The organism is Polyangium jinanense (assembly GCF_028435265.1).
Lineage (GTDB): Bacteria > Myxococcota_A > Polyangia > Polyangiales > Polyangiaceae > Polyangium > Polyangium jinanense.
Genome location: NZ_JAGTJK010000010.1, coordinates 57,672 through 115,342, shown reverse-complemented (window position 1 = coordinate 115,342; position 57,671 = coordinate 57,672). Strand labels below are relative to the sequence as shown.

The 57,671-nt window shown below is 66.4% G+C and carries 52 protein-coding genes and 1 tRNA gene (2 of these 53 cut by a window edge); 23 read left to right on the top strand and 30 right to left on the bottom strand.

The features are described 5' to 3' along the window. A protein-coding gene (locus tag KEG38_RS20855; RefSeq protein WP_272421490.1) for an SIR2 family NAD-dependent protein deacylase crosses the window boundary here: on the top strand, positions 1-576 show its 3' end. Its footprint begins 3,948 nt before the window's first position; only the last 576 of its 4,524 coding nucleotides appear in the window; its start codon lies off the left edge, out of view; its stop codon occupies positions 574-576. Positions 577-657: 81 nt separating this feature from the next. Here the strand turns inward: KEG38_RS20855 and KEG38_RS20850 are convergent, their stop codons facing one another. After that, positions 658-1,584, bottom strand: a complete 927-nt coding sequence (locus KEG38_RS20850) for a hypothetical protein (RefSeq protein ID WP_272421489.1) — start codon at positions 1,582-1,584, stop codon at positions 658-660. Between the two features lie 86 nt (positions 1,585-1,670). Between KEG38_RS20850 and KEG38_RS20845 the strand changes: the two genes are divergently transcribed. From KEG38_RS20845 to KEG38_RS20835, 3 genes are all read left to right on the top strand, one after another. After that, entirely contained in the window at positions 1,671-1,940 is a 270-nt protein-coding gene (locus KEG38_RS20845) for a type II toxin-antitoxin system Phd/YefM family antitoxin (RefSeq protein WP_272421488.1), read from the top strand. Further along, entirely contained in the window at positions 1,867-2,133 is a 267-nt protein-coding gene (locus KEG38_RS20840) for a PIN domain-containing protein (protein WP_276073271.1), read from the top strand. Before KEG38_RS20845 ends, KEG38_RS20840 begins: the two co-directional genes overlap by 74 nt. A gap of 80 nt (positions 2,134-2,213) precedes the next feature. Then, positions 2,214-5,165 (top strand): carboxypeptidase regulatory-like domain-containing protein, encoded by a 2,952-nt coding sequence (locus tag KEG38_RS20835; RefSeq protein ID WP_272421486.1) that lies wholly within the window; start codon positions 2,214-2,216, stop codon positions 5,163-5,165. Here the strand turns inward: KEG38_RS20835 and KEG38_RS20830 are convergent, their stop codons facing one another. Together KEG38_RS20830 and KEG38_RS20825 are read right to left on the bottom strand one after the other, a co-directional pair. Next, positions 5,166-5,558, bottom strand: coding sequence for a hypothetical protein (locus tag KEG38_RS20830; protein ID WP_272421485.1), 393 nt, complete (start codon positions 5,556-5,558; stop codon positions 5,166-5,168). Positions 5,559-5,592: 34 nt separating this feature from the next. Then, positions 5,593-5,988: a hypothetical protein gene (locus KEG38_RS20825; RefSeq protein ID WP_272421484.1), complete on the bottom strand. Its 396-nt coding sequence runs from the start codon at positions 5,986-5,988 to the stop codon at positions 5,593-5,595. Positions 5,989-6,243: 255 nt separating this feature from the next. Here KEG38_RS20825 and KEG38_RS20820 point away from each other — a divergent pair, with 255 nt between their 5' ends. After that, a complete protein-coding gene (locus tag KEG38_RS20820) occupies positions 6,244-6,963 on the top strand; it encodes an HAD family hydrolase (protein ID WP_272421483.1) in 720 nt (239 codons plus the stop codon). Then, on the top strand, positions 6,960-8,288 hold the full coding sequence (locus KEG38_RS20815) for a hypothetical protein (protein ID WP_272421482.1): 1,329 nt from the start codon (positions 6,960-6,962) through the stop codon (positions 8,286-8,288). Before KEG38_RS20820 ends, KEG38_RS20815 begins: the two co-directional genes overlap by 4 nt. Here the strand turns inward: KEG38_RS20815 and KEG38_RS20810 are convergent. The 4 genes from KEG38_RS20810 to KEG38_RS20795 form a co-directional block, all read right to left on the bottom strand. After that, the gene (locus tag KEG38_RS20810; RefSeq protein ID WP_272421481.1) at positions 8,285-8,719 is read right to left on the bottom strand and encodes an acyl-CoA thioesterase; all 435 of its coding nucleotides are present in this window, start codon (positions 8,717-8,719) and stop codon (positions 8,285-8,287) included. The two genes, KEG38_RS20815 and KEG38_RS20810, sit on opposite strands and share 4 nt — an antisense overlap. Beyond that, complete coding sequence (locus tag KEG38_RS20805) at positions 8,719-9,573, bottom strand: hypothetical protein (protein WP_272421480.1); 855 nt, start codon at positions 9,571-9,573, stop codon at positions 8,719-8,721. Before KEG38_RS20805 ends, KEG38_RS20810 begins: the two co-directional genes overlap by 1 nt. Positions 9,574-9,683: 110 nt before the next feature. Then, complete coding sequence (locus KEG38_RS20800) at positions 9,684-12,008, bottom strand: FG-GAP repeat domain-containing protein (protein ID WP_272421479.1); 2,325 nt, start codon at positions 12,006-12,008, stop codon at positions 9,684-9,686. 355 nt (positions 12,009-12,363) lie between these two features. Then, positions 12,364-12,954, bottom strand: coding sequence for a Uma2 family endonuclease (locus KEG38_RS20795; protein ID WP_272421478.1), 591 nt, complete (start codon positions 12,952-12,954; stop codon positions 12,364-12,366). 95 nt (positions 12,955-13,049) lie between these two features. Between KEG38_RS20795 and hpt the strand changes: the two genes are divergently transcribed. Further along, positions 13,050-13,577 (top strand): hypoxanthine phosphoribosyltransferase, encoded by a 528-nt coding sequence (gene hpt / locus KEG38_RS20790; RefSeq protein ID WP_272421477.1) that lies wholly within the window; start codon positions 13,050-13,052, stop codon positions 13,575-13,577. Then, the gene (locus KEG38_RS20785; protein WP_272421476.1) at positions 13,574-13,888 is read left to right on the top strand and encodes a tetratricopeptide repeat protein; all 315 of its coding nucleotides are present in this window, start codon (positions 13,574-13,576) and stop codon (positions 13,886-13,888) included. The genes hpt and KEG38_RS20785 overlap by 4 nt, the downstream gene beginning before the upstream one ends. On the opposite strand, the gene KEG38_RS20780 is transcribed toward KEG38_RS20785, so the two are convergent. From KEG38_RS20780 to KEG38_RS20770, 3 genes are read right to left on the bottom strand one after another with little or no spacing between them, the layout of a single operon-like run. After that, positions 13,858-15,405 (bottom strand): replication-associated recombination protein A, encoded by a 1,548-nt coding sequence (locus KEG38_RS20780; protein ID WP_272421475.1) that lies wholly within the window; start codon positions 15,403-15,405, stop codon positions 13,858-13,860. The genes KEG38_RS20785 and KEG38_RS20780 overlap by 31 nt on opposite strands. 1 nt (position 15,406) lies before the next feature. After that, on the bottom strand, positions 15,407-15,931 hold the full coding sequence (locus tag KEG38_RS20775) for a TlpA family protein disulfide reductase (RefSeq protein WP_272421474.1): 525 nt from the start codon (positions 15,929-15,931) through the stop codon (positions 15,407-15,409). Between the two features lie 38 nt (positions 15,932-15,969). Next, entirely contained in the window at positions 15,970-16,662 is a 693-nt protein-coding gene (locus tag KEG38_RS20770) for a YggS family pyridoxal phosphate-dependent enzyme (protein ID WP_272421473.1), read from the bottom strand. Between the two features lie 173 nt (positions 16,663-16,835). Between KEG38_RS20770 and KEG38_RS20765 the strand changes: the two genes are divergently transcribed. Further along, complete coding sequence (locus tag KEG38_RS20765; protein WP_272421472.1) at positions 16,836-17,273, top strand: hypothetical protein; 438 nt, start codon at positions 16,836-16,838, stop codon at positions 17,271-17,273. Positions 17,274-17,358: 85 nt separating this feature from the next. Here the strand turns inward: KEG38_RS20765 and KEG38_RS20760 are convergent, their stop codons facing one another. From KEG38_RS20760 to KEG38_RS20750, 3 genes are all read right to left on the bottom strand, one after another. Further along, entirely contained in the window at positions 17,359-17,865 is a 507-nt protein-coding gene (locus KEG38_RS20760) for a cyclic nucleotide-binding domain-containing protein (RefSeq protein WP_272421471.1), read from the bottom strand. Further along, a complete protein-coding gene (locus tag KEG38_RS20755; protein WP_272421470.1) occupies positions 17,856-18,758 on the bottom strand; it encodes a hypothetical protein in 903 nt (300 codons plus the stop codon). Before KEG38_RS20755 ends, KEG38_RS20760 begins: the two co-directional genes overlap by 10 nt. 68 nt (positions 18,759-18,826) lie before the next feature. Further along, the gene (locus tag KEG38_RS20750) at positions 18,827-19,276 is read right to left on the bottom strand and encodes a GNAT family N-acetyltransferase (protein ID WP_272421469.1); all 450 of its coding nucleotides are present in this window, start codon (positions 19,274-19,276) and stop codon (positions 18,827-18,829) included. Positions 19,277-19,368: 92 nt separating this feature from the next. Between KEG38_RS20750 and rpe the strand changes: the two genes are divergently transcribed. The 3 genes from rpe to KEG38_RS20735 are packed head-to-tail and all read left to right on the top strand — an operon-like array spanning position 19,369 to position 22,402. Further along, positions 19,369-20,094: a ribulose-phosphate 3-epimerase gene (gene rpe / locus KEG38_RS20745; RefSeq protein WP_272421468.1), complete on the top strand. Its 726-nt coding sequence runs from the start codon at positions 19,369-19,371 to the stop codon at positions 20,092-20,094. Then, positions 20,091-21,464, top strand: a complete 1,374-nt coding sequence (locus KEG38_RS20740; protein WP_272421467.1) for a hypothetical protein — start codon at positions 20,091-20,093, stop codon at positions 21,462-21,464. Before rpe ends, KEG38_RS20740 begins: the two co-directional genes overlap by 4 nt. Further along, positions 21,461-22,402, top strand: coding sequence for a PLP-dependent cysteine synthase family protein (locus tag KEG38_RS20735; RefSeq protein ID WP_272421466.1), 942 nt, complete (start codon positions 21,461-21,463; stop codon positions 22,400-22,402). Before KEG38_RS20740 ends, KEG38_RS20735 begins: the two co-directional genes overlap by 4 nt. Positions 22,403-22,419: 17 nt before the next feature. On the opposite strand, the gene KEG38_RS20730 is transcribed toward KEG38_RS20735, so the two are convergent. Both KEG38_RS20730 and KEG38_RS20725 read right to left on the bottom strand, forming a co-directional pair. Further along, positions 22,420-23,862 (bottom strand): hypothetical protein, encoded by a 1,443-nt coding sequence (locus KEG38_RS20730; protein ID WP_272421465.1) that lies wholly within the window; start codon positions 23,860-23,862, stop codon positions 22,420-22,422. Then, entirely contained in the window at positions 23,859-24,113 is a 255-nt protein-coding gene (locus KEG38_RS20725; RefSeq protein WP_272421464.1) for a pentapeptide repeat-containing protein, read from the bottom strand. Before KEG38_RS20725 ends, KEG38_RS20730 begins: the two co-directional genes overlap by 4 nt. A 629-nt stretch (positions 24,114-24,742) precedes the next feature. On the opposite strand from KEG38_RS20725, the gene KEG38_RS20720 reads away from it, so the two are divergent. Beyond that, positions 24,743-24,829 (top strand) — tRNA-Ser (locus tag KEG38_RS20720). A gap of 82 nt (positions 24,830-24,911) precedes the next feature. Here KEG38_RS20720 and KEG38_RS20715 read toward each other — a convergent pair. The 4 genes from KEG38_RS20715 to KEG38_RS20700 form a co-directional block, all read right to left on the bottom strand. Beyond that, positions 24,912-26,009: a tyrosine-type recombinase/integrase gene (locus KEG38_RS20715; RefSeq protein ID WP_272421463.1), complete on the bottom strand. Its 1,098-nt coding sequence runs from the start codon at positions 26,007-26,009 to the stop codon at positions 24,912-24,914. A 5-nt stretch (positions 26,010-26,014) separates the two neighbouring features. Continuing rightward, positions 26,015-26,329: a hypothetical protein gene (locus KEG38_RS20710; protein WP_272421462.1), complete on the bottom strand. Its 315-nt coding sequence runs from the start codon at positions 26,327-26,329 to the stop codon at positions 26,015-26,017. Further along, the gene (locus KEG38_RS20705) at positions 26,326-26,580 is read right to left on the bottom strand and encodes a hypothetical protein (RefSeq protein ID WP_272421461.1); all 255 of its coding nucleotides are present in this window, start codon (positions 26,578-26,580) and stop codon (positions 26,326-26,328) included. Before KEG38_RS20705 ends, KEG38_RS20710 begins: the two co-directional genes overlap by 4 nt. A gap of 131 nt (positions 26,581-26,711) precedes the next feature. Continuing rightward, on the bottom strand, positions 26,712-27,359 hold the full coding sequence (locus KEG38_RS20700; RefSeq protein ID WP_272421460.1) for a hypothetical protein: 648 nt from the start codon (positions 27,357-27,359) through the stop codon (positions 26,712-26,714). A 246-nt stretch (positions 27,360-27,605) separates the two neighbouring features. Between KEG38_RS20700 and KEG38_RS20695 the strand changes: the two genes are divergently transcribed. The 7 genes from KEG38_RS20695 to KEG38_RS20665 all read left to right on the top strand — a co-directional run bounded on the left by KEG38_RS20695 (position 27,606) and on the right by KEG38_RS20665 (position 37,949). Then, the gene (locus tag KEG38_RS20695; protein ID WP_272421459.1) at positions 27,606-28,082 is read left to right on the top strand and encodes a hypothetical protein; all 477 of its coding nucleotides are present in this window, start codon (positions 27,606-27,608) and stop codon (positions 28,080-28,082) included. Positions 28,083-28,146: 64 nt separating this feature from the next. Beyond that, positions 28,147-33,027, top strand: a complete 4,881-nt coding sequence (locus KEG38_RS20690) for a DNA polymerase (protein ID WP_272421458.1) — start codon at positions 28,147-28,149, stop codon at positions 33,025-33,027. Between the two features lie 1,077 nt (positions 33,028-34,104). Continuing rightward, positions 34,105-34,323: a hypothetical protein gene (locus tag KEG38_RS20685; protein WP_272421457.1), complete on the top strand. Its 219-nt coding sequence runs from the start codon at positions 34,105-34,107 to the stop codon at positions 34,321-34,323. Continuing rightward, on the top strand, positions 34,320-35,489 hold the full coding sequence (locus KEG38_RS20680; protein ID WP_272421456.1) for a BRO-N domain-containing protein: 1,170 nt from the start codon (positions 34,320-34,322) through the stop codon (positions 35,487-35,489). The genes KEG38_RS20685 and KEG38_RS20680 overlap by 4 nt, the downstream gene beginning before the upstream one ends. Positions 35,490-35,518: 29 nt before the next feature. Further along, entirely contained in the window at positions 35,519-35,710 is a 192-nt protein-coding gene (locus KEG38_RS20675; protein WP_272421455.1) for a hypothetical protein, read from the top strand. Positions 35,711-35,980: 270 nt separating this feature from the next. Beyond that, complete coding sequence (locus KEG38_RS20670; protein WP_272421454.1) at positions 35,981-36,508, top strand: hypothetical protein; 528 nt, start codon at positions 35,981-35,983, stop codon at positions 36,506-36,508. Positions 36,509-37,181: 673 nt separating this feature from the next. Next, positions 37,182-37,949 (top strand): hypothetical protein, encoded by a 768-nt coding sequence (locus KEG38_RS20665; RefSeq protein WP_272421453.1) that lies wholly within the window; start codon positions 37,182-37,184, stop codon positions 37,947-37,949. Positions 37,950-38,033: 84 nt separating this feature from the next. On the opposite strand, the gene KEG38_RS20660 is transcribed toward KEG38_RS20665, so the two are convergent. The 10 genes from KEG38_RS20660 to KEG38_RS20615 all read right to left on the bottom strand — a co-directional run bounded on the left by KEG38_RS20660 (position 38,034) and on the right by KEG38_RS20615 (position 46,614). Then, positions 38,034-38,228: a hypothetical protein gene (locus tag KEG38_RS20660; RefSeq protein ID WP_272421452.1), complete on the bottom strand. Its 195-nt coding sequence runs from the start codon at positions 38,226-38,228 to the stop codon at positions 38,034-38,036. An 11-nt stretch (positions 38,229-38,239) separates the two neighbouring features. After that, positions 38,240-39,031: a Qat anti-phage system TatD family nuclease QatD gene (qatD, locus tag KEG38_RS20655; RefSeq protein WP_272421451.1), complete on the bottom strand. Its 792-nt coding sequence runs from the start codon at positions 39,029-39,031 to the stop codon at positions 38,240-38,242. 15 nt (positions 39,032-39,046) lie between these two features. After that, entirely contained in the window at positions 39,047-40,252 is a 1,206-nt protein-coding gene (gene qatC, locus KEG38_RS20650) for a Qat anti-phage system QueC-like protein QatC (protein WP_272421450.1), read from the bottom strand. A 104-nt stretch (positions 40,253-40,356) separates the two neighbouring features. Next, the gene (gene qatB / locus KEG38_RS20645) at positions 40,357-40,977 is read right to left on the bottom strand and encodes a Qat anti-phage system associated protein QatB (protein WP_272421449.1); all 621 of its coding nucleotides are present in this window, start codon (positions 40,975-40,977) and stop codon (positions 40,357-40,359) included. A gap of 290 nt (positions 40,978-41,267) precedes the next feature. Further along, positions 41,268-43,259, bottom strand: a complete 1,992-nt coding sequence (locus tag KEG38_RS20640) for a KAP family P-loop NTPase fold protein (protein WP_272421448.1) — start codon at positions 43,257-43,259, stop codon at positions 41,268-41,270. 22 nt (positions 43,260-43,281) lie between these two features. Next, positions 43,282-43,845, bottom strand: coding sequence for a hypothetical protein (locus KEG38_RS20635; protein ID WP_272421447.1), 564 nt, complete (start codon positions 43,843-43,845; stop codon positions 43,282-43,284). A gap of 94 nt (positions 43,846-43,939) precedes the next feature. After that, positions 43,940-44,062 carry a hypothetical protein gene (locus KEG38_RS20630; RefSeq protein ID WP_272421446.1) on the bottom strand — a complete coding sequence of 41 codons (123 nt, stop codon included), beginning with the start codon at positions 44,060-44,062 and terminating at the stop codon, positions 43,940-43,942. Positions 44,063-44,356: 294 nt separating this feature from the next. Further along, a complete protein-coding gene (locus KEG38_RS20625; RefSeq protein WP_272421445.1) occupies positions 44,357-44,755 on the bottom strand; it encodes a helix-turn-helix transcriptional regulator in 399 nt (132 codons plus the stop codon). Between the two features lie 535 nt (positions 44,756-45,290). After that, the gene (locus KEG38_RS20620; RefSeq protein WP_272421444.1) at positions 45,291-46,040 is read right to left on the bottom strand and encodes an RNA polymerase sigma factor; all 750 of its coding nucleotides are present in this window, start codon (positions 46,038-46,040) and stop codon (positions 45,291-45,293) included. A 247-nt stretch (positions 46,041-46,287) separates the two neighbouring features. Continuing rightward, a complete protein-coding gene (locus KEG38_RS20615) occupies positions 46,288-46,614 on the bottom strand; it encodes a hypothetical protein (RefSeq protein WP_272421443.1) in 327 nt (108 codons plus the stop codon). 543 nt (positions 46,615-47,157) lie between these two features. Between KEG38_RS20615 and KEG38_RS20610 the strand changes: the two genes are divergently transcribed. Further along, positions 47,158-47,901, top strand: a complete 744-nt coding sequence (locus tag KEG38_RS20610) for an SAP domain-containing protein (protein ID WP_272421442.1) — start codon at positions 47,158-47,160, stop codon at positions 47,899-47,901. 266 nt (positions 47,902-48,167) lie between these two features. Here the strand turns inward: KEG38_RS20610 and KEG38_RS20605 are convergent, their stop codons facing one another. Beyond that, complete coding sequence (locus KEG38_RS20605; RefSeq protein WP_272421440.1) at positions 48,168-48,434, bottom strand: hypothetical protein; 267 nt, start codon at positions 48,432-48,434, stop codon at positions 48,168-48,170. Positions 48,435-48,564: 130 nt separating this feature from the next. Here KEG38_RS20605 and KEG38_RS20600 point away from each other — a divergent pair, with 130 nt between their 5' ends. After that, a complete protein-coding gene (locus KEG38_RS20600; protein WP_272421439.1) occupies positions 48,565-55,911 on the top strand; it encodes a Tc toxin subunit A-related protein in 7,347 nt (2,448 codons plus the stop codon). 11 nt (positions 55,912-55,922) lie between these two features. Next, on the top strand, positions 55,923-57,671 hold the 5' end (the start) of the coding sequence (locus tag KEG38_RS20595; protein ID WP_272421437.1) for a SpvB/TcaC N-terminal domain-containing protein. Its footprint extends 5,157 nt past the window's final position; 1,749 of the gene's 6,906 nt are visible here — the first part of the coding sequence; the start codon lies at positions 55,923-55,925; its stop codon lies beyond the right edge, outside the window.

Below are 57,671 nucleotides of genomic sequence, written 5' to 3'. Positions count from 1 at the left end.
AACGCACGTCAATATCAGGCAGCGATGGATGCTGTGTTTCGTCCGCCCGATGCCACTCCCGCGGACGTGCATCGGGCGCTCGTCGAGCTCGGAGTCTGCGTTCTCGCTACCACAAACTACGATTCCTTGGTCGAGCATCTAGAAGGCCCTCCCAGACGAACCGCCTATACGTGGAAGGAGGCAGAGAACGCATACTCGGATATTATTACCGGCCGAAATGTATTGTTCAAAATCCACGGAACGGCCGAGAAGGCGGACACTGTCGTCATGACGCAGGCCGAGTACACGATCGCAGCAGGTGCTCTCTCGTACCAGCGTATAATGAGCTTCCTCCTCCAGGACTACACCTTCCTTCTCGTCGGATACGGCATCAATGATCCGCTGGATCTCGACCTTGTCTTTGAGCTTAACGTCAGATCATTTGGAATTGCAGCGCGAAGGCATTACGCTCTGATCCGAGAACCCGCGAGCGACCGCGACCGCTGGTCACGCGACTTCAACGTGCAAGTCGTGGCGTATCAGGACCACGATGACCTGCCCGCCATCCTACGTTCGCTCCAGGCGGCGAAGCCTTGACGTGTTGCCCCAACAGGGACATCGCCTTCATGCTCGAGGACATAGTAGGGCGGCCGGACGTGTGGAAAGGCAGGCGACCGCTCACTTGGGATCCGGGATGTCCTCAGCCGCGAGGCGGAAAATCAAGTACGCGCGGAACGTGTTCGATCCCGTCGATTGAAAGGGATTCGCGATGCCGCCGGGCTGATACCACATCCAGTGCGCCTCCGGGTCGATGCTCGCCGCCTCGGGGGGCGCGGAGCCCGTGGGGCAGGTGGGAGGAAAGGAGCCGCCCGCCGCCGGATCGTTGGCTTCCCCCACCGCGAGTGAACCGATCGCGCCGGCCGTCACGGCCCCCGCGAGGTTCACCCAGCCCGCGCTCGTGGTGGTCTCGTCCCCATTGCCGCTGTTGCAAAGGGCGATTTGCTCGTTGATCTCGGGCTGCGTGGGGCCGGTTTGGCTCGCCTGCATGTTGACGCCGGTCGCGCATACCTCGAACTTTGCATCCCCGGTATACAAGGGCGCGCCGTCGCCGCGGCGGAACTGCCCGAGTACGCCTTGCGTCACCGAGAGGTCGTCCCAGGTCACGATGTACAGGTATGCAGACGGTGGCGCGTCGGCCGCGGGCACGACGTAGGCTTCCGGTCCTTCGCCGCAATTGAAGATCTGGCCGGACGTCTGCGCGCGCGTGCCCTGGGTGAAATGCGTGATCCCGTCGACGTCGCCGTATCCGAAGCTGTAGGCATTGTCGGCCGTGATGACCACGTCGACGTCGACCAAGGGGGCACCGCCGCCGCTCCCGGTCGTGAAATCGATGCCGCCTTGTCCCCCCGCGCCGCCTTGATTCTGGCCGCCGACGCCGCCCATTCCACCCATGCCGCCGGCCGAGCTGCCCCCGGTCGCGCTGCTCGAGCTGCTCGTCGATCCGCCCTGAGCGCCCTCGGCGCCGCAAGCGAGCGCGGTGAGGCCAAGCGCGGCTTGGAGGATCAAGAGTCGAACCAAGGTCTCCGGGTTGGGTAAGGTGCTCATCGGGGCGATTCTACCCCTTCATGTTCGAGGACATGGAGGGAAGTAGGGCGTGCGGAGAAGCAGCCATCAGGGAGAATGAGGTCATCATGAAGGGCACGGCCAAGCGGACGGGGAAGGTGTGGCGGCTCGAGGAAGCGAAGAGCCGGCTTGGCGAGGTCGTCGACGAGGCCAAGAAGCATGGGCCGCAGGTCATCCGGAGGCGCGGGGTCGAGGCCGCGGTCGTCTTGTCGTTCGATGATTACGTGAAGCTCGTGAAGCCCAAGGAGAGCCTGGTCGAGTTCCTTGCGAGCTCGCCGCTCGTCGGCTCGGAGATCGAGGTCGAGCGATCGGGAGCGGTTCGCCGGTCGTCTGCTTGATGTGACCGAGGACATCGCGCTCGCGTGGGGCAGGCTTCAGGGCGAGGCGGAGCGTCGTGGACAGATGCTCCCTGCCATCGACGCGCTTCTCGGGGCGACCGCGCTCGCGCATGGGCTCGTGGTCGTCACCCGGAACGAGACCGACATCGGGCGCACGGGAGTGCGCATCATCGATCCCTGGGCAGAGGACTGACCACGGGCGCACGGATCAGCCTCTGAAGGCCGGCTCTTGCCGCTGGTCCGTTCACACCATGCGCGCTAGCAACAGAGGACGTGAGCGCCCGCCTCCCGCACCCCTCCTGGCCCTCACGCCTCGTCGCGCTCCTCGCCGCCCTCGTGTGCTTCGTCTACACGGCGGGGCTCTTCGATACGCGCCTCTCCGCGCTCGACCTCGTGATGCAGGCGCCCGCGCTGCCGGCGATGCTCTCCACGCGCGACGCCGACGTGCGCGTGGCCATCGTCGACGAGCACGACAGGCCGCTGCCCGGCGCGTTCGTGCGGCTGTTCTCGATCCAGGGCGGGACCACGTACTTCGCAGGCGAGGCGCGGGCAGGGGACGATGGCGTCGCTTCGCTCGAGAGCATGCCGCGCGGGGAAGCGTGGTTTCTCGCGTATGCGGAGGGGCGCGCGCGAGGGTCGGTGCGGGTCGTGCTCGGGCCCGGAGAGCGCGTCGTGAGGCTCGTGCTCCAGCCGGCCGCGGCGATCGATGTCGTCGTCGTCGACGAGGCGGAGAAGCCGTTCCCCAGCGCGAAGATCACCGTCACGGGCGGAGATCCGCTGCCGTTCGTGGCCATGACCGGCGCGGAGGGTCGCGCGCGGATCGATCGGCTCGGGCAGGGTCCGTTTTCCGTGCGCGTGACGGCGCGCGGGTACGACGACGTCGTGCGGACGGGCGTGCTCCCGGGACCGGTTCCCGTGCGGATCAAGCTCGAACGGCTCGGCGCGATCGAGGTGTCGGTCGTGGAGTCCGACGGCAAACCCGCGCCGTATGCGCGTGTGCTTTGCGCGGGCGCGGGGCTCTGGCCGGCGCGCAGCACGATCGCGGATGCGAACGGCGTCGCGCGGATCGTCGGCCTTCGGCGCGGCGGGTACGATCTCAAGGCCGAGCTCGGCGAACGCGTGAGCGCGACGGAGCTCGGGGTCGATCTCGAACGCGCCGTGACGAAACCCGTGAAGCTCGTGCTCGGCGCGGGCCGACGCATCACGGTGAAGGTGACCGACGGCGAATCCGAGGACGCGCCGCCCGTGAAGGAAGCGAGCGTCGTGCTCGCCGAGGAAGGCCTGAGCCCCTTCCCGATCCACGGTCGTACGGATGCGAAAGGTGTGGTCGTGCTCGGCCCGATCGCGCTCGGCTACGCGACCGTCAGCGCGCGCGCCCCGGGCTTCGTGCCGCGCAGCGCCGTGCCCGTCGAGGACGACGCCACCGAGGTGCGCGTCTCGCTCCTGCGCGGCGGCGCGCTCGTCGGCGAGGTCGTCGACGATCGAGGTTTTCCCGTCGGCGGCGCGACGATCGAGGTCGTCGGCGTGGACATCGAGGGCATGCCGATCGACGAGACGAGCGCGATGGCCGAGTTCCGCGACGATCACTTCGATCTCGCGTTGCCCGGCCCGCTGCCGCTCCTGCCCATCGGCGAGCTTGGCGTGATGCCCGGCCCGATCCCCGACTTGCCGCGCGCGGGCTCCTTCGCCGCGACCTCGCTCGGCGGCGGCGGCGATCCGTGGGTCACGCGCGCCGACGGCGAGTTCCGCGCCGAACCGATCCCGCCCGGCCGCGTGCACGCGATCGTCCGGCATCCCGACTACGTCGAAGCCGAGAGCGAGACCGTCACGATCACCTCGGGCGGCGAGGCGCGCGTAAAAGTTGTGTTGCGCCAAGGTGGCTCGCTCGAAGGCCGCGTCGTTGATGCCGATCACCGACCCGTGGGCGGCGCGCGTGTCGAGATTGCCGCGGCCGTCGGCACGTTCGAGCGCGTCACCTACACCGACGACAGTGGCAGCTTTGCGTTTGCCGCCGTCCCGGACGAGGTCTTGATCAGCGTCGCGCGCCCCGAGACGCCGAGCGACGTCGCGGCGCGGCTCATCGTCGAGATCCCCGATCGCGAGCGCAAGGAGGTCGAGATCGTCCTGCCGCGCCAGCGCGACGCCGTCGTCGTGCACGTGACCGACGATCGCGGCTATGCGCTCGATCGTGTCGAGGTGCGCGCCGTCTCGCTCGACCCCGCGGTCCCGCTGCGACGCACGTTCTTCACGGACGACGATGGCGACGTGGAGATCCCCGACGCCGCGGGTTTGCCTTTGCGCTTCGTGCTCATGCGTCCGAGCAAGGCGCCGATCGTCGAGGAGGTGGAGATCGCGCCGTCGAAGCTCACGTACGAGCTCGCCGAGGGCATCACGGCGCGCGGCGAGGTCACGGGTCGTGATGGACGCGAGCGCATCGAAGGCGCCGAGGTCGTGGTCTACACGGACGCGGGCGTGCGTCGCGCGCGCAGCGATGCCGAGGGCGCGTTCGAGGTGAAGGACCTCGCGCCGGGCCGCGTGCGGATCGTCGCGTCGCATCCGGACTGGGCGCAGAACGAGAAGATCGCCACCGTCGCCGCCGCGCCGAGCCGCGAGGTGGAGGTCGGCGCGGTGGATCTCGCCGAGGCCGGCGAGGTCGAGGGCACGGTGGTCGATCCGAACGACGAACCCGTCGCGGGCGCGCGCGTGGCGGCGGGGATGGTGCCCACGTACTTGCCGCTCGGGCCGCTGCCGCGTGGTGTTGCCACGACGGATCGCGAGGGGCACTTCAAGCTTGTCGGCGTGCCCGAGGGAGATGCGACGATCGAGGCGTATTCGTCGGACCTCGGGCGTGCGTCGACGACGGTGAAGGTGCGCGCGGGAAGGAGCACGTCACGCGTGGACATCACGCTGCCGGGCGAGGGGAGCGCGAAGGGCGAGGCGAAGGGCGCCGGCAGCATCGCGCTCACGCTCGGCGAGCGGACGGAGCGCGGGTCGAAGGTGATCGTGGTCGTGATGGTGCCGCCGAACGGCGAGGCCGAGGTCGCGGGCGTGGAGCCGGGGGACCGGCTGCTCAAGGTGAACGATCACGAGGTGCGGACGATCGAGGATGCGCGGCGGCGCATTTCGGGGCCGCTCGCGGAGGATGTGGTGCTGACGCTGGCGCCGGATGGGGCAGGGGAGAAGCCGCGGAGGCTTCGGGTGCGGCGGGAGCGGGTGCGGCGGTAGCTACGCGTAAAACGCGAGGAACGCCGTCTGGCAGGCGGAGATGGTCCAGGCCGCGAAGAAGAGCCCTCGCGTCACGTTTACGTGTGCCGGCACGTGGAGCGGATGTGCATGCCGCAGGCCTTCCACGAAGCCGAGGGGACCCAGGAGAACGCCGAGCAGCGCGGCCATGCCGATGAAGATGTCGTAGTCCGCCGAGAGCTTGTGCCTCGCGGGGTCACCAACGATCGACAGGACCAGGTACTTGCCCATGAGCCCGGCCCCGAGGACCGGACCCACGGCCGTGATCCACAACGCTCCGGCGGTATCGCGGATCGAGCGACGCTCGAGCGTCGTGTAAGCGCTTCCAGCGAGCGCAGTCCCGAGCGTCAATGCCCACACGACGAGGATCACCATTGCACTGGGATCCCGAACGGCCGAGAGGCCCGCCTCAGTTCTGCACGGACTTCACGAGCACGATCTCCCGACCGTCCCCGATCTTCCACCGGAGCTGCCCTTCGCCGACGAACTGCACCTCCGCCTCGTCGCGGCCGCCCTCGTCGCGCAGGAAGCTCAGGAGCACGCGGTCGCCGCTCGCCTCCGTCACCCGGAACGAGCCGGTGCGCGGCGATTCGGCCGGGATCGTGACTGTCACCTTGCTCCCGGTGAACTCGAACGCCGTGCCTTTCACCCAGCCCATGGCCTTGGCGAGGTGCGGCTCCGGCACGTTTTCGATCGATTCTCCGAGCCATCGCCCCTGGAGCCGGTCCTTCGGCGTCTTGCCGCAACCCGACGCGAACAGGGCGACGGCCGTCAGCGCGAGGGCCGTCTTCTTGGAAAAACGCATGGGCCTCCAACCGACGAACCGAGGCCGCGATCTCCACTCGCGTGCCACGTCCGCCGGCTGGGCAGAACGTTAAGGGAGCCTGGATCCTGGGGCCAACAAATGTAGGAGATCAGGCGACAATGTGCCGACGTGAAGGTGTGCCCCCTACGTACCCGTTCGTCAGGGGCCGCCACCTTCGGCTGGACAAGGGGCCTCGACCTGGGCCAAGGCTACCGTCCGGTGGGAGCACATTTCACGCATCGAAGGCTCGGCGAGGTGGAACGTAAGCGGCTTCTCCGCGAGGTCCTGGAGCGGTCGCGCGATCGCTCCCGCGGGGCGGGCGTCGTCGTCTTCGACCTCGATGGCACGATCATGGACAACCGGCCGCGGGTCGTCGCGATCCTGCACGAGCTCGCCGAGCTCTGGCGGACGCGGCATCCGACCGAGGCCGCCGCCCTCGCCGCCGCCGGCATCAACGACGTGGTCTACGGCCTCGTCGATACGCTGCGACGCATCGGCGTGAGCGAGCCGACGCTCCACGAAGAAGGCTTCCGCTTCTGGCGCGAGCGCTTCTTCTACGACCCGCACATCCGCCACGACATCGAGATGCCCGGCGCCCGGGACTTCGTGCGCGCTTGTTACGACGGCGGCGCGACCATCGTGTACCTGACGGGCCGCGATCTGCCGAACATGGCGCTCGGATCCTTCGCGAGCCTCCGTGATCTCGGCTTTCCGATCGGCGTCGTTGGCACCGAGCTCGTCACGAAGCCCGCCTTCGAGACGCCCGACAGCGTCTTCAAACGCGAGGTCGCGCCGGCGCTTTTGCGGCTCGGCGAGGTCGTCGCCGTCTTCGACAACGAGCCGGCGAACTGTAACCTGTTCCTCGACGTTCACCCCGCGTGCACGACGGTCTTCGTGGACACCCAGTACGCCCCCGATCCGCCGCCGCTCGATCCACGCGCCCACGTGATCCACTCCTTCGAGCTCGAACCATGAAATCCGCTGTCGCGCTCGCCCTGCTCCTCCCGGCCCTCGCCGCGTGCGAGGCGCCGCCCGGCACGTCCTCTTCCTCGACGTCGACGACCGACGCCGCAAGCCCCAACGCGAGCATCCTGCCCGCGCCCCTCGCCACCGAGGCGGAAGAGGCGCCGCACGACGCCGGCGTTCCCGATGGCGGGCCCATCGGCCTCATGGCCGACCCCTCGGGCCGCCTGATCATCCCGGACGCGGGCACGCCGCCGCCGGGGGTTCTTCGCGGCGACGAGGCGATCCCCGCGGAGGCGCCGGCCATGAAGGACCTCGCGGGCGCCACGCTCGAAGCCATCTTCCGCCCGCGCAACGTCCCGCCCCCGCCCCGCGGCCCCGAAATCTCGCAGGACGGCATCAAGGCCGCCTTGGCGCTCACCGCGCCGAAGTGGAAGATCGACCTCACCGACACGGGCCGCATGCGCATCGAGTTCGCCTCGCGCGCGATGCCGCTGCCGCAGCGCTCGGAGATCCGCGCGCGCACCGATCGCTACGGCCACATTGCCCTCTGGCCCGACGCGACCGACTACCGCGTCGTCCCGCCCGGCGCGCTGCGCACCGTGCTCGGCGAGCGGCGCGTCGACGTCACGCCCCTCTCGCCCGGCGTCGTGCGTTCGGTCGGCGAGGGCAAACGGCTGCAGCTCCCGACGCGCAAGGTGGAGATCACGTCGAGCCTCGGCTCGGTGCGGCTCGAGCTCGGCAAGTCCGCGGAGATCGGCGAGGGCGGAGCGCTGCTCTGCCGCGCGCTCGTGGAGATCGTCGGCGTCGATCCGCGCACGTCGGTTTGTCAGGGCGGCGAGGTCCCGCTCGCGGCTGCGTACACGTGGCAGGACGGCGGCGGCATCGACTTCGAGATCACCACGATCACGCGCCGCACCGACATCCCGACGAACGACACGCTCGTGCCTCCGCCCGGCTCGACGTACCAGCCGAGCGGCCTTCCGGCTTCGCCTGGCGGCGTCTTCCTCACGCGCGAAGAAGTCACGGCGTTCCGTTCGTCGGCGCTCCAGCTCCCGCCGCCCACGGATCCGCTCGCGCCGGGCGAAGGGTTCGTCGCGGTGAACGCGTCCGACATGCTCGCGTACGTGCTCGTCGACGGCGTGCCCGTCGTCGCGGTCCCGCCGAACGACCAGCGCTACGTGATCGGCACGTTGCGCGGCCGCTACGTGATCCAGTGGCGCACGTTCCTCGGCGACCGCATCGGCCCGGCGAGCACGCTCGACATCCCGGCGCGTTTCACGTTCGGCGAGGTCCCCGATGCGGGAGCGCCGGATGCGGGTGGAACCTCGAACTAAAGCGTCTCGGGGCTCCGAAACACTGCAGCGATCTCCACCGGCAAACGCTTCGGCGTGAGCTCGTTGCCCACGCACGCGAGCAGCGTCTCGCCTTCGCAGAGCACGTCCGCGCCGCGCAGGATGCGATAGCTGAAGCGCACGGTCACACGCGTCACTTCGGCGCACGTGGTCTCCACGACGAGCGTCTCGTCGAAGCGCGCGGCTTTCCGGTAGCGGAGCTTTGCCTCGACGACGGGGAGGTGGATGCCCATCTCGACCCACTTTTCGTAGGAGACCCCGCGCCGGTGGAGCCAGTCGACGCGGCCGGCCTCGAAGTAGGTCAGGTAGTTCGCGTGATGCACGATGCCCATGAGGTCCGTCTCGCAAAAGCGGACGGTCAGGGTCATGCGGCTCGTCAGGTGCTCGGGGAGCGGCTCTTTTCCGGTGACCATCACGAAATTGCGCCCGCCGAGCCCTCGTCGGAGCTCTTCTTTTTCACCTTCCGCTCGAACATCCGGCGGGTCGAGATCGGCACGAGGCGTGGAATGGTCGGGTCCTGCTCGTGGGCATTCTCGAAGGCGCTGATGATGTGCGTGAGCAGCATCAGATTCACGCCATCGGCGCGATCGAGCGACCCTTGCGTCACCTTCTCTCCCGCGGGCCGCGCCGAGGCGGCCCGGGCCGTGGTCGCGAGTGTGTCGGCGGCGGCCTCGATCTTCGCGATGTAATCGTGATCCAATCGCAGGATCTCCGCGCGGATCTTCACGGGCCCGGCCGGCTCGTCGACATACTTCTTCGCGAGGGCGATGAGGGCGCCGAGCCCCCGCGCGAGGGCCGCCGGATCCTCCGCCGTCCCCACGGCCTGATTCACCTCTTCCTCGGCGGCCGCGGCATTGCCTGCGACCTTGAGCAGGATGGAATGCGCCTGATCCCGCAGCGTCAGCGCCTTCTCGAAGGCCTCCCGGAGCGCCGCGTCGCGCGTCGCGCGAGAAGCCCCCCGCGAATCTCCCCGCTCCTCGTGCTCGATGAGCATGGCATCGAGCGCGATCGCCTGATGCACGGCGACCGAGAGCAATTCCGCCGAAAAACCCCGGAGCGTCTCTTTCTGCGCGACCGTGGCCGATTCCCAGAACGAATACGCGAGCGCATAAAGCCGCCGCACGTCGGTGAGGACGCGCGATGAGGCGATGTGTTTCCCCTTGGCGACGAGCTGCGCCTCGGTGGTGCCGTCGAGCAATGCATCGAGGAGCGCGGGATCGGGCGCCCCGAGCGCGCTGGCCAGGCTGGCGAGGGTGTGTTCGGACATCGGCGGTTCTCCAGGGTACGAGGGAGGGGGTGGGGTGTAAAGAGTGCGTCAGGGCGGCGGGCGGGTTCGGGGGGCGGCGCCTTCGAGCGCCGCCGCCCCGGCCCGTGGGATCAGAGCATTACGGAGCGCGCCGTGGCGAGCGTCGGGAGTCCGGGGATCCACGTCGTGAACCCGGTGTTCGAGTCGAGGACCCGGATCACGTTCCCGCCGTCGTCCGGCTCCAGCACCATCAGGTCCGGCTTGCCATCCGGCGGCGACGACATGTCTGCCACGGGGACCGTGTGCACGCGCGATCGCTCGGGTGTCGAGTACCCCCACCAGTCGTCGGCGCCGCACCCGCTCGTCCTCCAATGGAGCTCCCCGTCATTGCCAATCGTTCGCCAGATCAGCAAGTCGGACTCGCCGTCGTCGCTCATGTCGATGCCAGGCACCGGGAGGTCCGTCACCTGCATTCCGAACTGGCACGTGTTGGGCGTGAACGAGGTCACCGCGCCGTTCGTCGCGGGGGTATCGGGCGTGAGCAGCGTCCAGCGACCTTCTCCCGGCAGAAAGAAGGCGAGCCGGTCCTGCCCGGACGCGAGCTTCATCCCGACGAGCGGCACCACCGCGGCCCGCTGCGTGGGTGTCCCCGTGGCCGCGGGGATGAAGTCGGAGGACAGCGTCTGCTGGCGCTTCACCGGAGTCGTATCGTGAGCGTCGAACCACGTCAGCACCGCCGATTCCATGTCGTACACGGCCAGATCCGGCGTGGACGCGTTGCTCAGCTTGGCCACGATCGGCACGAGCCGGACCCCGAGCCCCATCTCCTGTTCGTCCGGCGGCGTCGTGCCCGCGAGCGACCGCCAGTGGAACTTTCGGCCGTTGCGGTCCCAGACGAGCAGATCCGCGCCGGCATTGTCGACCAGGTTGTGGCCCGGCATCGGGATGTCCGAGCGCGACCCGAACTGGACGCTCCTCACAAAGCCGGTGCCGCAATTCGTCCCGGTGCAGATGTGCCATTCCGCCAGGTTGTTAGACCAGCTCACCCCGGGGCGGAACATGGCGAGGTCGGTGATTCCATCGTTGTCGTAGTCCGCAGGAACGGGGATATCACCGTGGAGCCCGAACGGGACGGTCTGGACGACGGTCGGGGTGTTCGAGAGCCAGATCTTGAACGTGCCGTTGCCGGTGGAGCCCGCCGCCGGCGGGTCCCACACGGCGAGGTCGCGGCGCCCGTCGTTGTCGAAGTCCAGGCGGTAGGTCGTATCCCGCGGCTGGGCCAGGCCGAGGTACGGCCGGTTTCCGCGGAGCGCCGGTGGCGTCCCGGTCATGCCGGCGGTGAGGTTCGTCCAGTAGTCCGGCGAGACCGGGATGTCGAAGCGCAGGTACTCCCGCACGAGCTCGACCTGCGAATCGCTCGGCACCTTGTACAATGCGCCGGTTGGTGTCGGCCCGTTCATGATGTTGTAGCCCAGGGTGGACGAATCGCCTTGGAAGTAGAACCCCGGCGGGTTCATCACCGTGTCGTCGCCATCCGCATCGCCGAGGTCGCAGCCCACGTTGCCCGACGAGTCCCAGTCGCAGTTCGTAAGTTTGTAGATGGGCTGCAAGGTCGCGAACGCTGCGTGGTTCTGGGCGTCCGCACGGCTGTGGAACAACGTATGCGGAGTGGAAAAAAACGTGCTGCCCGGCAGGTACGTGAGATCCCAGTACTTCCATCGGGGGACGTCCTGGGAGGGGTTCTCCGGATCGGTCGCCCCCGAGGCCCCGACTTCGTCTGAATGCAGGAGGCCGAGGGTATGGCCGATCTCGTGGGGGAAGGCGACCACCTCTCCGCTGCTTGTGGTTTTCTGCTGGAAGTGCACGGCAGGGCCCGCCCACGGAAAGGTCCCCGAACTGCTACTGTCGGTCGTGATGAACACGACATAGTTCGTGGGATCCCCTACGAGCGCCGCGGCTGCCGTGAGCCAGGATCTCGCGTTCTTCAGTGTGCTGTCGCTGAACGTCGTCGAGCTCAGGTTGGGGTAGATCTGCTGGAGCTCATCACGAACCTCGGCCCATGTGTATTCGACCCACTCGGGCGGGTTGTCGTTCGGGCCACTCCCCGGGGCGTAGTCGGTCGCCGGTTTGAGCAGCTTCGTGACCGTGAACGACGAGCTGGACCGGATCGTGAACTGGACGCCCGCCGGCCGCCACGTGCGGTTCGCCCGCTCCACCATGTTGAGAATTTCGTCGTAGGTCAGGTTCTCCGTCGAGCCGGAGGGCACGAGCTGCACGAACCGGAGCGGGATGATCCGCTCGACGCCGACGAACGAAAAAGCCTGTTGCGCTTCCGCGACAGCGTCGTCGGTCGGGGCGGCGCCCTCGGATTCGGGTGCTGGGGCGCATGCAACGCCCATGAGCATGCTCGCCAGGAGCAGAGGTGCGCTCCAGCGAGCGCGGGCAGGTCGGGCCATCGTGAAGCCAGTCCACATAGAGAAGTTCCTTACGGTCATGGACATGGCGAACTACACGACCCGGACGGAACGAGCAAGACAAGTGTACGTCGGATTCGTGTTGCGAGACGCAGGCTTGCCCAACGAGGCAACTCGACCCCGCGCCGCCGTTACGCACATTTGCGTTGACAGCCGAGCCCATGCGTGTCGGCCGCGCGAGGACCCACCGTCACCCGGCCGAGAGCCGTGGTCACCTCGCCAGGACGCATGGTCACCCGGCCGGGACGCATGGTCACCCGGCCGGGACCCATGGTCACCTCGCCAGGACGCATGGTCACCCGGCCGGGACCTGTGGTCACCCGGCCGGGACCCGTGGTCACCCGCCCGTCGACCCTCGCAGCGCTTCCCGGAACGCCCGCACGGCTTGGCTCTGGTTCGGCGATTCAACGAAGCTCTGGAGCAGTGCCAGGTCGAGCTCCGGCAGGAGAGCACTCCTCGTCGCCTTCTCGTACCGACCGTCCCTGAGGACGTGAACCGAGAAGCCCGCACCTCGCTCCCAGATCCACACCTCGCCCACGCCGAGGCTCCGGTAAATGTCGAGCTTGTTCAGGCCTCCGCTCGTCCACACGACCTCGATGGCCAGTTGTGGGAGGTCGCCACCCGGCACGCCGAGCGCGTAACACGCGTCCGGCTCCAGCCCTCGCCCGACGAGCGCGTTCTTCAGCGTCCAGGAGCCGTATCCGTTGAGATCGAGCCCTCGTTCATCCGCGTAGGCCTCAACGAGCCGGCAGAGCGTCTTCTTGACCCCTTCATGGTGGAAGGACGAACGCATCAGCTCGATCGTCCCGTCGAGAAACGCCATGCGCGCGCCAGCTTGATCCCCACGGTCGGCGAGCAGCCTCTCGTAGTCCTGCCACGTCATCCCGTTCAGGATCACCCGCTCATCCTCGGTCGGCTGAGGCGCCATGCAGGCAGCATAACGCGCCGTCGGATCCACCGGGAGCGCGCTCGCTTCACGTCCACCTAGGCGCCCCGCGCCGCCGGTGCTAGCTCGCGCTCCTGATGGCCACCAACGTCTCCACGATGATCGACGCCGACAGCATCGCGCAGCGTGTGCGCGAGCTCGGCGCCGAGATCACGCGCGACTACGCGGGGCGCAACCTCGTCCTCGTCTGCGTCCTCAAGGGCAGCTTCGTCTTCACCTCCGACCTCGCGCGCCACATCGATCTGCCGATGCGCGTCGAGTTCCTCGGCGTGCGCAGCTACGGCGAGGGCACCAAGTCCTCGGGCGTCGTGCAAATCACCCACGACCTCACCAAGCCCGTCGAGGGCGACGACGTCCTCATCGTCGAGGACATCGTCGACACGGGCCTGACGATCGCGCACCTGCTCGACCTGCTCCGCACGCGCAAGCCCGCGAGCGTGAAGGTCTGCGCGCTCCTGCACAAGCCCGCGCGCACGCGCATCCAGGTGCCGATCGACTACCTGGGCTTCACGATCGAAGACAAGTTCGTCGTGGGCTACGGGCTCGACTGGGCCGAGCGTTACCGCAACTTGCCGTTCATCGGTCTCGTGGAGTCGGGGTCATGAGCAAGCGCCTCGCGGTCCTGGAGAGCATGATCCAGAAGGGATCGAAGGATCCCTTCGCGTGGTACGCGCTCGCGATGGAGTACGCGGGAGCGGATCGGATCGACGACGCGCTTCGCACCTACACACAGCTCCGCGACATGGATCCGAACTACGTGCCGCAGTACCTCATGTGCGGGCAGATGCTCGTGAAGGCAGGGCGCGTGGATGCGGGGCGCGAGTGGCTCGAAGAGGGCGTCACGCGGGCGCGCGGGAAGGGCGATTCACACGCGCTTTCGGAGCTTCAGTCGGCTTTGTCGGCGCTCGACGACTGAGCCTTCGGATCGGACGACTCCCTCACCCCCGACCCCTCATTCGACGCTTGGGGGCTCCGCTCGGACGAGCCGAGCTGCGCCCCCAAACCCCCCTCTCGGGAGAGGGGAGGGGAGGCCTCGCCCTCGGGGGTGTTTTCTTCTTCGTCGTGACGAGATTGCTGCGCGCGTATCCATCGCACGCGCTCGGCGATCACCTTCTCGTAGCCGCGCTCCGTCGGCTCGTAGAAGTGCGTCCCTGCGATCTCGTCCGGCAGGTACGTCTCGCCCCACGCGACGCCGCCCTTCTCGTCGTGCGCGTAGCGATATCCCGTCCCGTATCCCTCGCGCTTCATGAGGCCTGTCACCGCGTTGCGTAGCTTCATCGGCACGGGCAGGCTGCCTCTCTCGCGCACGACCTCCTGCGCCGCCTTCCACGCCATGTTGCACGCGTTCGATTTGGGCGCGCACGCGAGGTAGAGCGCCGCCTGCGAGAGGAAGTAGATCCCCTCGGGCATCCCCACCCGCTGGAACGCCGCGTCCGCCGCGACGGCCACGTCGAGCGCGCGAGGGTCCGCGTTGCCCACGTCCTCGCTCGCGAAGATCATCATGCGCCGCAAGAGAAACAGCGGATCGTCGCCCGCCTCGAGCATGCGCATCAGCCAGTAGATCGCCGCGTCCGGATCCGATCCGCGCATCGATTTGATGAACGCGCTGATGACGTTGTAGTGCTCTTCCCCCGCCTTGTCGTAGAGCAGCGTCTTCTGCCCGCTCGTCTGCACGACGTCCTCGCGCGTGACGCGCGCGCGGCCCTCGCGCTTCGCCTCGTCGGACGCGATCTCCAGCGTCGTCAGCGCTCTGCGCGCATCGCCGCTCGCGAGCTTCGCGATCGCCTCGATCGCCTCCTCGTCCGCGCCCACCGACCCCGCGAGCCCCTCCTGCGATGCGAGCGCGCGTCGGAGAAGCTCCGTGATCCCCTTCTCGTCGAGCAGGTTCAAACGGAACACGCGACACCGCGACAAGAGCGGCGCGTTCACCGCGAACGAAGGGTTTTCCGTGGTCGCGCCGATCAGCGTGATCGTCCCGTCCTCCACGTGCGGCAAGAACGCGTCCTGCTGCGCGCGGTTGAACCGGTGGATTTCGTCGACGAACAGGATGGTCCGCTTCCCCTCGTACGCGCGTGCCTCTTTCGCCGCGGCCATCACTTGCCTGAGCTCCGGCACACCGCCGAGCACCGCGTTGAACGGGACAAACCGCGCCCGCGTCGACTCCGCCACGATCCGCGCGAGCGTCGTCTTGCCCGATCCAGGCGGCCCCCACAGGATCATCGACGGCACCCGATCCGCCGCGATCGCATGCGCGAGCAGCTTGCCCTCGCCGACGAGATGCTCTTGCCCGACGAGGTCCGAGAGCGCGCGTGGTCGCATCCGCTCGGCGAGCGGCACGAGCTCCGCGAGTTTCGGGTCACGCTTCAGCGCGGCCTCGAACAGCGTCGGGCCCGCGTCCTTGTCGCCGCCGCGAGGACTTCGCCGGGCCGTCATGTCACCGGTCCAGGAGCGCGACCACCGCGCGCTGAATGCTCGACGGATCACGCCCCACGAAGCGCACCGTCCCCGACCGATCGACCACGAACGTCGTCGGCACCTCCGACACGCCGAACGCGTCCTGAAGCCCGTGTCCGGTATCGTGCACGATCGGGAACGACACGCCGAACGCCTCGGCCCCGCGCGCGGCTTCGTCCGCGCTGTCGTCCACGCTCACGCCCACGACCACGAGCCCCTCGGCGCGTCGATCCTGATAGAGCCGTTCGAGCGCGGGCATCGTCTGCTGACACGAGCCGCACCACGACGCCCAGAAGTCGATCACGGTCACGTGCGTGCGGAGCGTGCCCGGCACATCGACCGAGCGGTCGTCGATCGCGGTCTCGTGAAACGGCGGCGACGTCGAGCCGAGCAGCGGATGGCCCATCGACGCGGGCATGGCCGGCGCGCAACCGAAGAGGCCGATCGCCCCGGCGCAAGCGAGCACGCTCGGCGTGGGAGCGATGGAACGGAGAGGACCACGCATGGGGATAATCGAACTCTAGGCCGGCTCGTCTGCGAAGGCTATCGGGCGCCGAAGATGGCCGAACCGACGCGGACGATCGTCGCGCCCTCCTCGATCGCCACGTGGAAATCGTGGGACATGCCCATCGAGAGCTCGGGCAAGAGCGCGGGCGCTTCGAGCGTGTCGCGCAGCGCGCGCAGGCGCGCGAAGTACGGGCGGACGGCCTCGGGATCGTCGAGGTAGGGCGGGATCGCCATGAGCCCGACGACGCGCAGATGCTCGGCACGCCGCGCCGCTTCGAGGAGCAGAGGAACAGCCTCGGGCGCGCATCCGGCCTTCGACGCCTCGCCGCCGACGTTCACCTCGAGCAGCACGTCGAGCTTGCGCCCGAGCGCGCCGGCGCGCTTGTCGAGCTCTGTCGCGAGCTCTTCACGGTCCACCGTGTGGATGACGGCGGCCACGCTCGCGGCTTGTTTCGCCTTGTTGCGCTGGAGCGCGCCGATGAAGTGCAGCCTGAGCTCCGGCAGGTCCGCGAGCGCTGCGGCTTTCTGGGCCAGCTCTTGCACGTAGTTCTCGCCGAAGTCGCGTTGACCTGCGTCGTACGCGGCGCGGATCGCCTCGACCGGCTTGGTCTTCGACACCGCGACGAGCCGCACCGAGCCCGGGCTCCGCCCGGCTCGGATCGCAGCTTCGTCGATGCGCGCGCGCACAGCGGCCAGGCGCGCGGGGATCGTGCACTCTTGCTCGTTCACGGGCCTCACGATACCGCGCCGCGCGCCCCTCGCGAGCGCTGCACCTGTGCCAACGGTGAGCGCGATCCGGGCGTCCGGAGACGTGCCAAGCTGTGCCGCACATGCGCCCGTTTCCTCAGTGGAAACGACGTTGGACGTCATGGCATGATGGTTGCGGCACAGCGTCCTCAGCCATGCGAAAGCTCTTCGTCCTCTTCGTCGTCACGAACCTCGCCGTCGCGGCGTGTTCCTTCAACCCGCAACCCGATCCGCCTGGAGCCACCGAGACAGGCAGCGCGGGCGCGGGCGCGTCCGACGGGGCGGGCAACGGTGGGGGCGGCGGCGCATCCGGGTCCGCGGGCGGCGTGGGTGGCTCGGGCGGCGGTTACGAGGGGGACGGCGGTCCCACCGGGTCGGGTGGCGAAGGCGGCTCCGGTGGAGCGGGCGGCGCGAATAGCTCCAGCTCCAGCGGCAGTGGCGGCGCAGGCGGCGCAGGCGGCGCAGGCGGAGAGGGCGGCGCCGGTGGTGCCGGTGGCGCAGGCGGCGAAGGTGGTGCTGGCGGCGAAGGTGGTGCCGGCGGCGGTGGCGGCGCAGGCGGCGCAGGCGGCGCAGGCGGCGCGCGCGGCAAGTAGACGAGGCGGATAGACGCCCTCACCCCCGTCCCCTCTCCGTTGCAAGAGAGGGAGACGTGCGGGGGTGAGGTGCGTCGAGGCGTGGCTAGCCGTTCCGGTTTGGCCGGGTGTACTCGTCGATCACGTTGGCGACGAGCTCGGCGAGCAGGTTGTCGCAGACGCGCAGGCGTCTGGACATCTCGCGCGCGATGTTCAGCACGAGCAGCGAGTAGGCGCGCAGGTCGCGCCGGTAGAGCGAGTCGAGGTCGTGCGCGGTGATCCGCAAGAGCCTCGAGGGCGCCACGGCGCGCACCGTCGCCGAGCGCGGCAGCACGTCGAGGATCGACATCTCGCCGAACCAATCGCCCGGGCCGAGCACGGCCACGCGCGTCTCGTGCTTGCGCTTCGACTGCTTCAAGACCTCCATCTCGCCGTCCAGCAAGACGAACATCTCGCGACCGCTGTCGCCCTCGCGGAACACCACCGAGCCGGGCGGGAGCTCGATCAGATCGAGCGAGCCCGACAGGTCTTGCAAGACCTCGTCGCCGAGCCCGCCGAACAGGCCGATCTCCCGCAGCCGCTCGCTACCCTGGAAGCCGAGTTTTACAGACATGCGCCGTACGTCACGTTGCCGATGATCACTTCTACCTGGTCGTTGCCGATCGTGATCGGCGTACAGGTCGCGCCCGAGGGACAGCTCGCTGCGTTCACGTTGCAGTACTTCAAGCACTCGCTCACGCTGCCCGTGTTGAAGCACCCGTACGTCGCCGCGCAATCGGTGTCGTCCGTGCACGCGGAGTTCTGCGTGCCGCTGCCCGCCTCGCGGCACGTCGTGTAGAGCCGCATCTGCCCCGCCGCCTCGCGTCCGAACGTGCAGCCCGTGCCCGCCGCGCAGCCGACGTTCGTCGTGGCGTTGCAGTTCTCCGAGCAGAGCGTGACGCCCGCGACCTGGCCGCCGCTGCCGTTGTTGAGCTTCACCACGCAGAGGCCGCCCGGCGCCGTGCACTGCGCGTCGGTCGAGCAGAACTCGCCGCACGTGCTGATCGTCGGCGTCGTCGCGAGGCAGATGCCGCCGGCCGCGCAGTCGTTGTCGATGTCGCAGAGCCCGCCGATCGGCACGCTGCCCGCGGGCACACACGCACGCACGTCCGTGCCGTCGATCGTGCACATCTCGCCGGCTGCACACCCGCACTGCGGCGACACGAGCTTGCAGGGCGTCTCGCCACACGCGCCGCCGCCGCCGGATCCGCTCGCGGACGACGACGACGACGAGGACGAACCCGCGCCGCTCCCCGACGAGCTCACCGCGCCGCCGCCCATGCCGCCCATGCCGCCCATGCCGCTCGCGGACGACGAGCTGTTCGACGCGGGCCCCGGCCCGCTCCACTCGCCGCCCTCGCCGCCCTCGCCGCCGCTGCCCGTACCCGAGCTGCCTTTCGCGCAGGCGCCGATCACTGATCCCACGAGCGAAACGAGCCCTATCGCCACGACCAAGCTTGTTCTCATCGTCACCTCGCGCGAACGGGAGCAGGAGGAAGATGCGAGAGAAACCTTACGCCCAAGGGGCGAAAGCATCAACGAGCGGCGAGCTCCTTCGTGAACACGATCCGTTGACGTCCCGGGCCCGCGTAGTCCTCGACCTCGGCCCTCGACCAGCCGAGGGCGTCGTGGAAGCGCACCGAGCCCTCGTTGCCGAGCGTGGTGATCGCCTTCATCAGGCGACAACCGGCCGCGTCGCAGTCGGCTTCGAACGCGGTGTAGAGCAGACGCGCGACGCCGCGGCGGCGGTAGTCGGGATGGATGCCGACGATGTGCACGTAACCGACCGGCCCTTCGGGCGCGATGAACCCGAACAGGAAGCCCACGAGCTGCTCGTCGTGCTCCACGACCCGCGCGAGCTTTCCGAGCTCGTAGAAGAAGATCGGGTGCGCGAGCGCGCTCGTGGGGCCGCCCCACCAGCGGTCGATCACGCGTACGATCTCGTCGTAGTCGGACTTCTTGAGAGGTCTCGTCGTCAGCTCCACGGCGCCTCCTGCGTGAGCCCGGCTCGGGCTGCCCCAGGGTAGCCGCTCTTGGGCTAGGGACCCCACTGCAAAAACATGCTAGCCGTAGCCCCGTGAGTCGCGACGCAATCCGCATCGCCCCCTCGATACTTTCCGCAGATTTCGGTCGCCTCGCCGAGGAGGTCCGCGCCGTCGAGGCCGCGGGCGCCGACTGGATCCACGTCGATGTCATGGACGGGCGCTTCGTGCCGAACATCACGATCGGCCCGCTCGTCGTGCAAGCGGTCCGCGCCGCGACGAAGTTGCCGATCGACGTGCACCTCATGATCGTCGAGCCCGAGCGCTACGTCGCGGATTTCGCGAAGGCCGGCGCCGACCTCATCAGCGTGCACGTGGAAGCATCGCCCCACCTGCACCGCACCCTCCAGCAAATCCGCGCCCTCGGGAAGAGGGCCGGCATCGTCTTGAACCCGCACACGTCGGAGGAGTCGATCCGCTACGTGCTCGCCGACTGCGACTTCGTGCTCGTGATGAGCGTGAACCCGGGCTTCGGCGGCCAGCGCTTCATCCCGAGCGCCTTGCCCAAGCTCGACGCGCTCCGGCGCACGATCGACGCGCAGGGCCTCGCCGTCGACCTCGAGATCGACGGCGGCGTCGCGGTCGGCACCGCGCGCGAGGTCGTCCGCGCCGGCGCGCGTGTGCTCGTGGCAGGCTCGGCCGTGTTCAACGCGGCGTCGGGCGCGGGGGACCTCTCCTTCGACGAGCGCGTCGCTCGTTACGCCAAGGCCATCCGCGCGTTGCGCGAGGACGCGGCTGCGGGCGTGGGGGCTGTGCCGTGAAGCGAGCCTGGCTCGGGGCCGTCGCCCTCGCGCTCGTCTCCGGCTGTGGCCCCTCCTCGCCGCCCTCGCGCGCTCCCGCGCCGGAACGATCCAGCCATCCGGCCCCTGCCCAGCCCAGGGAGATCAACCTGGACGACGAGTCCCCGCCCGACGCCGAGAGCACGGCGGCGGTGCAGAGGATGCTCCAGCGCGTCGCGCGTGCGCGCGGCCTACCGATCAAGCGGACCGTGCCGGGCAAGGTCCTCGATCGCGACACGATGCTCCGCCGCATCCGCGAGACGGTCGAAGAGGACACGCCGAAGGACGCGCTCGTCGCGCAGGGCGAGTTTCTCGCCGCGCTCGACGTGGTCCCTGCGGAGTACGACTTCGTCGCCGGCGCCTTGGCTCTGCTCGGCGGGCGCATCGCGGGTTTTTACGATCCGGAAGACGGCGCGATGTACCTCGCCGACGACCTCGGCGAAGCGGAGGCCGAGGAGACGCTCGCGCACGAGCTCGCCCACGCCCTCGCCGATCAGACGTTCCCGCTCGCGCCGATGGTCGAATACGCGCCGGGCGCGAGCGATCGCCTCTCGGCCGTGCATTCGGTCATCGAGGGCGACGCCACGAGCGCGATGCTCGACGTCACGCTCGGCTCGGCCTTCCAGATGACCGAAGAGCAGGTGCGATTCGCATTCGTCGCGTCGACCGCGATGTCCGACATCGGCCAGAAGACCCCGCGCGCCATCACCTCCTCGCTGATCTCGCCCTACACCGACGGCTTCGCATTCATCCAGGCATTGCGCCGCCGCGGCGATTGGCCCGCGGTCGACGAGGCCTGGCGAGCGATGCCCGAGACGACGGAGCAATTGCTACACGTCGACAAATTCCTCGCGCGCGAGCCGGCCGAGGTCGTCGCGCCGCCGGTGCTCGGCGCGCTCGCGCGGCAAGGGTATCGGGTGCTCATCGACGACGTGGTGGGCGAGCAGGGGCTCCGGATTCTGCTGGAGGACGTCGGGAGCCGCGCGCAGGCGCGGGATGGCGCGGCGGGGTGGGGCGGGGATCGATTCATGGTGGCGGCGCGCGAGGAGGGCGCAAAGCGGCTCTTCGTCGTGGCGTTCCGGCTCCGCATGGATACGGCGGCGGACGTGGCCGAGGTCGCGGAGCTTTTCGCGCGCAAGTATGGGAAAGGTTGCCGGGAGCGGGATACGCTCGGCCCTGTCGTCTGGGAGGCGCGGGGTCGGGATATCGCGTTCGTCGCGGGACCTTACGAGAGGGATGGGGGACGACCGCGGACGCGGGGGCAATGCGCCGATGCGGTCACTTGGCTGGGGGAGGTTTGGCAGGCCGCACCACCGAATGGCGAGGCGGGCAGGGCCCGCGCGGGACGATGACGACGAAGACGCGGACGATCCTCGACGAGATTGGCCATACCCCCATCGTGCCGCTCAAGCGTATCGGCAAGGGCCTTCCCGTGCCGGTGTACGTCAAATGCGAGCACCTGAATCCCGGCGGCAGCATCAAGGACCGCATCGCGCGGGCCATCGTGGAGGACGCCGAAAAGCGCGGCCAGCTCAAGCCCGGCGCGACCCTCGTCGAGGCCACGGCCGGCAATACGGGCATGGGCCTCGCGCTCATGGCGGCGGTCCGCGGCTACGAGCTCGTCTGCGTGATGCCCGAGAAAATGAGCGTCGACAAACGCGCCGCGCTCTCCTCGCTCGGGGCGCGCCTCCACATCACACCGAACGATCCCCCGGATAGCCCCGACAATTTCCGCAACGTGGCCGAGCGCCTCGCGAAGACGGAGGGCTGGTTCTTGACCGACCAGTTCCGGAACCCGGCGAACATCCGGGCGCACGAGGAGACCACGGGCCCCGAGATCCTGGTTTCGATGGGCCGCAAGATCGGCGCATTCGTGGCCGGCGCGGGCACGGGTGGCACGATCACGGGCGTCGGCCGGTATTTGAAGCGCCTCGCCCCGGGTGTACGAATCGTCCTCGCCGACCCGCGCGGCTCGGTGTTGGCGCATTGGGTGGAGACCGGCGAAATCGGCCCCGACGGGCCCTACCGCATGGAGGGCATCGGCGCGAGCCGGCCGCCGGAATTGCTCGACCGCACGGTCGTCGACGAGGCGATCACCGTCAGCGACGAGGACGCATTTCTCATGACGCGTCGATTGATCCGCGAGGAAGGTCTCTTCGTGGGCGGCTCCTCGGGCGCCGCCGTGGTCGCGGCGCTCCGCGTGGCGGCGAGCGGCGACCTCCAGGGCCCGGTGGTCGCGATCCTGGCCGATAGCTGGGATCGTTATTTCACCCGCGAATGGCTCCGCTAGCCTAGCGAGCGCGGCGGCTACGGACAGACGCCTGGCGCGCCGGGCAGGATGCGGATGTCGTCGATGTTCCAGCTCGAGCACGTCAGCGCGCCCTGCGACATCACCTGATACCCCCAGCGGACGCGGAACTGACCATTGCCGGCGGCCTGTGCAGAGATGTCGTACTGGAATCTCGTCCACACCGCGTCCCTTGCCTTGGGTTCCGCCCCGTTCGCGGGTACGCCGTAGATCTGGACCCACGTGCTGCCGTTGAAGACCTCGATCGTCGAATTCATGTACGGCGGAGAATCGCTGTTGAGGTAGCGCCAGAATTCGAGGGTCACGGCGCCGGAGGCCCCGCTCATGTCGATGGCGGGGCTCGTCATGACATACGGACCCTGGACGACGCCGGCGAGGTTCCCACCGATGAGCACGCCTGCCAACCCGTTGTCCGCGGTGGGGGTATGATCGGTCGTCGGATCCGGGTTCACGATTGGCGGCGGTGGAATCGTCGGATTCGAGATCGCCGGCCCGATCTGCCAGTTGGGTCCGAGTACCCAGCCCTTGCTGTTGTCGGTAAACACCTCGCGGAAGTACACGACGGGGGTGAACACGCAGCCCGTGGCAGGGTTACATGTGTCACTCGTGCAGGCATTGCCGTCGTTGCAGGGGATCTGCGTGTGCATGACGCCAGTCATCGGATCACACGCGTCGTTCGTGCACGCATTCCCGTCCTCGACGTTCACCGGGACGTGAAGGACACCGGTCGCCGGATTGCAGGAATCGGTCGTGCAAGCATTGCCATCATCGATCTCGACCGCCGCGTGGCTGACCCCGGAGGCCGGATTGCAGGAATCGGTCGTGCAGGCATTGCCGTCATCGATGTCGATCGGCGTGTGTTCGACGCCGGAGGCCGGATCGCAGAAATCCACGGTGCACACATTGTCGTCGTCGACGTCCACCTCCATGTGCATGACGCCGGAAGCCGGATCGCAGGCGTCGATCGTGCAGGCGTCGCCATCGTTGATGTCGACCGGCGTGTGACTGATACCGGTCAATGGATGGCAGGCGTCGATCGTGCAGGCGTCGCCGTCGTCCGTGCCAATCGGAACGTGGTTCGGGCCGATCGTCGGCTCGCAGGAGTCCGCGGTGCAAGCGTCGTCATCGTCGATGTTCACCGGTTCGCGCGTGCAGGTGCCGCCGTCGCATTCGTCCACCGTGCACGCATTGCTGTCGTCGCAGTCGAGATTCGCCATGCATTCGGGGGCGCCGCCGGTCCCGCCGGTCCCGCCCGAGGCCGCAGTGCCGCCGTTGCCATTTCCTTCGGCGCCGCCGTTGCCGCCCGCGTGTGTCGGGTTGCCCGGATCATCTCGAACGGTGGGCTCCTCGTCGCCATTGCAGCTCGCCACGAGCGCTACGGAAACAAGCCCCGGTAGCAGGAATCGCCAGCGGGTGCGCGTGTGCAGGGGATCGGTGCTCATCTTGCCTCGTTTCGCAGCGGTAGTCGTTCCGCGTCCGCAAACACGGCCTCGATGCAATGGGCCCGGCGGACGTCGGCGTCCGGGAGACGCACGCCGTCGAATCGGGCCCGGTCGAGCGTGGTTTTCACGAAGACCGCGCGCGGGCCTGACGCGCTCCGGAGCTCCGCCTCTTCCATTTTGACCCGGGTGAAATTACTTTGCACGAGCTGCGCGGTGAGCTCCGGCGGTGCCCTTGTGAATGGTTCGCTCATGGCGTGGCCCTCCCGTGGGGCCGATTCATGGGTAGAAAATGATCTTGGCGTCAAGCCCCTTCGCCGACGAACTTCGCGAGCAAATCGCAGAGGCCATAAAGGTGCGCGCACCGGCGACCATTCCGGATGGCCCCCGGTGCCGTTGAAAAATCTGCGCAGCGTTTTTCACGAATTGCGGCCCGGAGGCGCCGGAGGACAGAGCGGGCTGTCCACGCGCCTCCACCGCCGAGCCGGATGCGCCTGGGCCTTCGCTGGTGCAAGCGCGATGGGCTCGTGGTAGTTCTGCCTCACCGAGGTGCGCAGCCAGGTCGGGGAGGACCTCGACCTGACCGATCCGGAGAGGGAGACTCCGGTGGGATCCTTGAAATCTCGTCCCGTGAAGAAAGGATCGGCGAGCGCCCGCTTCCGGACGACATGGAGGTGCAGGCGTACCAGGCCGGCCGTTCCAGGCAGCAGGAAGGGCCCGTCGAGCCCGTCGAGCCCGTCGCGCCACCCCCTGGCGAGCCCGCAGAGCTAGACGTTCCGCATGCCAAGAAGCGTCGCCGGCATGCCCGCGGGAGGTCGACCTCGGCAGCGACGTTGACAAACGCCGAGGGAGGTGGCAGAAAACGCAGTCGATATACGTATTTGGAGGAGTGGCCGAGTGGTCGAAGGCAGCGGTTTTGAAAACCGCCGTACCCGGAAGGGTACCAGGGGTTCGAATCCCTTCTCCTCCGCTGAAATCCCTGAGGATTTCGATCCAGGGCCCGGGGAGCCCTCGAGCAGCCACCGAGCCCCATTCACACACCATTCACACGGCTAGGTTCGCCGCCGGGTGAAGACCTTCACCGCCTCCTTTTTCAGGTTCTCGTTGGTGTGTGCGTAGCGCTGGGTCACCGAGAGGTGCAGGTGGCCGGCGAGCTGCTGCACCGTCGGCGCCGAGGCGCCGCCCTTGAAGCACTCCGTGATGAAGAAGTGCCGCAGGCCGTGCAGCCGGGTGGCCGGCACCTGCGCCCTGTCGAGAGCGCGTCTGAAGGCCCCGCGCAGACCGCTTTCCGTCCAGGGTGTTCCCTTGCGGGAAGGGGCCACCGGATCGGTCGGCTTGTGCGGCTTTTTGCTCGCCTCGACGAGCAGCTCCTTCAGCACGGGCGCGATCGGGATGCCCCTCTCGTGCCCGGACTTCGGCGCCACTACCTGGCCATGGGTAATGGTTTGTCGGATCATGAGCATATCCGAGTCGAGGTTCACATCCAGCCATCGGAGGCCGCGTACCTCACCGGCCCGGAGGCCAGCATAGGCGGCAAGCCCGATAGCGACACGGACGTGGGGGTCGGCCGCAGCAACCACAGCGTCGATCAGCTCGGGCGACGGCGGTTCGTACACCTTTGACTTCACCCGATTCAGCTTCGGGAAGTCCGGCTTCTTGTCGTGGTGACCGAGCTCGACCGCATTGCCGATGATCGTGCGCAGCGGAATGACGATATTGTTTCTCGTCGAGGCCGAGAGCTCCTCTCGCGCGAGCTCGAGGTCGAACGCCGTCACCGCCGCCCGGTCGATCTTGCTGAGCGGCCACGAACCGAAGCGAGGCAGGAGGTACGCGTCGACGTTCTTCATGTACCCGATGTGCGTCGACGGCTTGAGCTTCTGCGCGAGCGTGGTCTTGTAGAGCTCGACGGCCTCGCAGAAGGTCATCTCCGGCTTCGGCGGCGTGTGCTCTCCCTCCGGCGCCTGGTCGGGGAGGTACCCCTTCTCCGCGATGGTGGCGAGCAGCCGCCGCTCTTCCTTTCGCGCGCCGTCGGCGGTCTGCAGGAGGGCGTTCCTGAAGTACCGCTTCTTCTCGCCGGTGCGCGTGTCCTTGTACGTGAAGTCAATGATCCAGGGGCGCCCAGGGCGCCGCGGGTCTCGTCGCACGGTCATGCCGGTCAACTCCTCTCCGGCCTGACCGCGTGCTTGGGACGTGCTGAAGAAGTAGCACAACTGTAGCCGCTCTTCTTATCCCCGTTCTCGATGTCCGCGTGCCACGCGGCGCTGAACTGCACGCGCCAGAGGCGACCGAACTTGCGGGCACGGACGCCGTCGATGTTCGACTCAATCCCGCCGTCAGGCGCGCGAACGGCATGGCGCTCGATGCTCCGGCGAAGCGCGTCAGCGGACATGCCGAGGAACTCGGCTGCGGTTCTGATCGAGACCCAGCCGCGCGGGCTCTGGGGCTCTGGCGTAGGCGACGTCTTGCTCACGTCGACCTCCGAGAGGACCCCGCGTCCTCTGTGCCCTTGAGCTTCTCCCGGATGTTCGGGGAGGCGACGCCGGCGCGCACGAGCGCGATGGTCCCGCGCCGAACCCCGAGGCCCGCGAGCGCCCGGCCCAGCGCCTGTCGCGAGACGTTGAGCTCGGCCACGAGGGCACGCTCCCCGAACTTCTCGATGAACGCGTGCAGCGCACGCCGTTCCTCCGCCGACAGGGCGAGGTCCCTTGCTGCATCATTCATGGGCCAAGGCGTAAGCCCCGACCGCAGATCGCTCCACGGCACGGTGTCCCGGAGGGCATCGTGTCGAATTCCGAGACGCTCGCGTCCTCGATGACGCAGCCGCGTGCCTCAGGGCCGCGCGGCCCCGTCGTTCAGTCCTCGGGAACCTCTCGCATCCACCTCTTCGTCGGCTTGGACGCGCGCTTGTTCGCAAGGCCCATCCGGCGCCGCTCTCGATCAATCGCGTCGCCGATCGTCATGCCCTGGTTGAACGAGAAGTCTTCTCCCTTGTGCATCAGCAGGCTGATGATGGCGAGCTCTCGATCGTTGAGCTTCCGGCCGTAGGGAAGCCCCGCGAAGACGTTCGGCCCGCGGACGTTCACGCTCTTGACGAGGGCCTGCCGCTTGTCGATGGGGCGCGGGTACTCGCCCACCTTCTCCTTGAGCCCTTCGAGGAGCCGACGGTGCCGCTTCAGCAGCTTGTGCAGCTCGTGCGCGTAGTAGATGCCGTGGTCGCGGCGGCCCGCGTCGAGGCCGTGGCTGTCGAAGAAATCGAAGGCCGCTGACGCCGCCTTGCCGAGCGCGTTCATCACGCGCCAGGCGTCGGTCTCGATCTGCGAGCGCGCGAGTTCCGGCTCGTGCCAGCGGAGCGGATGCTGGCTCCAGGGATGGCCGAACAGCTTCTCGTACTCCTCGGCGCACGCCGGGATGAGCTTCTCGAGGAGAGCCGCCTTCGTGGAGAAGGTCTCCGTCCTGCGCTTCGTCGTGATGCGTTTCGTCGTGCCGCGCTTCGGCTTCATCGTCGTCAGGCCCGAAGTGTACTTGATGCGCCCTCGCCGAGGATCTGCGACGTGAGTCCCCGGCGCACCGGCTGGCTGCGAGTCGGGGAAGAAGAACAACAATAAGAACAGCGGCACATGTACAAGAACGTGTCCCGTGAGTACTTCTCTCGCCCTACGAAATGAGGCGTTTCAGAACAACACGAGCATGTCGTTGATATTTTTGATGCAGTGCTTCCGGGGGCTCGCTTCCCATATCGCGGATCCTTGTGGCTCAATTACGCCACGATGTTCCACGCAGGTAAAACAACGAAGATCACCGGGCTGTCGTACCGACAGCTCGACAACGCCGTCCGAAACCGTCGCCTCCGGCCGAGCGCTGGAGCGGCGCGTGGCCGCGGCACGGTCCGAAGCTTCAGCCAGCGGGATCTGGTCGCCCTCAGGCTGACGCAGCAGATCCTCGCGGCCGGTCACCGACTCGGCCCGTTCTTGCACATCATCAAGTACGTGCAGCATGGCAAGCGGCTGCCCGCCCTCGAGAAGCTCAAGGGCACGGTGCTCATCAGCAACGGAGCGAAGGTCCAGTTGCTCGACGGCACGAAGGTGAATCTCTCGGCGACGCTCGGCGCGCGGGGGGTGATCTACGCCGTCGACCTCGGAGCCGCTGCGGAGCATGTGTGCCGCGGGATCGAACGGCTCGCCACTACATCCAGGCAGCACCCGCGCCGGGGGAACAAGAGCTGAAAAAGAGAACGGCTCCATCCGCCAGGTCTGCCCAGGCCGCGGATGGAGCCGTCCAGGAGATGTCATGACTCTAGCATGCGCTTCCACGGAATCCAATGCCGGGGACGAACGGGTGCTGCCCTTCGAGCCCCATCACATCAAGTACCTTGAGGACCGCGCCATCGTTCCAGATTGGGCCGCCGAGGCCGGTCTATGGTCGGTCTCCGCAGAGGAGGGGGCGAGGCAGCTCGGTCGGGATCAGCCTCTTCCCTGCGGCGGGATCGCGATCCCGTACCACAACGCGCCGGGATATGTACGAATCAGGCTCGACGAGGGCAAACCTCGCTACCTCGCCCCCGCCGGGCGGGAGGTCCCTATCTACATCCCGCCGGGGTGCGAGTTTGAGGGCTCCGCGCTGCTCTACGTTGTCGAGTCGCCGGGCAAGGCGCTGGTCCTCCAGGACAACTTCTTCAATGCTATCGGGCTCGGCGGGATCTACTCGACGCTCACGAAGGACCACAAGCTCAATGACTCGTGGAACGTGGTGGGCCTCGTCCGGCGCGAGGTCTTCATTGTGTTCGATGCCGGCCGGGCGGTGAACCCAGATGTAGCGCAGGCAGAGGCTCGGCTGGTCATGGCGCTCGAGCTGCGCGGCGCCAAGGTGAAGGCGGCGGCGCTCCCGCTGCGCGATGACGGCGAAGATCAAGGGCCGGACGACTTCCGCGCCGCGAACGGGTATACGGCGCTCTGCGATGTGCTCGCCGCGGCCATGCCAGCGAACCCCATCGACCGCGTCGCCATTCTTGCCACTCTGCCCACGCACGAGGCGCGTACGAAGGCGGCGATGGCGCTGCTCGCGGACATGCCGTTCTTGGCGGCGGTCCAAGCGCGCGGGGTCGTCGCCGAGTCGGCGGTGGCCGAGGAGCTCAGCAAGTACAAGGTGAAGCCGGCCGCATTGAAGCGCGCCCTGAAGGAGTTCGAGGGCAAGCTCAAGGCGAGGAGGAAGCGCGACGCCGAGGTGGCGCCGCCCATGTCGAAGTACGTCGTCCAGGAAGGTAAGTTCTGCATTCTGTCCGGGATCGGCGACACGACGCGCGTCGAGCCGCTCTGTAACTTCACGGCGCACATCGAGCGGGAAGAAGTTGTCGACGACGGTGCCGAGCAGAAGCGACACCTCGTCGTGTCCGGGAAGCTGGCAACTGGTGAGCCCCTGCCTGCGAGGCGGGTCGAGGCCAAGGATCTCGATCACGAGTTGTGGCCGATCGAGCAATGGGGCCCCGACGCGATCATGTATCCCGTTCAGCGGGCGCCTCTTCATCTGCTCGCTGCCATCCAGGAGTCGTCGAGGTGGACGAGGGGTTACTCGTTCACACACAGCGGCTGGCGCGAGCACAACGGCGAGATGATGTTTCTGCACGCCAACGGCGGAGTGGGGGCCGCGGATGTATCGGTTCGCCTCGAAGGGGAGCTCGCGCGCTACAAGCTCCCGGCCGTGGCAGAGGACATCCCGGAGGCTATGAAGCTCGCGCTCTCGTTCCTCGAGCTGGCCGACCCGCGGATCACCGTGCCGCTCTTCTCTTCTGCGTTTCGAGCCCCCTTGCAGCACGCGTTGTACTGCGACTCGACCGTCTCGCTCTGCGGGCCCACGGGTTCCATGAAGACCACGCTCGTGGCCCTGCTCATGGCGTTTTACGGGAGCTTCGACGCAGAGCACCTGCCCGCGAGCTGGTCGTGGACGGTGAACCGCCTCGAGCAGACGATCTTTACCGCGAAGGACATGCTCGTCGCCATCGATGACTTCGCTCCGACAAAGGCAGAAGCCGGTGATGATCTGCATCGCAAGGCGGCGCAGCTCCTGCGTGCTATCGGTAACGCCAACAGCCGCGGCCGTCTCCGCGCCGATCTTACCGCGCGTCCCGACCGCCCCCCACGCGCTCTCGTGCTGAGCACGGGCGAGGACGCCCCGAGCGGGGAATCGATCCAGGCACGTCTCATTACGATCCGCATGAAGCCGGGCGATGTCGATCGCGTGAGGCTCACCGACTTGCAGCAGAACCGTGACCGGCTGCCGCACGCGATGCTCGGTTACATCTTGTGGTTGAAGTCGCAGATGAACGGCCTCCGCTCTTTGATGGAGAAGCGCTTCATCGAGCTGCGCGCCGAGCTGCACCAGGAAGGCCAGCACCTCCGCGCTCCGGCGGCGATGGCTCACCTGCTGCTGGGCATGGAGTACTTCTGCCTGTTCGCGAAGGACATCGGCGTCCTCGATGAGAAGGGGTCCAGTGCGCTCTTGCAGAAGGCCCGCACCGCGCTGCGTGCCAACGCAGCCGAGCAGAGCCGCGCGGCCGTCGACGTGAACCCCGTCCACCGCTTCATCAACGTGCTCCGCACGCTCCTCGTGCAGGGCAAGGTCAAGACGGTCGACGTGACGTTTGCGCTCGACACGGCCGAGGGGAAAGGCATCGGCTGGGAGGACAAGGACCACTATTACCTGGTCCCCGATGCCGTCTACACGGCTGTGGTCGAGGCCATGCGTGCGGCAGGGCAGTCGATGCCCCTCGCGCAGCGCATGCTCTGGTCACGGCTCGTGGACGACGGGTTCGTTCTTCCGGGCGATGAGGAAGGCCGGTCGACTCGCAAGAAGCTCGTGGGTGGTCCGAATGGCCAGCGCGAGCGCGTGTTGTGGTTCGTTCGGGAGAAGCTCGAGCTGCGTGACGAGATCTCCGAGCGAATCGACGAGTGCGCCGAGGAGAAGAACGACGAAGGAGATGACGACCCCGACGATGGCCCCGGCGGCGGAGGGGCAGGCGGCGGCAGCGGCAGCAATCAGGGCGGGGGTAACTCCGGCCCGCAGTTCGGTCTGCCCTTCCCGGTCATCCGCTCGCCCGAGCCGGTGGGGGTGGTCTCGTCCCGCCCCGAGGCCGCGCCCCGAGGCCCCGTTCCCCAGAACGGAACGGGGCGCGGAACGGGGCCCAGCTCGGGCTCCGGCGAGACGCACGAAACGCGGCAGATCCCGATGGTCACGGGGACAGATGGTGAGCGGGACATGGTTGATATTCCATCCGGCCCCGAAGCCCCGTTCGCTCAGGGGGAGAGGCTCTACTCCTACGTGCCGCAGAACGACGTGGGGGCTGGTCGCGCGGATGCAGAGTCTGCCTATGGGCCCTCTCTCTTCCCCCGGGCTTGCGGGGCTTCGGGGCCCGACCAGCTCAACATCGCACGATCGCTACGGTTTTCGCGTCCCGAAGCGCGCCCCGGAGCACACGCGCACCGGGGCGCGGCACCATACGATGCGGGGCCGGGTGATCGGGACCACTTCGCGGGCGCGATTCTCCGTGCTGGCCGCGTGGGCCTGGTCGTCCACTCGACGGGTCCCGATATCACCGAGGGCCCTGTCATCGTCGCCGTCGCTCTGCCCGATGGCCAGGCGCGGGTGTTCCACACGTTCGGTGGCGAGGAGCTCGGCCCTGTCGCCGATGCCCTCTGTCAGGTGACGGTCGTCGGCCATGACCTCAAGGGCGCGCTCGCGCAGTTTCAGTACCACCTCGGCTTCATGCCGGGCATGGTGGTGGACACAGCCATCGCGTGGCGGCTGCTCGACGGCGGCAGGCACCTCAAGAACGACATGTACTTCTCCTTCGAGCGCGCGTGTGAGCACGCGTTCGACAAGAAGATTGTCCAGACGAACATCAATTGGTGGATGACGCCCAGCCGCGAGCTACGTGATGAGCTCGCGCAGGAGGCGCGGGATGTCTTGCGTCTCGCGGACATCTTCCAGAAGGAGCTCCAAGAAGCGCGCCTCGAAGAAGTAGCCGCGCTCGAGTTCAAGCTCCTCCCCATTGTCGCCCAGATGGAGGTGAGCGGCGTGCCGATCAATCGAGACCAGTGGAATCGGCTTGTCGACATGTGGGCGAACGAGGCCTCGGAGCTGAAGAAGAACCTCGTTGCCATGCTTGGCGTGAAGGATCTCGATGACAACGATGAGATCCTCGCGGCTCTTCATCGACTCGGTCTTCAGGTCGAGGGCACAAGCGGTGAGGCCCTCGCGACGTACATGCACCTGCCCGTGTCCCAGCAGCTCGTCCTGTACCGGCGCAAGAACGGCTTTGTCACGGGTGCCGGGGACGGCGTGCTGCGGGCCTTCAGCCGTTCCGAGGACGGGCGCGTGCACGCGACGTTGAACCAGATCAGCGCCGTGACTGGCAGGCTCAGCGCGCGAGAGCCGAACCTGCTCGGCCTGCCGCGCGACAAGCAGGTGCGCTCGTGCATCCAGGCTCCCCCGGGCAAGAAGCTAGTCGTCGGGGATTACAACGCGATCGAGCTACGCGTGCTCGCAGACCAGACGGGGGACGAGAAGCTCAAGGAGGTGTTCGGGAAGAGCGACGGGGACCCGCACCGACACACGGCGTCGCTGTTGATGAACGTGCTCGAGAACCAGGTCACCGACGAGCAGCGCAACCGGGCAAAGCCCGTGAACTTCGGGGGCTCGTTCGGGATGGGCGTGAACAAGCTCATCGCCTACGCGAGGAAGCACTACAAGGTGGACCTCACGCCAGAACAGGCGGCGCAGTTCAAACAGACGTTCTTGCAGAACCACGCCGGGATCGCCGCGTGGCAGAAGAAGATGGCCGAGGAGATGCCGGGCGAGCTACGCACGAAGAGCGGCCGGGTCTCGTACTACTTCGACCCCGACGAGGACTACAACGCGCGCCTGGCCTTCCCCATTCAGGGCACTGCGGCCGACGGCATGAAGCAGGCGATGGTCTTCCTCGCCCCGCACCTCAAGCGGATCGGAGCGCAGATGATCCTCGCGGTGCATGACGAGCTGCTTGTTGAAGCCCCCGAAGAACACGCCGAGGAGGTCAAGGTGCTCATGCGCGACTGCATGATCGCCGGGATGAAGAAGTACGTGCCCTCGGTGCCGATTGTGGTCGAGCCCAAGGTGATGTCGCGCTGGGAGAAGTAGATGGGCCACGGGCGGTGGGCACACGAGCTCCCCCGCCCATCGGCTCACGCCCGCCGTGTTCACGATCCTGGGCGCGCCGGTCAACCCCCACGCCTTCCACCAACCCGGCGTCAAGCACAGCAAAAGCACGAGAATAGGCGCCTTTTTGCCAACAGGGACGACTCGGCAAGTCCCTTGTGATTCTACAGAGCGCTATGACTCCCTCGGGACCAGGCACCTGGATGTTCCGTTCGGGCCCAAAGCACAGGGCCCATCCGGATCGCGAAGTGGCTTGGAAACCGGGTTTTCGCTCTCCAGAAGGCTGGGATCGACGCGGGCCGCGTATGGAGATGGTTCCTCGGAGAGGTTGACTCTGCCAGTGCCTGCCGTCGTCCTCCTGGCACTCGAGGTGGTGGGGTGCAGGCTGGACCGGGGCCGAGGGCCTTGTGGTGCGACGGGCGAAAGGCCCGTCTCTGAGCCAGCGACAGATCTGCGAAGGTCTCGGGCAGGTCCACCGCCCAGAAAGTCGCGACGTCGCGACTTTGTCGCCGAGAGGCCGAGCTACGGCCGGGCCTCGCTGGCGAGCTTGAGAACGGGGTTGCAGGGGGTCTGCGGCCATCGCAGACGGGCCCTTCTTCGGCAGAACAATCGACATCCCAATACGAAGCGCTGCCGCCAACTACCTCGACCGACGCATCCCGGTCAGGTCATCCAGGTGAGCGGTTGAGCTGCCTCAGCGCCTGATTCCTGATCTTGCTCGAGGGCTTGCAAGCGATGCGGTCGAGGAGGTGGGGCTGGTTCTTGTCGTTGATGGTCCCCAAACGTCCCGTCGTCGTCCGCAGCCTGTATATGCGTCCGCCCTGCGTGCCGATCCCGCGCGTCCGGCGAGCGCGCCGGTCAACCGCGCCGTAGTTCCTCGAATGGTCGGTGTCGACGTCCGCATTCAGCTCCTGCGCACGCGGCGACCGTCAAGCACGGCAGGGCATGGCGGGATCGCACAGGATCGCACATGGACCTATATAAATCTGTATAATGACAGATGCTATCTTGCGGGAAAACAATGATATCGTTAATATACGTTGAAAAGGAGGGTTGCGGATGTCCAGCAGTAGAAAACGCACTGGCCGGCGGCCGGGGCGACCGAGGGTCATTGGAGGACCCGTCATTCAGCCCAAGATCACGCCAGAGGACGACAAGAAGCTCGGAGAGCTCGCCGTGCTCGGCGAGTTCGAGGGCAATCGTGCACACGTGATGCGGGTCGCGCTCAGGGAACTCTACGAGCGCAGAATCGGAAGTAGGAAGGAGAAGGCCACATGAATAGCGATAAGCTCATGAAGTACGATGCGATGTTCGAGGGAAAGTCCCTCACGTTCCACGTGTTCCGCGACAAGATCTGTGTCATCGCGGCCGAGCTCGGGGCGGCGCTGGGATACGCCGATGGAGGCAAGGGGCTCCCGAAGACAATCGTCGACGACTGGGGTGATGAGTTCATCAAAGGGCGCGACTACGATGTGCTCGAACGGCAGGATCTAAAGGAATTCAAGGGGCTCGTGAAGGATACTCGGGGAACCCGAGTATCCTTTGCCGCCCGCCTCATGGTCCTCTACGAGAGCGGCGTGGACCTGGTCGCCCTGAAGACCGAGAAGGAGCTCGGCAAGAAACTCCGGCGCCTCCTAGCCGATGAAGTTCTGCCGAAGCTGCGGCGTGGAGAGAGCATCCCGGGCACTTCGTCTCCTGCAGCTTCCTACCGTCCGCAGCTCCTCGATCCGAAGGTGGCGGATCTCCTGCTGGCCGACACCCCCTCGGGACGCGCGTGGTTGCTTCTCCAGCTCGCTCAGGTGGCGCAGCAGGTCGGGATGTCTTCCAGTCGCATCGAGGGCTACCTGGAAGCGGCTGGAGCGCTCCTGATGGAGCCGAAGAAGCCAGCTCTGCCCTCCGCGAGGGCGGTGCCTGTCGCTGTGCTACCCGAGCCGGCGGAGGCACCTCCCAAGCCCGTGCAGGAGGTGATCGAGTCTATGGCTCCCAAAGTGCCCGAGCCAGCCCCGCCTTCACCTCCGGCGCCAGCCCCGCGGCCTCTGGGTCGGCTCTCTGGTCGCCTATCTCCCGGGGGGCTTCCGGGCATTGTCCGCGCTCCTCAGCACCAGCCGCAGCCGGCGGGCTTCTATCCGCCCCAAGATCTTGATGGCGACGGTCAGATCTCGATCTCTTCGCTGGCCCGCTACTATGGTGTCAGCCGTCAGCGAATCGGCCGCGTGGTGACCTGGAGCCTCGAGAAACACGGGGTTAATCTGCGGCACGATGCTCGCTATGCGGTGCGTGAAGTGATTCCGGGAGAGCACGTAGATGCTGACGTCTACCGACTGACCGAGGAGGGCGCCGCGGTGTTCAACAAGCACTTCTTCGAGTACGTGCAGCAGCATCCGAAGGTCATCAGTGAGCTCGATGAACGGCATAGGAGGGGGCTGTTCCGCGCCGTCGCATAGATGCGGTACAATCGACGCGGAGATTAACCGTGAGCAATGACAAGACCCTGACCTGGGCAGAGGCTGCAGAGGAGTGGCGCGCAGCCACTGCCGAAGTATCAACTGCTGCTGCGGATCTGGGGGCATCGCTGTCCTATTACTGGAAGCTGGTGGTCGGGCTGCTGATCGCGATGAAGGGCCTGCGCCTGGGGCTCGACCTGGCCGTGCTGCTTTCCCGGTGACCTCTCCAGGTTGCATCCGGCACGGCGTCAAGGAGCGGCTGGATAGAGGGCACGTCACGGTCGACGACTGCGCCCCCCACGGGGGCGCGGTCCGCGGATCACGAACCTGCCCCGTGGCGTGTAACTCGACGCGCCACGCCCCGGTACCCACACGCCCGAGAAGATCGGCATCAGCCGATCGGCCATCCAGCGCTTGCGCCAAATCGACCGTCTACCCTCTGAGGTGCGGCAGGTGCTGACGACACGAGAACGCTGACCGCCAGGATCTCCGTGGAGCTCTCCATCAAGATCGAGGGCAAGCCGATCGCGGAGGAGCCCGCGCCGGAGCTAGGCTTCACGGGCTTCGAGGGCATGCCCATCGCGATGGCCTTTCCTGACAGCGAGCCCCGGAGCCTGGACCTGGAACTCGGGCGCCGGCTCGGCTATGGGCGCCCGCGCGAGATCCGTGCGCTGATCAAGAACCTCTCAGATGGAGGCTTCCTCGTGGTCGACGATCAGCGCGGCGCTGCGCCGCGCAGTCCACGGACCGCGGAGTACTGGCTGACCGAGGAACAAGCCCTCTTCGTCACGACCCAGTCTGGAACCACACGCGCTAGGGCGATCACCCTCCAGCTCGTGCGTGCCTTCATCGCTGCTCGTCACGCGCTGAACAAGCCGATCCTGGACAAGGACCTCGTGAGCCCACTCGAAGCCACCCTGCGTCGCTGTACGGCAAGTACGAGCAGATCGAGAAGCGCCTCGATCGCATCGGGAACAACAGCGGCTTCGGCGTCCGCCCGATGCCGCTCGTGCCCCTAGGTCGATCCCGAGGATGCCGGCGACTCACCCGGACGCCCCCGATCCTGATCTCGGCGGTCAACCCCTTGAGCTCTTCTCGTGCGTCGGCACGATCCTCGTAACTTATTGAGATGGCGTCGCTTTGGGCTGATCGGACTCCCCTGTTCTGACCGGCCGTGAAGTAGCTCTTCTGTTCGCCGGCCCTAGGGTGCCCCCGGGAATCGGCAGTTGGTTTTGCCGTTCGACCAGCGTCGATTTGGGGGTGAGGCCGAATCTCGGACCGAGGCCGAGTTGCGTACCTGCATGAGATCAAAGGAGAAGCTTCTCCGTCGGGGTCGATTTGGACCCCATCCCGGGTGAGGGCCGCTCGGGCACTGCGACCCCGAGCCATCGAGCGCGAACCCTCGTACCGGCGATCCTGATCCGTACTTCTTCAACTGGTCGGGCGACGTCATCGGGGCGCGAACGCTGGCCCTCGGACTCGCCCCGCCAGCCCGTGCAGCACGGTTGCCGAACGGCAGCGCCTGGAGTAGCCTTGCGCTCGCGTTGACCCGACGCGTCACCTCCTCGGACCTGCCGCCTCCAGGTCCCTCGCGGAGGCAAAGGTGAGCACCATCTCATCCGGGTCAGATGCGAACTCCAGCGCATCGACGCGGTGAGGCGGCCGTCATCGGTGTGTACGTGGAGTTCGAGCATGACCACCAAGAGGGACCTCAAGTCGCGCATTCGTGATCGCATGGCGAAGACAGGCGAGGCGTACGCCGCAGCACGCCGCAACGTCTTGGCTGGCGCTGCCGCACCGTCGACGCTCGTGGCGCCCGCCTCGAGCGCCCCGGATATTGCCCCGAGGCCGTGGCACCGGCTCATCGAAACGTCCGCTGACGAGGCTCGGGCACTCCTGAGCGAAGCCCTGCGCCGCGAGCCGCAGCTCACGCACTTCGGGATCGGTGTTTATGAGGAGACCCGGAAGCGCAGCGACGCGGTGAGGTCCGGCGGCATGAACCCCGGCGACTTCATGCGCATCTCCGCCGAGATGGCCGAAGGGAAGACGCCACTCGACGAGGTGCTCGCGCGGTACGGGATCACCAAGCCCACGTGGGAGGCGGCGCAGGCCGCGATCGACGCTATCGAGCACGAGTTCCAGTCTGGGCGAGCCGCCCTCGCCGAGCATCTCGAGGAGCTCGCTGCCTGTGCGGACTGGATCAAGCGACAACGGCCGATTGCGTCCTACAACGTGCGGCACACGTCGTACGGCTACAAGCACTCCGTCGAGCGGTGGTTCGACGAGCGAGGCGGCCCGCATCTCTACGTCGCCAACGGCAGCTTCATCGCCGCAGCCCTCGGCCTGGGGTTCGAGGCGAAGCTCAACAACGCCGGCCCGCCGAACGTGCACTTTAAGTTCTCGGAGCGCACCGTGAAGGCACCGCTGCCGACGCCCCACGTGCACGAGCGCACTGCCTGACATCGTCTGACCGAGCAGGGCCGATCCAGTACGCCGCGGGAGTGCTCGACAATGTCTCAGCGCGGCACGTCGTAAAACGCCGTCTCACCCGCCCGCGCGCCGCGGCCCGAGCGCGTCGACCTTGGCCACAAACTCGACAACGGTGAACCAGTTCGGGTTGCCCATGGCCTTCGAGCGGCACTCGTAGTGCTGCGTGCGCCAGGTGCCCGTCGCAAGGTCCTTCGCCAGCTCGGGCCCCGGCTTGCTTTGAACCTCCAGCAGGGCACAAGCCTTCCCCACCCCGAGCCACGCTACACGGTGTGGTCACCGCTAACATCGAGCGGCGGCTTCGACCGCATTCCAGTTACCTCACCGAACGTCTTGCGGATCAGCCCGGCGGCGGTCTCCGGTGAAACCCGCCACTGTCGTGCCAAGGCGTCAACAACAGTCAGAATACTGAGTGGAGACGCCTGCGTGCCGCCAGTCTTCACGAAGGGTCCGTCAGACTCGGTCAGCACGCGGTCACGAGGCATCGCCGCCACGAGCGCGCTACCGCTCTTCGACCCAACCATCGCCGCATTCACAGAAAAATAAAGACCAACACCGATCGCACGCTCTAACTCGCGCATAGTGCCGGTAAACCAGTGCAAAATAATCTTGCAGGGAAACTTCGGCCCGATAGCCGCAATAACATCGCTGGCAGCCCGGCGCGAATGCACGGTCAGCACCTTGTTGCCTGACTCCGCACAGCTCTCGAGAACGTGGCCGAAGATCCGCCTCTGTGCGGCCCGCAGCGTGGCATCAGTCGTCGTATAATCGAGCCCGACTTCTCCGACGAATTGCACGTCCGCGAGCAGGGCGGGGATTTTCGAGACTTCATGACCATGGGTCCCAACGAGCTCGGGATGGAGGCCGAGCGCTGCGTGCACATAAGCCTTCCCACGCGCGAGGCCAGCCGTATGGGCATATACGAATGGCGCGTTGGTGACGGCGATGGTATGAACGCGGGCTGCCTCAGCCTGGGCAACCAGGCGATCCGGATTCGGGAAGAGGTCGATATGGCAGTGCGCGTCGACAAGCTCAATCTGGGCTGCGTTCCTCATTGGGTGTCCATATCCCTACTGACGCGCTGAAAGAAAGCGCGCGATCTCGGCCATGCCTCTCATGTACACCGAGGCGTAGTCTCCTACCTCTCCGGGCGGCAGCGGGCCCGTACTCAAAACATCGAACACAGCGTCTGAAAGCGATGCTCTCCGCGAGCGCTGCACAGCGATCTCGAATGCGCGCAGATCCTTCCTTCTGTCGACAGAGAGCTTTACGTCAGGACGAAGCACGTCGTTGTCGTACGCTGCATCCGAGAGCGACGCTGCCGTCATCGAGGCCCTGCGAACAATGCATGGCACGCAGTAACCACAATGATTCCCCGGCTTGATCTTTCGCCAGCGTCCTTGCTCGGGATGAGAACACGACATCGAAAGTGGAGCGACAGCCCTGAGCAATTCCTGGTTTCGTGCCCCACGCAGCATCTCCCCCTTCGTCAGGAAGCGCGCGGGAAGTTCGATACTTACGCCGAGCGAGAGCGCCTGAAGCACCTCACGAAACAGCGCCATGAAGTACGGGTGAGTCGTCCGTGTGCTGCAACTCCCAAGCCGCGGACCCGTGAGCGGGACGTTCAGTGAAATGAACCCATTTTCCGAAACGATCAGTCGCCGTACAGGCTCGAACGACGTCGCCACCATTGTACCGAGCGACAAAAACAGCATCGACCTCGAACGCATGGACTGTTCGCCCTCGGACTGCTTCACCTTTCGCGGCTGAACATGAAACATGAATGGGACCACACGGCTACCATAACGCGCCTGGAGCGCCGAGAGAACGGCTTGCTGAACGGAGTTCGTGACGCCTGCCCCATAGTGCCCGGTGAGGGCAACAGAGCGTCCTGCTTCAAGGAGGTCGATCGCTCCCACCAGCGAATCGAGTCCGCCCGAGAACAGCGCGACGTCCTGCACTGCCAGCGGCTCTGCCGGAGCTCGGATAGCGGCAGTCTCCACAAGCGGACGCTCACGGAACTCGATGTTCCAAGAGTCCCCCGTCAGAAAATTCAACATCTGGATGAGAAGCTGCGTCAGGTCATCCCAGACGGAGCGTTCGACCACCGGGACATACAGCGTGATGTCCCTGGTCCACCGATCATCCGCCATTCGGCGCGGGATCTGTGTGTCCGCAGCGAACACCACGGTGGCTAGCGTCAGGAGATCCTGTGCCCGGAGGGGCGGCACGCGACCAGTAAGATCCATGATGCGCTTCAGCACGAGCTGATGCACGAGGAAGGGATCTCCAGGGCGATCGAGTGAGACGAAGACTCTCGGAGACGCATGCGCCTTCGTGAACATGTCGGTAGACCCGACGCGCGAGATGACATGCCACATCATACGGAGCCTCCGAGCACCTGATACGCTTCAGCGTACAGTTTTTCGATTACCTTCCCCCCGGCATCGCCCGCCCAATCGAGAGTGAGGACGTCGACGTCTTTCAGGTCGAGGTGCACGACGTCACGGACGTACACCTTCATGTCCCGTTCGAGACGCTCTGCCTCAGCGCCGCTCATAGACTTGTCTTCGATTCTTGATCCGAGTTCCTCCAGCCAGCAGTAGTATATGTACGTCGAAATCGATGCCTCGACCGCCTTTCTGATGTCGTCTGCGGGCATCGCTTCGAGCCTGGCAAGGCCTTCGCTTGCGATGGCGTACTTGTCGTACAACTCTTTGAGGACATCGTTCGTCGCGCGGCGCGCAACCGCCTCCTCGCGCGATGCGCCAGTGGGGGCGATGGCGTTCGAGATCGCTGCCAGGACCTGCTGGGCATCGTTACCCACCGTGGCGACAAGGCCAAAGCGCTCCAGCGTCGGCTTGATGCCGTCCGCAGCAACGCCCGCCAGAAAGCCCCCGAGCCGTGCCGTGGCTGCACGTCCGGCACGCGAGGTTTTCGCCGCTCCCGAGGAGCCTCCGCGTGCACGCACGTATGCGCGCGCCGCCGACCTGAACGACATTGGCGTGCCCCCCGAGGCAACGACCTTGCCGAGCTGCGCCTTGGCCGACGCCCAGGACCGTGCCGTGCTCGGCGCGGCTGCCATGGGGGGTGCGGGCTGTCCGTTCCTACCAGGGTCATCGACACCAGCTCCGTTCTCCTGTTCTTGGCCGTCCGATCCATTGCCGGGCTGCACGACCCCGCCGCCGCTGGCCGGTGGCGAGGCAGGATCCGGAGGCAGAGCCCAAGAGGGCAGGAGCTGTCTTGCGGCATCCGTGGGGCCGCCGTACGACTTGGAAGTACCCATATAGGTTACGACAGTTTCTTGAGACGCGCGGACGCGGCGTTCTTGAGGATGATGTTGCCACCGTGAGACCACTGCGAAAGCAGTTGCTTCGCCTGGTTTCTTCGCTCCTGGTTGTCCCCTGCTAGCGACTCCACTGCCGTGACAGCAGAGACGGGTACACCGGTATCAGGAACGCTCGACAGAAACGTGATGAACTGACCAAACAGCTCGGCGCGCGTGGCCACCCAGTCACACATGCGCGAGAACGCGGAAGCGGCATGCCCCAGGTCTTCTTCTTGGCGAACACGCTCGGCCAGAGCCTCGAGCACCGCCGCGGCGTCCGCGTCGCTCAGGTCTTTGGCCTTGTTCAGCGTATTCCTCCGGGCTGCTTCGCTCTTCTCGAAAAGTCCCAGGATCGCTTCCTGGGCCCTGGGGCTCAAGCGCTGGACGCTGCCACCGAGAGATCCGAGGATGTCTCTCGAAAAGAAGAAATACGGCCGCAGATCTTCTTGCGCGAGCTTCGGTTCGAGACGGAGCCACACGGTCGTGATCCAAGAGTCAGAGAGCCAGATCGGTGCGGGGCTCGCCTGTCCCGCGTCGTCTTCATCCGTGCTCTTGCGTGCGGGCGCCGGCCGCGGCGGCGCCCGTTTCACGTCGCCCTCTGAAGAAGACGGTTGCACGGAGCTGGGCTTCGGCTTCTCGGGAGATCTCGATTTCTCCTCAGCAGCGAGTTCGGTGGGCTTCCCACCTTGCTCTGCCTGTGCTTCCGCGAGCTTCTTGAACGATTCGGGCTTCAAGTACTCAAGAAGCATGAGCTTCGCGAGAACCCTCTTCTGGAGTTGAACATTTCGCGCTCGCGCCATCTCGAGACGCATGACGAGCGTGTTGAGGAACCTCTTGCATTGGCGCGGGTTCCCGTTCAACCCTGCTGCAAGGACCGGCGCGATCTGTTCGGCGAGCGCGAGATTCTCTGCCAGCTTGTCCGGAACCTTCCCAAGGACTTTTTGTGCGATGCCGTGGTTGAAGCGAACCTCCAGGAGCGTATGAGCTCCGTTCTCCACGACCGCAGCTTTCCGAATGGCAGTGAACTGACCCTCTTCCAGGTCGCCATTTCTCGCAAACAGAAGGTTGATGTAGGTCTCCATCTCAGGACGCCCGAGTTGCGGGACACGGATGGGGAACTGGATTAGCTTCTCCAGGTAGTCGCGGCCGACTTCCGCCCGCTCGCCCGGCAACTCCGGAAACCTGCGGCGAACCGCGTACTTCACCAAGCGCTCGTCCGCCCCGATAATGAACGCGGTCTGGGGAACGAACAAGAACAACTTGATCGCCTCAAGCGTCTCGACGATGGTCTCGGGCATGCATCGATCGAGATCATCGATCATCACGACCAACGTCTCCACTTTGGCCTCTGCGAGGAGCTTTCCGAAGTCAGCGCGGAACTCGCGAATGCCTCGTCGTGCGTCCTGCGAGGACTCGTCGTTGAGCAGCTTTCCGGCAGCTTCGAAATCGAGGCCCTTCGGTGCCATTGCCGGTGTTGCTCCGGCACCGCCCGTCGACTCCGCTGCCGTCCCTGCGGCGTGGGTAGCAGCGGCCGCGCCCCCCGCGAGACCGAGCCCGGCGAGACCTCCAGAGGCGTATGCGAACAGGCCCTTTGCCGCCAGCCCGAGTACGCGCATCCAATTGATCCGCTTGTACAGCCTCCCGAGGATCGTCTTCGCCTTGTCGGTCAGATCCTGTCTGGCAGCGAGTTCGTCGAGGATCGTCCCCATGAGCGCGGTTTTGGCATCTTCGTACCCCTCGAAGAGCCATCCGTTGAACGTGAGGACCAACACGTTCTTGTTGTTGCAGAGATCGAGCTCAACCATCTTCAGGAGGCTCGACTTACCGCTTCCCCAGTCACCGAATACTCCGATCGTAGCGGGGAGGAGTTTCTCGTCGTAGATGATGGACGTGACCGCACCGACGAGGTGAGAGTAGCCCAGCAAGTCGATGTCGGATTCGTTATCGGACCACATGGGAAGAGCCTCGGCGCATGTGTTAAGGGGCGATCGGTATCTTCGAAGAGTATGCGCTGGCCACTCGTTCAGCATCAAGAGCGTGACGGCGCCTCGTCGGCGTGGGAAGGCGCCTCGAAGTCGGTCGGGCGGCAGCGGGAGGGTGTCTCACGGGAAGCATTCTCTTGATGTGAGCCACGTGTTTCTCGATGTTCTCCCCAAGCAGATCGTCGAGCGGTGCTCCAGGCACTGTCGGATGTTTCTCCCAGACGAGTGCGTCGCCTCGAGGTACACGCTTATGACGGCTCATCGTTTTGAGAAATGGTGTCGAATCGACGAGTGTGAACCTATCAGGAAAGGCGTTGTGCAACTGTCGAACGAAGGGGGAGATCATATCCCCGTGGCGGACGCTGTAGCCGACCACGCCTGGAGCCACGCCAGATCCTGCCGCGCTGTGCTGCACGACGTTGTCGACCATCTCCTGGAACGCAGGCGTGACGCCGTAGGCGAAGGTCTTCTCGACGCCACCGTTCGCGATGAGGAAACGCGTGAGGCGGCACGTGGAGCAGGCGGCGCACAGCACAACGCGCTTCGGGGAGTTGGCCATCGATCGGATCGTCTAGGGCGTCCAAGCAGACTGTGCAACTTTGCGCCCACGGAGCGCCAACCCGCCCCCTCCTCACCAGGTCTGGCGGCGACGTCTACGCGCGTCCCTCGCCGCGGCCGCTCACCTCCATTGTGCTCACGATCCCTCCGTTGAACGACTCCAGCTGCTCGGCCGGGATCCAGTTCTCCGCGTGGATGGGCGAGCCAACGATGTGCACGTCTTACCTCGCGAGGAAGTCTGAACGCACGGCGCACGCGTAACCTGGCCTACCTCGCCCCTCGGTGGTGTTCCACCGGCTCGCGATCTGCACCGCGTACCTCTCGTTGCAGACCGGGTAGACGATGGCCCGCTTGGGCAGGCACGGCGGGAAGCGCCGGTCGGTAGCCGGTCGCCACGATGAGGTCGAGCTCGGCCTGGCCGATTCGGCCGGTGGAGCGTTGTCATGGGGATGGCGGGCGCCATGGTCGGCATCGTACAGCTTCCTCGACCACGCGACCGGGCGGTTCACCGCCTACATGCGCAGCGTCAGGTTGAACGCACCGTCCGGCCCGCCCTCGAAGAGCGGTTGCCCCCGGAGGTAGCCGTCCTTGTAGAGGTGGATCGCGGCCTCGTGCGGATCGATGTCGGCGGCATCGGGCCCGAGCCACTCGCGCAGCTCGGCCCACGTCGACGTCACCTCCCGGTTGGCGTCGGCGTGCTCGACCAACGCCAGCCACACCCGCCCCTCCGGCGAATTCAACGGGAGGTCGATCTCGAACGCTTCTGCGATCGAACGCAGGGTCTCCGGGGAGGCAGCCTTTGGGTCCCCCGCCTCCATCCTCTGGATGGTGCGCTCTGACACCTCCGCGCGCTTCGCTAGATGGCCTTGAGTCCACGAGCGCTCCTCCCTCATGCGTGCGATCCACTTCATCTCGCTGCACCTCCTCGCGTCACTTCTGGTGCGTGGGCCGGCGTGGCGCCAGCGACAAGTACACGACAAGAGCACGCCATGATGGCCGCCTGGACCATGCCCAGACCGTTCTCCCCGATGGCGCTCGACGAGCGGGCGCCCCGCACCGGGGCGCGGTCTGCGGATCACGAACCCGTAGGCCCACGCTCGTCCTGCCTCACCGATCCGCGCCGGTACCGGGCGCGCCGGGCAACCTTTTCCCCCGCTTCGGGGAAAACTCCCTCGCCTTCGTCGTGTTCGACGACCAGCGCTTCGCAGCGAAGCGCAGTCCACGGACCGCGGAGTACTGGCTCACCGAGGAGCAGACCCTCTTCGTCACGACCCAGGCTGGGACTCCGAGCACCCCCACGGGCTTCGGCACCTCTCCCGAGGCGCGCCTTGCATCGGTCACCCGGCCCCGCGCCCGGCTGACGTGCGCAGAACAATCTCCCTTCCGGGCCGACGCGGTCACGGAACCCGGAGCTATGAGAACGGGACAGGCCCGTTCCCCGCGGCATCACGCCGCGCGCCGCACCCGCCGGGACGGCTTGTGCCACGCCGGGGAGGCCACCGACTTCTTGGGCCTGCCCCTCGTCACCTTCTCCCGGATGCCGCTCTCCGGCGCCGGCTCCTCGCTCGCCTTTGCGTGCTTGAGCTGCCTGCGATGGACAGCGTCCGGCATGCCGGCGTGCTGGGCCAGGAGCTCGCCCAGCTCCTTCACCCTCCGGCAGACGGCGAACCTGGTCAGGCCGAGCTTCTCCGCGCTCTCGTCGAGGTCGTACCCGGCGGCGCGCAGCTCGATGAGCTCGCGGTCCCGCGGGGTGAGTGTCTCGAGCCACTCGTTCAAGCTGATGGCGGAGATGATCCTGCGCGTGGGGTTCGTGCTGTCCAGCTCCGCGAAGCCGAGGCTGAACGACGTGTCCTCCATGTCGTCGGCAACGTCGTCGAGGTGCAGGACCTCGAGATTGCCCTGCATGTAGTTGCGCGGGTCGAGCACATCGCGCTTGCGCTGGTAGCCCTCGCACGGGACGTAGTGCCGGCCCGGGTCGGTCGCGCGGAGCCGGCACGCGTGCACGAGGATCGCGTCGTCGAGCAGCTCGCCGCGCTCGGCGTAACGCTCGTACATCTCCCAGACCTGCGCGATGGCGTCCTGCAGGCGGTCTTCACGGATGTCCTCGGGCAGGTGCCTGGCGATCGGCTGGAAGATGCCGCGCCGGATCTTCTTCTCGAACTCCTGGCGAATGTTCTTCGGAATCGTGGTCGTCACTAGGTCCTCCATGGAGCGCGCACACGGAGGCCCTTGCCCCGTGACGCGCAGAACGCGCGCCACGCAGGCGCGGAGACGTTTCAACGATGATGAGGAGTTCTCCTCATTGTTCTTATCCCGCGGCGTGACGAATGTTTGCGGAGGACGAACTTATCGGCGTGGCGTCATTACGTTGTCGTGAAACCCGCTCAGAAAAGAACGGTCCGCTGAGCTAAAGAACGGGCAAGTAGCCCGTCCCCGCGTGGGCTCACGCGGCGTGCCGGAACGCGTCGAGGGAGACGCGGTCGCACCACGAGCAGTACTCCGCGTACCAGACCTTCCACTCCTGCACGAACTCGATGAACGCGAGCTCGCCCCGCACGAACCGGGAGCAGAGCATGTGCTGCTCGAGGATGCCCTCGTCCATGATGGAGAGCATCTGCGCTTCAATCTCCGCAGCGATCTTCGGCTCGGTGCCGGTCGATTCGAGGATGCGTCTGTAGAGGCCAATCTTGCGAAAGACGTTCACCGTCTTCTGGCAGCGCATCTTCTCCATATCGAGAACGGCATGGGCAACACGACGAAGGATATTCATGAGGATTCCCTCCATCATTCTTATCCCGAAACTGTCGCTATTTGTCCGAATGGGAACGATTACTCGCGTATCCTTCGTGGTATAGCTTGGAAGTAGAAGACCCTCCTCTGGAGGGATAACGAACAAGGCGCGCGCCCCGGCGTTCGGCGTTCGTGGGACCTCCGCCTCCGTCATGGAGACGCAGGCAGGCGGCGAGGGCCGGTGTGGCGTGGTCCTTCCACGCATCTCGCTGGGCAACCACGCGCATGGGGCACGCGGTTACCGCAACATCCGGCGCGCGCTAGGCGACGGCGCACGAAGCTCGGGCTCACTTGGCGCAGTTCGGACGATGCCCCTTGATGAACAACGGAGCGAGGAAGTAGCCTCGGGATGATGCCCACGAACGATAGGCGCCGAGCTGAAGAGCGGAGAAGTACCCTTAGGCGCGGGAGGACCACTACGCCGACATCCCCCACCGCCGAAAAGCTATTTCTGCTGAATACTTTGCCGAGAGGTCGTCTCGCCGAGCTCTCCAGGGGCACGGGCGTCAGCTACACGACCCCGTTGGAGCAGCTTGGCGCCCTCTGCGACAGCTTCGACAGCGTGCTCATGAAGCTCAAAAAGAACGAGTTGAAGAGCATGTGTGCAGCGGCCGGTCTCGGCGACGGCGGCACCAAGTTGGAGCTCGTGCTTCGTCTGAGGGGCAGTGAAGTTCATGCGACGACGCCCGAGGACGAGCTATGGCGCACAGCCGTCCACGAGGCTGGCCATATCTTGTTATACGAGCTTTACGACATCGGTTACTCGGAGGCCAGCCTCAGCCCGGAATGTGCAGATGTGGCCGGAAGCGTGACGGCTTCGATCGGCTCGAACGTGTTAAGTAATATGTCGACGGCAGCCGAATTACGGGAGTTTGCGCAACGAGTTGTGATGGCTGCAGTGGGTGGGCTCGCCGCCGAGAGGATTGTATGCCACACCGATAATGCTGGAATCCTTGCTGGCGCGCACAGCGACACTGCGCAGGCGTCTCAGATCCTGGGCGCGTTGACAATACCGTCGGAGAATCCGGAACGAGAACGCCGAGCATGGCTCCAGTGGCTACTGGCCCGTACTGCTTCGGTGATTCGATTGAATCTGGATCCCCTTGAGGCAGTAGCTCGTGAGCTCCTTCGCTGCGGTAAGCTGTCTCGTGCACAGGTGCAAGATGTCTTGGCAGGTCATCAGCTGCAAGACGGTGATTTGACACAAGAGTCTATACGATCCCTTGGGGCAGGCCGATACGAGGATAGTCCCGAGAAGCCTTTGTGATCAACACCAGCTGTTACCCTCGTTGTCACTCACGGAGCTAAAAGAACGGGACAAGAAGCCCCTTCCCGTGGGAAGCAGGCAGTAGCTCGGGAGCCAAAGGGGGCGGCGGCAAGCCGGCCCCTGGCACGCCCGCCGGTAATAACAAGAGCAATCAGGGCAACCCAACCAACCCGGTGTACTATCAGTCGCGCGGGCAGCCGGTCCCCTCCAACCTGCCCTCGGGCCCGAAGCCGCCCGGCAAGTAGACCCCCTGCTGGCTTCCAGCGTCACGCCTCGCCGTGCGTGAACACGAGCCCCCATCGCTCGCGGCTCAGCGCCATCTCCTCGCGGTTATTCGCCCGCAACACCCACTCATCGTCGTCCTCCCCGAGCATGTAGTAGGCGTCGACCCGGCCGCCGAGGCGGAAGACGACCAACTCGAACCCCGGGAGCAAGGACCAGCGGAACATCAACGGCTCTCCCTCGGCTTCTACCCACATGTGCGTACCCGCGTGCATCACGCGGCCCTCCACCGGTGTAGATGTCTTGGGCACGGGCTTCGTCCACCTTCGACGATTCCCGCGCCGCTGGCGGAGGTGACGTTTTCAGTCCGATGTGCTGCACGGAGTCGGAGCAGCCTGCGTTCGTCCGACGTTATCATCGCCACCGGAACGGGAGGTCGCGATGCAGCAGGGGCACGGGGGCGGCGAGTACATCCTCACGGGGCGGGTCGTCGACATCCAGACCGGGCAAGGGCTGCCCGATGTGCGCGTCGAGGCGTGGGACAAGGGGCGGCTCTGCAACGACTTGGTCGCGTGCGCCTTCTCCGACGCGCTCGGCATCTTCCGCATTGTTCTTGAGACCCGGCACCTGCGCGAGCTCTTCCTCGACCGCGTCCCGGTGCTGTTCTTCCGCGTCTTCGAGGGCGCCACTTGTATCACCAGCACGGAGCGCTCGGTCCTCTGGCGTGTCGATCGCCCGGAGAGCGCGGTGCGCATCGAGATCAACCGCTCGACGAGTACACGCAGCTTCACCCCGGCGCCCTTCATCGTGCGCGGTCGGGTGGTCACGGCCGCGGGGGCGCCACGCGCGGGCCTCGTCGTGCGCGCCTACAACCGGAACCTTCGAGAGGAGCAACTCCTCGGCGAGGCCACCACCAGCGACACCGGCAGCTACCGTATTGCCTACGCGGCCGACAAGCTCGCCCAGGACTTCGAGTACACCGGCACGCTGCTCGACGTGGCGCTCTTCGATCCCGGCCCCGAACGCGGGCACCGGAAGTCGGCCGCAGATCTTGTCGTGCGCGTGTACGACGCGGAGCGCGTTGTCACGGCCGAGAAGAAGCTCTGCCACGCGCCACCCACGGCCACCGTGAACCTGGTCATGGGCGGCGAGATCTACCGCGGCCCCTCGGCCTACGAGCGCCTTGTTGTTCGTCTGGCCCCTGCCATCCGCAGCGCCTCTCTGACGGACCTCACCGAGGAGGACATTCGCCACCTCGCGTGCAGCCTGCGCCTCGATCTGGACGACCTCGACGCCCTCGTCACGGCTACGCAGCTCGCACGCGCCCTCGGGATCCACCCCGCGGCCCTCTACGGGTTGTTCCGCGAAGGACTCCCCCGCGAGCGCCGCGGCTTGCTTATGACGAGGCCATCCGAGCAGCTCCAGGCGCTTCTTCTCGCGCTCGAGCATAACTTGATCCCGACTGGGCTCCGGGAGCAGGTCAACGCCATACTCGCAACGCTCCACAAGTCCGCCGTGCAGCTCGCCTTCGAGCCAGCGGACCCCGGGCTCTCCGTGGGCGATCTCCTCGCCATCGCGCTTCCCGCCCGAGATGCGCAGGAAACGCTGGTCTCGGCCTACCTCCAGTACGAAGGGCCGGTCGAGAGCTTCTGGCAGGGACTTCGCGAGCACCGGTCGTTCAAAGAAGAAGGGCTCGTCGACCGCGTGCAGCTCGCCCTGCAGCTAGCCACGCTCAGCAGTCAGCACCTGCCCCTTGTTCGTGCCCTCGACGATTGGCGTCGCAGCGGCATGTGGTCGTCGCTCGCTGATCTCGCCAAGCTCGCCGTCCCCGACTGGCTCGCCCTGCTGGAGAAGGGCATCGACGGCGCACCCATCGGCGCCCCACCCGACATGCCTGGCGCCGACGAGAAGGAGAAAAGCGCGAACTACGCGCTGCTCTTGACCGACACGCTGGCCAACACCCTCCCCACGGCCGCTCTCGCGGGGCAGCTCCAGGGTAAGGCGGATCAAGACCTCGCACTGTTCTTCTCGAAGAACCCGGACTTCGAGATCGGCAAGACCCAGGTGCGCTCCTACTTGCAGGAGAAGCCTGGTGCCCTCGACGGCCTGTCCTCCCCGAAGACCGCGACGGCAAACCTCGAGGCCCTCGAGCGCCTCTTCAAGGTTACGCCCAGCCCCAGCGAGATGAACGCGCTCTTCTCCGCGGGCATCCACTCCGCGCAGAGCATCCTGAAGCTCGGCAAGCCGGCGTTCATCAAGTCGTACAGCCAGGTGCTCGGGGGCCAAACTAAGGCCGAGACCCTCTTCCAGAAGGCTCAGCAGATCACGAGCGGCGCCCTCGCGCTCTTCGGGAAGTTTGCCTCCATCGCTCGGCCGCCTGGGCTCTACGTCCTCCCCGCTCCGGACCTCACAAGCACGGGTGACGCCGCCGCGCTCATGGACATCTTTGGCCCGCAGTATCTCGCCTGCGAGCACTGCGCGTCGATCTACGGCCCGGCCGCCTACCTCGTCGACGTCCTCGACTTCCTGGGCCGCTACTCGGCCACGCAGAAGAAGCCTGGCGACCCCAACACGGCCCGTGATGTTCTTTTGTCCCGCCGCCCGGATATCGCACGCATCGAGCTCTCCTGCGCGAACACCCTGACCGAGGTGCCGTGCGTGGAGCTCGCCGACGAGATTCTCGAGTTCCGCCTCGCCCACGCGGTTGACCCGTCGGTTGTCCTCGACGCGCACATCAAGACCGTGGGCACGGCGGAGGAGCTCGCGCTCTCGCCCCAGCCCATCCACGGCAAGGCGCGCTTCACGGCCTACAAGGCGCTCGCGCAGGGGAAGTTCCCCCCGGCGCCGCCGTTCAACGTCTGGGCCGAGGAGACGGGCATCCTGCTCGCGCACTTCGGCACCTCGCGCGCCGAGCTCGTCGACGTCTTCTCCCAGGCCCCGGCCACGCCGGCGCCGCCGGCCCCCGGCCTGCTCGATGCGTTCTCGGCGCTGCTCGAGGAGACCGAGGCGGACGCGTCCGCGTTCTTCTCGGCCGTCGCCGAGCGCGCTGGGCTGCCCGCTGCGGACCTGGATGTCCTCGTCAGCAAGCTCGGCCTCGTCTTCCCCTCGAGCTTCGAGAACGAGGCTGCGGTCGGCCGTCTCTGGAATGCGATCCAAGTCGTGAAGGGACTCGGCGTGTCCGCGACGCGGGCCATCTCCTGGGCCACCACAACGGCTCCGATCGAGAGCGCCAACCCCGCCGTGCTCACCGCCCCGGCTCTTGCCGATGATGTCCGCCTGGCCGTGAAGGCGAAGTACACGGACGAAGCCTGGCCCGACATCGGGCGGGTTCTTCGCGATGATCTGCGCGAACTACAACGAAAGGCGCTGGTCTCTGCCGCGCTCGCGCCGGGCAAGTACGACTCCACGAACGACCTCTTCGCAGAGCTGCTCGTCGACGTGGAGATGAGCCCGAAGCCGACGACGTCGCGCATCCAGCAAGCGATCAGCTCGGTGCAGCTCTTCGTCCAGCGCTGCTCCATGGGCCTGGAGTCCGCGGTCACGTCCCTCGACGACGAGGCCGCCGCGCAATGGTCCTGGATGAAGAACTACCGGGTCTGGGAGGCCAATCGAAAGATGTTCTTCCACCCGGAGAACTGGATCGAGCCTGAGCTGCGCGACGACAAGACGCCCTTTTTCAAGGAGCTCGAGAGCGAGCTACTCCAGGGGGACATCACCGACGTCCGTGCCGAGGGGGCATTCCGCAAGTACCTCCAGAAGCTTCACGATGTGGCTCACCTCGATATCGTCGGCGTGTGCGAGGAGGGTCAGAAGACCGGAAGCTCATCAATCACGATCCTGCACGTCATCGGCCGGACGCACACCTCGCCGCGCGTGTACTACTATCGGCAGCGCGTCGACCAGTTGTGGTCGCCCTGGGAGAAGCTCGACCTCGATATCCAGAGCGAGCACGCCCTGCTCGCCGTCTACAATCGCCGGCTGTACTTGTTCTGGGCGCTGCTCGAGGAGGCGGAGGACACCGGGCAAGATGCGGCACCTGCGCCGAAGGGTGGCAAGCCCGCGGGTAACAAGAACAAGTACGAGCTCGACGAGCACGGTAAACCCAAGCAGGACATCGACCCCGACATCGACGAGCCGCACAAGTCTCCGGGCCCCAAGGCGCCCGCCATCAAGAAGAAGCCGATGCGGCTCAAGATGGCCTGGAGCGAGTACCAGAACGGCCGTTGGTCACCCAGGAAAACAGGCCCGGAAGAACCTCTCCGCCTCGATCTGCCCGAGGGCGACTCGGCTGCGCTGACGTTCTGGAGCACGTACAAGAACGGCCAGCTCGCCATCCTCTGCGCGGTAAAAGAATTGGCCCCGCCGGATCGAGCGAGCCGGGTGTACGAGCTCGTGCTGGGCTGCGACGGACGCCTGACTGCTGGATCAGCGTCGAATCCATGTCCCACGGGCGCGCCGTACGGCACGCACCTCGCGGGAACGGAGTTCATCAAGGACAAGGACACCGCCGGCCTCTGGCTGCGCGGCTTCGTCCTCACCGACAAGGACGTGAAGGTCCTCGGGGCGACGCCGAGCGCGTACCGGCTCGGCTGCGCTCAACGCGGACCGACGCTCTGGACCATGCTTCACGGCGGATTCCCGCACCCGTCGTTCTTCTACAAGGACGACAGCAGGACCTTCCTCGTCAGGATCGAGCACCAGGCTCAAGCGCCCAAGCGCGCGGTGGCGGGAGAGGCGTCCCCCATGAAGCCGTGGGGACAAGTGCTGCCCGGACTCCCGCCCGCTCAGGCCGAAGGGCCATTCTACATCCCCAATATCTCGATTGAGACCGACCCGCGCCAGGTCCGAATCGAGACGTTCTACCACCCGCACGCCTGCGGCATGCTCGAGGCCCTCGACGGCGACGGCCTCGACGGTCTCTTCCGCTGGCCGGCGGACGGCTCTGCCCTCCAGCTCCGGAGCGACGTCTACTTCCAGGAGACCTACAAGCCGGCGCTCTCCGTGGTGAAGAAGCCGTATCCGGTCGATGATATCGACTTCTCACTGGCGGGTGCCTACAGCCAATATAATTGGGAGGTCTTCTTTCACGCGCCCTTCCTCATTGCCTGCATGCTCATGAAGAACCACAGGCACGAGGAGGCCCAGCACTGGTTCCACCGCATCTTCGACCCGACCCCAGGCACTGGCGGCCCCGAGCGGTTCTGGAAGGTGAAACCGCTCCGCGAGAAGGCCGACCCGAAGGCGCTCGCGGCCGAGCTCGCCGCGCTCGCGGCGGGAGATGAAGAAGCCCTCGGGGAGCTCGCGGCGCAGATCAAAGCCTGGCGCGAAGAGCCCTTCAACCCGCACCTCATCGCACGCATGCGGCCGATCGCGTACCAGCGGGCCGTTGTGATGAAGTACATCGACAACTTGATCGCCTGGGGCGATTACTTGTTCTCCCAGGACACGCGCGAGGCCATCAACGAGGCGACGGGGCTCTACATCCTCGCCGCGGACATCCTCGGCCCGAAGCCCGATCTGAACAAGCAGCCCGAGGCTGCTCCGAAGACATACGCAGAGCTTCTTGCCTCCGCCCCGCTCGCCGACCTCGAGAACCTCGTGCCCGAGCTGAAAGGCGCCTGGGATGTTCCCCTCATCGACACGGCCCACTTCGCGATCCCGCCGAACGACAAGCTCCTCGGGTACTGGGATCTCGTCGCAGACCGGCTCTTCAAGGTCAGGCACGGGCTCAACATCGAGGGCCAGGCACGGCCGCTCCCGCTCTTGGCGCCGCCGATCGATCCGGCGCTGCTGGTGAAGGCGGCGGCGATGGGCGTCGATTGGACGGACGTCAGCGAGGTCGTGCCGATGCCCCACTACCGCTTCGGGGTTCTGCACGCAAAGGCGATGGAGTTCTGCGGCGGCGTGATCGCCCTGGGCGCGGCCCTGCTCTCCGCGCTCGAGAAGAAGGACGCGGAGAAGCTGACCCTGCTGCGGGCGACGCACGAGGCGGCGGTACTCACCGCTACCCGCGAGGTGAAGAAGCGGCAGATTGACGAGGCGAAGCAGACGCTCGCGGGCCTGAAGAAGACTCGTGAGGCTGCCGCGATCCGATACCAGCACTACAAGGGCCTGCCGTTGATGAACTCCTACGAGGAGCAGGCGATGATGCTGTCAGGCGCCGCCGCCATCACCCAGGCCCTCATTCAGGCCACGCACACCGAGTCGGCAGGGGCCTACCTTCTTCCGACTGCAATCACGGGAGGCGCTGGTGTCGCCAGCCCGGCGGCATTGGTCGTGTACGGCGGCGAGAACGCGGCGAAGTCCGGCGAGTCGTTCGGCAATGCCCTCGGCGTTATGATGTCGTTGATGCGGGACGGCGCCGCGATGAGCGCGACCATGGGCTACTACACCCGCCGCGCCGAGGACTGGAAGCTCCAGGAGAAGATCGCCGCCAAGGAGATCGAGCAGCTCGACAAGCAGATCTTGGCCGCGGAGATCCGGCTCGCGCTCGTGGAGAAGGACCTCGAGAACCACGACCTCATCGTGGAGAACGCCAAGGTCGTCGAGGCCACGATGCGCGACAAGTTCACGAACGAGGCGCTCTATTCCTGGACGGTGAACGAGATTTCGACGGTGTACTTCGACGCCTACAAGCTCGCCCTCGGCATGGCCAGGCGGGCCGCGAAGGCGTTCAACCACGAACTCGCGCAGGATCCGCCGGACGTCTCGCTCACGCACTGGGACAATACGAGAAACGGCCTGCTCGCAGGGGAGAAGCTGTTGCAGCAGCTCCGCCAGATGGAGGCCGCGTACCTCGACAAGAACAAGCGTGAGTACGAGATCACGAAGCACATCTCCCTCGCGCAGCTCGCCCCGCAGAAGCTCTTGGAACTGAAGCAGAAGGGCGTCTGCGAGTTCGATGTGCCCGAGCTCGAGTTCGACCTCGACTTCCCGGGTCACTACCTGCGCCGGATCAAGACCGTCAGCCTCTCCGTCCCCTGCGTGACGGATGCCTACGGCACGCTCAATGCCACGCTCACGCTCGTAAAGAGCCGGGTCCGGAAGAGCGCCGAGCTCACGGGGGGCTACGCCGAGAAGGTGAATGACGGTCGATTCTCCACGCCCTACGTCGCCCCTATCTCGCTTGCCATCAGCGGCGCGCAGAACGACGCGGGCGTCTTCGAGCTGTCTCTGCGCGACGAGCGGTACTTGCCTTTCGAGGGCGCTGGTGCCATCGGCACCTGGAAGATTGAGCTCTCTGCCAACAACACCGACCTCGACGCCGTGAGCGACGTTGTTCTCCACGTCCGCTACACGGCAATCGACGGCGGAGACTCATTGAAAACCGAAGCACAGAAGAACACTGCGCTGCTCCTCTCGGGCCTGCGCTTGTTCTCGGTGAAGGACGAGTTCCCGACGGAGTGGCGGCACTTCTTCAAGGCGGATGCCGGCGCGGCACAGACGCTGGTACTGCCGCTCGAGAAGAGCGTGTTCCCGAGGCCCCGCAACGGAGGCGCCCCGAAGATCAACGCCGTGCGGATATTCGCCGCCTGGAAAGACCCCACGGTCTACTTCGCGGGCACGCCTCTCGCGGTGAGCGTCGCGCCGCCCTCGGCTGCTTCCATGCAGACCACGCTCGTGAAGGGCCCCGGCGCGCTCGACAGCCTCGCCGTGAGCCCCACGCTGACGCCTGCCGCTGGAACATCCTGGCCTGCCGGTTCGTGGACACTCACGGCCGCGGGCCCCCTGGGCGACGGCCTCGACAACATCTGGGTCCTCTGCGACTTCACGCGGCAGGGGGCCTGATCATGGAGGGCGTGCCGAAGCGGTCCTCGGTCATCCCCAGGCCGACGGTGAAGGCGCCCAACCCCTCGCTACCCAAGGGCGGCGGTGCGGTGCGCGGGCTCGGGGAGAAGTTCAGCGCGAACCTCGCCATGGGCACGGGCACGTTCAACGTCCCGATCGCGACGACGCCCTGCAGGGGCATCACACCCGAGCTCGCGCTCACCTACGACTCGGGGACCGGGAACGGCCCCTTCGGCGTCGGCTGGCACCTCTCAGTCCCGTCGATCACCCGCAAGACGGACAAGGGCCTGCCCGAATACACCGATCATTGGGACACGGACACCTTCATCCTCTCCGGCGCCGAGGACCTTGTTCCGGTGCTCGGTCCGGATGGGAAGAAGCTGATCACCACCGAGCAGGGCCGGAGAATCCAGCGCTACCAGCCTCGCGTCGAGGGGGCCTTCGCCCGCGTCGAGCGCATCACCGAGGCGGGCGCCCATTACTGGCAGGTGACGACGAAGGACAACATTCGGCACATCTACGGCAAGTCGAAGACGGCCCGGGTTGCCGATGCATTGTACCCAGACCGGATCTTCACCTGGCTCCTCGAGCGCACGGAGGACGCGCGGGGAAACATCATTCAGTACGAATACAAGGCCGAAGACCTGGCAAACGTGCCGAAGTCTCTCCACGAGAAGCACCGGCACGAGGATCCCAAGCTCTTCTCGAACAGCTACTTGAAGCGCATTCGGTACGGGAACAAGAAGCCCGGCGAGGCCGACGACTTCTACTTCCAGGTCGTCTTCGACTACGGCGAGCACGACGCCGAGGCCCCGACGCCGGACGAGGTGAAGCCGTGGCCCTGCCGGAAAGACCCGTTCTCGAGCTACAGGGCCACCTTCGAGATCCGCACCTACCGCCTCTGCCGGCGCGTTCTGGTCTTCCACCACATCCCCGAGCTCGGCGCGGAGCCGGTGCTCGTGCGCTCGACGGACTTCACCTATACCGAGGCGCCGACCCTCTCGCAGCTCGTCGCGGTCACGCAGTCGGGGTACATCCAGAAGAACGGCGGCTACACGAAGAAGTCGCTGCCGCCGCTCGAGCTCGGCTACTCCCTGCCCGAACTCCATACCGAGGTACATACCGTCGACCCGGAGTACACCGCGGACCTCGGCAACGTCGACGGCAAGCGGGCTCGGTGGGTTGACCTCGAAGGCGAGGGACTGCCCGGTATTCTTGTCCAGCACGGCGAGGGCTTGTTCTACAAGCAGAACCTCGGCGAGGCCGAGCTCGCGCCGGCCAGGCAGCTCATGCGCCGTCCAAATGCCCTTGCACCCACCATGGGCCGCACGGAGCTTCTGGATCTCGAGCACGAGGGCCGCCCGAGCCTCGTGTTCTTCAACCGGACCGGCTCAGGGATTCACGAGCGCACCGAGGATGGCGAATGGGGCCCATTCATGCCCTTCTCCTCGCACCCGAACATCCCCTGGAACGACCCGGGCGTGCGCTTCATCGACATCACCGGCGACGGCCAGCAGGACATCATCTTCACGAGCGGGCACGTGCACATCTGGTTTCCCTCGCTCGGCAAGAAGGGCTGGGGGCCACCGCGGAATCTGCCGATGGTCTTCGACGAGGATCTGGCGCCGACGGAGGTGTACCGGGACAATCGAGGTATTGTCTTCGTCGCGGACATGACCGGCGACGGCATGCCCGACATCGTGCGGATCAAGAACGGCAGCATCTGCTACTGGCCAAACCGTGGGCTCGGGCGGCTGGGG

Excerpts from the sequence above, each read along its gene's own strand:
- qatD (WP_272421451.1), bottom strand. The coding sequence starts at position 39,031 with ATGAGGAACGCAGCCCAGATTGAGCTTGTCGACGCGCACTGCCATATC.
- KEG38_RS20780 (WP_272421475.1), bottom strand. The coding sequence starts at position 15,405 with ATGACGGCCCGGCGAAGTCCTCGCGGCGGCGACAAGGACGCGGGCCCG.
- KEG38_RS20830 (WP_272421485.1), bottom strand. The coding sequence starts at position 5,558 with ATGGTGATCCTCGTCGTGTGGGCATTGACGCTCGGGACTGCGCTCGCT.
- KEG38_RS20680 (WP_272421456.1), top strand. The coding sequence starts at position 34,320 with ATGAATAGCGATAAGCTCATGAAGTACGATGCGATGTTCGAGGGAAAG.
- KEG38_RS20805 (WP_272421480.1), bottom strand. The coding sequence starts at position 9,573 with ATGTCCGAACACACCCTCGCCAGCCTGGCCAGCGCGCTCGGGGCGCCC.
- KEG38_RS20825 (WP_272421484.1), bottom strand. The coding sequence starts at position 5,988 with ATGCGTTTTTCCAAGAAGACGGCCCTCGCGCTGACGGCCGTCGCCCTG.
- qatB (WP_272421449.1), bottom strand. The coding sequence starts at position 40,977 with ATGTCGTTCAGGTCGGCGGCGCGCGCATACGTGCGTGCACGCGGAGGC.
- KEG38_RS20760 (WP_272421471.1), bottom strand. The coding sequence starts at position 17,865 with ATGTCTGTAAAACTCGGCTTCCAGGGTAGCGAGCGGCTGCGGGAGATC.
- hpt (WP_272421477.1), top strand. The coding sequence starts at position 13,050 with ATGGCCACCAACGTCTCCACGATGATCGACGCCGACAGCATCGCGCAG.
- KEG38_RS20715 (WP_272421463.1), bottom strand. The coding sequence starts at position 26,009 with ATGACCGTGCGACGAGACCCGCGGCGCCCTGGGCGCCCCTGGATCATT.
- KEG38_RS20800 (WP_272421479.1), bottom strand. The coding sequence starts at position 12,008 with ATGGCCCGACCTGCCCGCGCTCGCTGGAGCGCACCTCTGCTCCTGGCG.
- KEG38_RS20600 (WP_272421439.1), top strand. The coding sequence starts at position 48,565 with ATGCAGCAGGGGCACGGGGGCGGCGAGTACATCCTCACGGGGCGGGTC.
- KEG38_RS20765 (WP_272421472.1), top strand. The coding sequence starts at position 16,836 with ATGCGAAAGCTCTTCGTCCTCTTCGTCGTCACGAACCTCGCCGTCGCG.
- KEG38_RS20755 (WP_272421470.1), bottom strand. The coding sequence starts at position 18,758 with ATGAGAACAAGCTTGGTCGTGGCGATAGGGCTCGTTTCGCTCGTGGGA.
- KEG38_RS20735 (WP_272421466.1), top strand. The coding sequence starts at position 21,461 with ATGACGACGAAGACGCGGACGATCCTCGACGAGATTGGCCATACCCCC.
- KEG38_RS20685 (WP_272421457.1), top strand. The coding sequence starts at position 34,105 with ATGTCCAGCAGTAGAAAACGCACTGGCCGGCGGCCGGGGCGACCGAGG.
- KEG38_RS20635 (WP_272421447.1), bottom strand. The coding sequence starts at position 43,845 with ATGGCCAACTCCCCGAAGCGCGTTGTGCTGTGCGCCGCCTGCTCCACG.
- KEG38_RS20725 (WP_272421464.1), bottom strand. The coding sequence starts at position 24,113 with ATGAGCGAACCATTCACAAGGGCACCGCCGGAGCTCACCGCGCAGCTC.
- KEG38_RS20795 (WP_272421478.1), bottom strand. The coding sequence starts at position 12,954 with ATGGCGCCTCAGCCGACCGAGGATGAGCGGGTGATCCTGAACGGGATG.
- KEG38_RS20615 (WP_272421443.1), bottom strand. The coding sequence starts at position 46,614 with ATGAATATCCTTCGTCGTGTTGCCCATGCCGTTCTCGATATGGAGAAG.
- KEG38_RS20785 (WP_272421476.1), top strand. The coding sequence starts at position 13,574 with ATGAGCAAGCGCCTCGCGGTCCTGGAGAGCATGATCCAGAAGGGATCG.
- KEG38_RS20775 (WP_272421474.1), bottom strand. The coding sequence starts at position 15,931 with ATGCGTGGTCCTCTCCGTTCCATCGCTCCCACGCCGAGCGTGCTCGCT.
- KEG38_RS20700 (WP_272421460.1), bottom strand. The coding sequence starts at position 27,359 with ATGAAGCCGAAGCGCGGCACGACGAAACGCATCACGACGAAGCGCAGG.
- KEG38_RS20850 (WP_272421489.1), bottom strand. The coding sequence starts at position 1,584 with ATGAGCACCTTACCCAACCCGGAGACCTTGGTTCGACTCTTGATCCTC.
- KEG38_RS20810 (WP_272421481.1), bottom strand. The coding sequence starts at position 8,719 with ATGGTCACCGGAAAAGAGCCGCTCCCCGAGCACCTGACGAGCCGCATG.
- KEG38_RS20730 (WP_272421465.1), bottom strand. The coding sequence starts at position 23,862 with ATGAGCACCGATCCCCTGCACACGCGCACCCGCTGGCGATTCCTGCTA.
- KEG38_RS20640 (WP_272421448.1), bottom strand. The coding sequence starts at position 43,259 with ATGTGGTCCGATAACGAATCCGACATCGACTTGCTGGGCTACTCTCAC.
- KEG38_RS20845 (WP_272421488.1), top strand. The coding sequence starts at position 1,671 with ATGAAGGGCACGGCCAAGCGGACGGGGAAGGTGTGGCGGCTCGAGGAA.
- KEG38_RS20705 (WP_272421461.1), bottom strand. The coding sequence starts at position 26,580 with ATGAATGATGCAGCAAGGGACCTCGCCCTGTCGGCGGAGGAACGGCGT.
- KEG38_RS20690 (WP_272421458.1), top strand. The coding sequence starts at position 28,147 with ATGACTCTAGCATGCGCTTCCACGGAATCCAATGCCGGGGACGAACGG.
- KEG38_RS20625 (WP_272421445.1), bottom strand. The coding sequence starts at position 44,755 with ATGAAGTGGATCGCACGCATGAGGGAGGAGCGCTCGTGGACTCAAGGC.
- KEG38_RS20815 (WP_272421482.1), top strand. The coding sequence starts at position 6,960 with ATGAAATCCGCTGTCGCGCTCGCCCTGCTCCTCCCGGCCCTCGCCGCG.
- KEG38_RS20665 (WP_272421453.1), top strand. The coding sequence starts at position 37,182 with ATGACCACCAAGAGGGACCTCAAGTCGCGCATTCGTGATCGCATGGCG.